Genomic DNA, 54,876 nt, shown 5'->3' on the forward strand with positions numbered 1-54,876 from the left:
AGCAGCAGCGCTCCCGGAAGCGGGAAGATCGAAAGCCGGGTGACGGTCATCCGAACAGGATGGCGGACAGCTTGCGCCGCTGCGCCGATACCCAGGGATCCTCGAGCCCGACGACCTCGAACAGCTTCAGCAGCCGCTGGCGGGCGGCGCCCTCGTTCCACTCGCGATCGGTCTCGATCATGCCAAGCAGCGTCGCTGCCGCCCCGTCGCGGTCGCCCGCCGCCATCTGGCCGCCGGCCAGCTCGTAGCGCGCGTCCATGTCCTCGGGGTTGACGGCGGCATGCGCGGCCAGTCGCGACAGGTCGTCGACCGGCTTCGCCTCCTTCGCCAGCGCGATCGCCGAACGCGCTCGATCGATTTCGGCCGCCTTGCCGACTTCGTCGGGCAGATCCGTCAGCGCAGCCTCGGCGTCCTCGGTCCGACCCAGCGCCAGCAATGCCCGGGCGCGCCCCGCGACGATCGCAGGATGGTCGGGCGCCATGTCCGCGATCTGTTCGAAGATCGAGAGGGCGCGTTCGGCATCGCCGTCGGCAAGCACCTGCTCGGCCATGGCGATCAGCGGCTCGAGCTCGGCTTCCTGCTGCGCATCCTCGCTCTGGATCGGCAGCTGGCGCAGAATCTGGTCGAGCATCGTGCGCACCTGGGTCTCGGTGCGCGCCGAAGTCAGGTCCGCGACCAGCTGGCCCTGGAACATCGCATAGACGGTCGGGATCGAGCGGACCTGGAATTGCGAGGCGATGAACTGGTTCTGGTCGACATCGACCTTGGCCAGCACCACGCCCTTGGACGCATAGTCGGCCGAAACCTTCTCCAGCACCGGGGTCAGCTGCTTGCAGGGCCCGCACCATTCCGCCCAGAAATCGACGATGACCAGGCTGGTCATGGAGGGTTCGACGACGTCGCGGCGGAACGCCTCGACGGCTTCGCGTTCGGCAGTGGTCAGTCCGGCAGTGGCCAAGGGAAGCTCCCGAGTCTGAAAAGGGTGCGAAAGGATCGCGCCTATGTGGGGTTTCGGGTCGCCGAGGCCAAGCTTTTTCAGATTATGCGCTTTTCGCATAAAAGGGGGTTGCCGCCCCCAGGGACCGATGCTAGTGGCCGCCGCCTTGACCCGGCCCATGGGTCCTCCACCGGGTCGGGAAACGCCAGAGCGGGCGTAGCTCAGGGGTAGAGCACAACCTTGCCAAGGTTGGGGTCGAGGGTTCGAATCCCTTCGCCCGCTCCAGCGGTTTCAACGTCGAGGATCAGCGATCCTCGGCCACTCTCGAAATCCTCGGTTCTTTTGTAGCGCTTCGTCCGATCCAGCGGTCGCAACGTCGAGAATCCCCGGTCTTCGTCCCTCATTGGCCTGTACCGACATCTTGCCCGAAGCGCCTCACCGCGCCACGACGCAATATGGTGTTCGGACTTTTCAAGTCTCGTCCCGGGCTGCCGGAGATACGGGCGCGGGTTCGCGTGCTGGTCGATCAGGTCGGGGCTCCGCCGGGCGATCCGGTGAGCTATGGCGGCTCGCGTCAGGACGGCACCCCGCATATCGAGGCGGGCAGCCGCTATCATTTCGTCGTGTGCGAACGCGGTAACGAGTTCGAGCGGCGAACGACCGACGATCTCGACGATCTGCTCTACTGGATCTTCGACGGCGTCACCTTTTCGATGGCGTCCAACTTCGAAGTGAAGCACCGCCGCACTGGCGAAGACACCCGCCGCCAGCTGTTCGCCAAGCAGATCGAGTATCTCGAACGCCTCTCTCCCGAATGGGCGGCACGGCAGGAGGCCGAACACGCGGAAATTCTCAGCAGGCACCCGTTTGTCGACAAGTGAGTCATGCCAGCCTACGCTAAACCCTCGCCCGCAGAGAGTAGCTTTGGATTTGGGAAGCTGTCGCAGTCAACAGTCGGAAAGTAAGTTAGTAATAGCTCCCGCATCCAGATAACGTTGAGTTGCGATGCCTAAATCGATCGAGGAAATATTGGGACGCGGCCCTGTTCAAAAAGAGCGCCCCATTCCTGGCACCCTACTCGGCGAAGCCGACATGGTGCGGTATGTGTCGTTCTATTCAAAGGAGCTTCCTGCGAAGATTTTCCGCAACGTTACCAGAAAAGTAAATCCACCGCTAGTGACCGGCGGCGGCGTTGTGCTTGAGGGCTGCATCATCACGTTACCGGATACGACGTCCATGTATCCGCTGATATTTCACGGTGACGTCGCAGGATGGCAGCGCCAGATTGAAGAAGGCGCTCACGCCTTAGGGTTAGGCATCGTGGACAAAGCTTGACCTGAGGCTCACGGGTTGATTCAAGGCTGTCTTTTGGAGGCGGCGTTGGGCGAGCGGATCGGGGTATCGGACGAAGAGTGGGCGCTGATCGGACCGTTGCTGCCGCCCGAGCATGGTCGCGGATGTCGGCCGGCGGGCGACAACCGTCGTTACTTCGAGGGCATGATATGGATGGCGCGCTCAGGCGCGCAGTGGCGTCTGCTGCCGGACGATTATGGAAAGTGGAACAGCGTATTCCGGCGCTACCGGCGCTGAGTCGATGCCGGCGTATTCGACGCCCTGCTGGAGACGCTGGCCGAGATGGTGGAGCGCGATACCAGCGCCGACATGATCGACAGCACGGTAGTCCGGGCGCATCATTGCGCCGTCGGGCTAAAAAAGGGGATCAAGAGACCCAGGGGCTTGGCCGGTCGCGCGGTGGCTTCACCACCAAGCTCCACGCCCGCTGCGACGGGCACGGCCGACCGCTCGGCTTCGTCCTGACGCCGGGACAGACGCACGATGTGCAGGGCTTCGGCCCGCTGTTCCGGATGCTCGGCGACCGGATCGAGGCGCTGCTCGCCGACAAGGGCTACGACGCAGACGCAATCCGCGCACAGCTCGCCGCAGCCGGCGTCGAGGCCGTCATCCCTGCCAAGAGCAATCGCCGCACACCCATCTCGCACGATCGCGTGAAATACCGCTGGCGTAATCTCGTCGAGCGCTTGTTCAGCAAACTCAAAAACTGGCGGCGCGTCGCCACCCGATACGACAAAACCAGGGAATCATACCTCGGCTTCGTCACTCTCGCTTCAATCAAACTGTGGATACCCTTTGTCCACGATGCCTAGTCTCAGCCAAAATACAGAATGACAAAATTGCGCTTTCTGATGGTCGAGAATTTAACTTGGCTGACTGTAGCGTGGAATTCGACTAACGTGCCTGGCCTGTTGCCGCAGATGGACACCGGCGCATTCAGTCTGCACCGATGCGAAGGAAGCGATGGCGCCGCGGGCAAGTCGCTGATAGCCTTTCCGAAAATGAGTCGGGGGGACATGTCGTGAAGACCACGCGTTTCGGGATGCTGCTGAGCCTGGTCGCGATGCTGTCCGCCTGTGGCGGCGGGGGCAGCGGATCGCTCACCACCGGCGGCGGGACGACGGGCGGGGGTGGCACGCCGATCGGCGGTGGCGGCACGCCTACCCCGACCGCGAATGGCTGTTCGCTGAGCGAGCGCAAGACCTGGGTCGCGAACCAGATGAACGAGTGGTATCTCTTTCCTGAGACGCTCCCCGCCACCCTGAACGCGGCTTCCTATACGACCGTACAGGATTATCTCGACGCACTGACCGCGACCGCACGGGCGCAGGGCCGCGACCGCTATTTCACCTACATCACCTCGATCGCCGAAGAGACCGCCTATTATAATTCGGGGTCGAGCGCGGGCTTCGGCTTCCGCCTGGCCTATGACCCGTCGTCACGGCGGATCGCGATCATCGAGGCTTTCGAGAACGCCCCGGCGCTCAACGCAGGGCTGGATCGCGGGACCGAAATCCTGGCTGTCGGCACCTCCGCCTCGACCCTGCAGGACATCAGTGCGCTGGTGGCAAGCGGCGGCACCGATGCGGTAAGCCAGGCGCTCGGACCCGACACGGTCGGCACCAGCCGCACGCTGCGCGTCGCCGACGCCGCCGGGGGGACGCGCGTGGTGACGCTGACCAAGACCGACTTCACCCTGGCACCGGTATCGAGCCGCTATGGCGCGAAGATCATCACCGACGGGGGGCAGCGCTATGGCTATGTGAACCTGCGCACCTTCATCAACACCGCAGAGACGCCGCTGCGCAATGCCTTTGCCAATTTCCGGGCACAGGGCGTGACCAATGTGATCGTCGACCTGCGCTACAATGGCGGCGGCCTCATCTCGATCGCCGAATTGATGGGCGACCTGATGGGCGCCAATCGCAGCACGTCAGACGTGTTCGATTACATGACCTTCCGCGCGTCGAAGTCGTCGGAGAACGAGGTCAATTATTTCGCGCCCCAGCCCCAGTCGATCGCCCCGACCCGGATTGCCTTCATCGGCACGCACTCCAGCGCGTCCGCGAGCGAACTCGTGATGAACGGCTTCATTCCCTATCTCGGCACCAACACGGCGCTGGTCGGCACGAACACCTATGGCAAGCCGGTGGGCCAGATCGCGCTGGACAGGACCGCGTGCGACGACCGGCTGCGCGTCATCGCCTTTGCCGTCGAGAATCGCGATCACCAGAGCAATTATTTCAATGGCATCGCCAGCGTGATGCCGCGCACCTGCCAGGCAGCCGACGACATCAGCCGGCCGATGGGCGACCCGGCCGAGGCATCGACCCGCGCCGCGATCGACTTCCTGGCCGGGCGCAGCTGCACCCCGATCGGGGCGACCAGCCAGGCCCGGGCAGCGCGCAGCGCGACCGCCAACAGCACGCCCGACGGCCGCGACCTGCTGGCTCCGCAGCAGCCCAGCACGGCGCAGCGCGAGGTTCCGGGGCTGTTCTGAATATAGGGGTCGGAACGGGACGGCGGCCGGACCTGCCTGATCGATTCCGGCGATTACTGAGGCAGCAACAGCGCGTTACACATTGGCGGTCCTGATCCTTATCTCGTCGTGATCGAGTGGCGACAAGGACCGACACGATGTCCCGAGACCTGACAAAGACCCTCACCTATCTGTCGATCCACCTGACGATCGGCTTCAGCGTTGCCTATGCCTTTACCGGGTCGGTCAGCATGGCCGGCGGCATCGCGCTGATCGAACCGTGCATCAACGCCGTCGCCTTCTTCTTCCATGAAAAGGCATGGAAGCGCGTCGAGCGCCGGGCCCAGGTCGATCCGTTCGTGCGCGACGCGGTTGTGCATGGCTGACCGCCACGAGACCGGTCGGCGATGATCGCGGTCGTCACCGGTCAGGGTTTGCGCACGGGGACGGTGCCAAAATCGCGCCGCATGCTGTCGCCGATCATCCCCCGCTGCGCCGCGGCACTCTGGCCTACCGGAAGCGCATAGAGCGAGCGCAAGAAGCTCAGATCCCAGGTGGTAAGCGTCACCGGCGCCGGCTGATCCTTCGGCGTCGTCATAATCGACAGGATGGTGGGGGCTCCACTGTCCTGGGCCCTCGCCGGGTTGGCCGTCGTCAGCACGCGCATGGCGGCGTAATCAGCGACCTGAACCGTCGTGAAGCCTTCGATCGCGTCCCGCTCGATCACCACCACCGACAGGTCGAATATCGGTCTCACAAGCTCGACCAGCCGCGACGCCGGGCGCGTGGTGCGCGCGACGATCCCGTGAGCCCGCACGCCGTCCAGATCAATCTTTCCAAGAACCCGCCATGCGATCGCCGGACCCGGTTCTTCGGACAGGCGGACCCGGTCCTCAGGGAACATCTGCGGCCGCTCTCGTTCCAGCTGGCGCACCGTCGCAAGCTTGTCGTCGGCGAAAATCACAAGAGCGTTGGGCGTACAAGGCTCGGCTGCCAGCCCGACTCCGGCCGCGCGCGCGACCTTGCGCATCCGCTCGGTGATGAGGCGGTTATATTTGACCGAAAGACCGAACGCGAGCGGACACACCCACTCCCCTTCGAACCGGGCGATGGTGCGCGCGTGCGGTGCCCAGGTCAGGCCCTTGACGAAATCGCTGACCTGCTTTTCGCTGGTCTCCCGGCCAACGACAACGATCTCGTTCCCTGCCTCCTGCGGCTCGGATGCAGTTGACGGGTGCTCCTGCGCGCTCACATCGGTGGCGAGCAGACACAGGAGAATGAGCCATATACGCATGCCCGCCCTCGGGATCGCTAAAGATCGGAAACGCTAGGGTCGCTCGGCTCGCTCGGCAATGATCGATGCGGTGCATCGCGTCCGAAATGGAAGCGACCGCCGACGCCACATGAGGTGACGCCGGCGATAACCTTACTCCGCAGCCGGCAGGTAGATCTCGCCACCCTTTTCGCGGAACTTCTCGCTCATCTCCGCCATCCCCGCCTCGGCGCTGTCCGCCGCGAGGAACGCATCGGCCGACTGGTTCTGCTTGGCGGCGAAGTCGCGCACTTCCTGCGTGATCTTCATCGAGCAGAATTTGGGACCGCACATCGAACAGAAATGCGCGGTCTTGGCGCCTTCGGCCGGCAGCGTCTGGTCGTGATATTGCTCCGCCGTGTCGGGGTCGAGCGACAGGTTGAACTGGTCGCGCCAGCGGAACTCGAACCGGGCGCGGCTCAGCGCATCGTCGCGCACCTTGGCCGCGGGATGCCCCTTGGCAAGATCGGCCGCGTGCGCCGCCAGCTTGTAGGTCACGACCCCGACCTTCACGTCGTCGCGGTCGGGCAGGCCCAGATGCTCCTTGGGCGTCACGTAGCAGAGCATCGCCGTGCCGAACCAGCCGATCATCGCCGCGCCGATCGCCGAGGTGATATGATCATAGCCCGGCGCGATATCGGTGGTCAGCGGCCCGAGCGTATAGAAGGGCGCCTCGCCGCACGCTTCCAGCTGCTTGTCCATGTTCGCCTTGATCTTGTGCATCGGCACATGGCCGGGGCCCTCGATCATTACCTGGACGTCATGCTTCCACGCCACCTGGGTCAGTTCGCCAAGCGTCGCGAGCTCGCTGAACTGCGCCTCGTCATTGGCGTCGGCGATCGACCCCGGACGCAGCCCGTCGCCCAGCGAGAAGGCGATGTCATACGCCTTCATGATCTCGCAGATTTCCTCGAAACGCGTGTAGAGGAAGCTTTCCTGGTGATGCGCCAGGCACCATTTCGCCATGATCGACCCGCCGCGGCTGACGATGCCGGTCACGCGCTTGGCGGTCATCGGGATATAGGGCAGGCGCACGCCGGCGTGGATGGTGAAATAGTCGACACCCTGCTCGGCCTGTTCGATCAGCGTGTCGCGGAAGATCTCCCAGGTCAGGTCTTCGGCGATGCCGCCGACCTTCTCCAGCGCCTGGTAGATCGGCACGGTGCCGATCGGCACCGGCGAATTGCGCAGGATCCATTCGCGCGTGTCGTGGATGTTGCGCCCGGTCGACAGGTCCATGACCGTGTCCGCGCCCCAGCGGATCGACCAGACCATCTTGTCGACTTCGTTCGCCACGTTCGATGCGACCGCGGAATTGCCGATATTGGCGTTGATCTTGACCAGGAAGTTGCGGCCGATCGCCATCGGCTCGCTCTCGGGGTGGTTGATGTTGTTCGGGATGATCGCCCGTCCGCGGGCGATCTCGTCGCGGACGAACTCGGGCGTTACGAAATCGGGGATGGCGGCTCCGAAATCCTGTCCGTCGCGGACATATTCGGCCAGCCGCGCCCGGCCGAGATTCTCGCGCTCGGCGACATATTCCATCTCGGGCGTGATGATACCGCGCCGGGCATAGTGCATCTGGGTCACGTTGGCGCCGGCCCTGGCGCGCAGCGGACGCTTGACCACGTTCGGGAAGGGCTGGACCCCGCCCGAGCGGTCGGGGCCGAGCTGGCCATTGTCCTCGGGACGGATCTCGCGGGCATCGACCTCCTCGACGTCGCCGCGCGCGCGGATCCAGGGGTCGCGCAGCCTGGGCAGGCCGGCCATGATGTCGATCCGGGCATTCGGGTCGGTATAGGGGCCCGACGTGTCGTAGACGCGCACCGGCGCCTCGCCCGATCCCGGCTCCAGCGAAATCTCGCGCATCGCGACTTTCAGCGGGCCGACATGGATCTTGCGCGATCCGCGGATCGGTCCGGTGGTGACACCGATTTCGGATTTGGCGGGAATGTCGGCCATGCGTGTTCGCTCCTTGTAGACGAAGCGAGATCACGGTTTCCGGGCGGACGCCGCTCCCTCCCTCCGCCGGTGTCAACCGGATCAGGTTCAGCGGGTCGGAGGCTCCAGCCTCCCTCTCAGCCGCGGTTCAGCGGCCCCCCGGGGATGACAGCGTTCTAGACGCGAAGCGGCGTCAGGGGAAGCGGTTCAGTCGAACACTTCCGCCAGCGCCTCTTCGTCACCCCGCTCGGGGTAGCGATAGGTATTCGCGACGCGTTCGGATTTCAGCAGATAGGCGGTCCAGATCCCGGCGTAGATCAGCGGTCGGACGAGCGTGGCTCCCATGGCGCCATAAAGCTGGACGAGCGGGAGCCCCAGCACTCCGGCGACGATCAGCGGTTCGACGATCAGCGTGACCGACGCGACCAGCCAGATAACGGAGATGCCGATCACCACCGTGGTCCAGTTGCGCACCATCAAAAAGCGATAGACCGCGAACCACATTGCCAGGCAGACGATGACCACGATCGTCCACTCGATGCGTACCGCCGTGTCCCAGGCATCGCCCAGAGCGCCGGCGGTGGCGCTGTCGCTCGTCATCATCAAAACCGAGCCGATCGACACCAGCGGGCTGATCACGCCGAGCGTCACCAGGAAAAAGGTGAGCCACCCGCCCACACCGTACAATTCGCGGTCGCTATAACCCATCAGACTGCCCCCGCCCCGGGAGCCGGGGCCAGGAGCAGCCTAACCGAGTTCAGACGGCATGCAAGCAGAGGTCAGAAGGTCCAGACGAGACCACCCATCGCGGTCCACTGATCCTTCGACCCGGCGATGCTGGTCAGCGGCGAGCGCGCGGCATCCTCGAGCATGCGGCGGTACGAGACCAGCCCCATCAGCCCGAGACCGCCAGTCAGGTCGCCGGTGAGCGAGACCACGCCGACGCCCGACAGCGTCCAGTCCTTCCAGCCTTTCTTCGCGTCGAACTGGGGCAGGCCGCTGGCCGCTGCCTCGGCGGGGCTGTTCACCCCGAAATAGGTGCGGGCATAGCCGTCGCCGACATAGTTGGCCGACAGGTTCAGCCCGACGAATGCCTTGGTGCTGAGCGGCGTGCCATAGTCGATCGAGGGGGTGATGACCTCGCTCTTGTGAATGCCGGCAATGTCATGGGTATAGGCGACCGACACGCTGAGCTTGTCATAATCGCTGGTGAACACGCCCTGCTTGCCGATGCCGACATAGCCGCCGACCTCGACCGCGAGCTTGCGGATCGGCAGTGCGCGGACCTGAGGATCCCTGATCGCGCTGCGGCGTGCACGGTTGAAATTGACGCTGACGATCGGGCCCGCCTGGAAATCCCAGCCCGGCCCGCCCTCGGTCGGGATCAGGTCGGCATAGGCACGGTTGCCGCGCAGGCCGAAATTGATGCCGGACACGCGCCCCTGGATTCCGGGAACCGCCGCGAAGACCAGATCGTCCGAGCCTTCGTAGCTGGGCGTCACGCCGGCGACGACGCCGATGCGCAGCGAATCGCCGTTCAGCTTTTCGGGGTCGATCCCGCCCGGTGCGGACGTCGGAGCCGGGGCCGGAGCGTCATCATCCTGCGCGAAAGCCGGCGCGGCGATCAGCAGGGCGGGCAACAGGAGTACGGCACGATACGTCACAGGCGAAGGCCTCCCAGGGAATGTTACCGGCGCGTAACGCCGGTTTCCTCTGATAGGTCCGTCCTTCTTCCTACAACAGATAGCGAATCTTGACCTGCTGTTGCACGTTTGTCGCAGCGACGACATCGAAGCTTGCCGAGGTGAAGCGCGGCGGGCCGAAGCCGATGCCGGGATTGCGCGAAAAGCCGAAACCCTCGCGGGGCATTCCCATGAAGGTGTCGAGCTTGCCGTTGTTGTTTTCGTCGTGGATCACCGCCAGCGCATAGGTGTCGTGCGCCAGTCCCTCGAACCGGACATGCGTGCTGGTCGCCGGTACCGTCTTCGCGATCCCCTTGCCCGACTTGCAGTCCGGAAACGCCTTGGCATCGGTCGTCAGGCAGAACCGAAGCACCCCCTTGGTCGAGCGCAGTTGGATGATCTCGACCTCCAGCGTTCCGCTAGGGGTCGGTGCGGCGGCCGGCAGCAGCAGCCCGGCGGCCAGTGCGGCTACGCCTCTCGAAACTGCCGATGCCCTTGTCGGTCCCGCAAAGCCGGTCCCAGAAACGGAAATAAAGGCCATAATTGCACTTATACTCGTCATGATGCCGCTGATGATGGCTCGCGGTGATCAGCCATCCGCCCAGTACGCCCCCCCACATGAACCGCGGGAACATCTCCCACCCCATGTGATTCGTGACCCCCATAACGGTCATGACGGCTAGGACAAACCCGAGTGCGCCGACATGAATGGGGATCAGGAAGACCAGCACCGGAATCACGACCGCGCCGGTCAGCGCCTCTACCGGGTGAAAGCTCATCGCCGCCCAGGCGGTCGGCGGGCGGCTGGCATGGTGCACGGCATGGGCGATGCGAAACCAGCGCGGCCGGTGCATCCAGCGATGCGTCCAGTAGAACCAGCTGTCGTGCGCGAAGAGATAGAGCAGCACCGACAGCGGCAGATACCAGAGCGGCCAGTCGCCCAGATCGGTGTAAATCCGGGTCCAGCCGTGATCCTGCCACCCCCAGGCGACGACGCCGGCGGGCACGCCATAGATCGCCGAGCTCGCCAGGCTCCAGCCGATCTCCTTGCGGATCTGCGGCGTCAGCCCGGCGTAGAGCCCGCGATGCTTCGCGCGCGTGGCCAGGTCGAAGACGCCGCTGACGATCAGGTAGCGCACGCCGACGATCAGCGTCATCGCGAGCGCGGACAGGATGATGGCCAGGACGATGCTCATCCCCCTGCCCTACAGCCTGCGCTCGCCCGCGTCAGCCGCGATTCACGACAGCAGCGGATGCGCCTGCCACGCCTTGATCGCATCGACCGGCCAGACCAGCATCAGGACGTTGAGCGTGAGATTGTCGCGAATCAGGACCAGCGTCAGCAGTTCGAACCCGATCGCCATCGCGACGATCATCCGCGCCGGCAGCCGCATCGCCAGCCAGAAGCCGAACGCCATCCAGCCGATATCGGCCATCGAATTGACGATGCTGTCGCCCGAATAGCCCAGCGCGATCGTCGCTTCGCGGTAGCGATTGATGATGATCGGCGAGTTTTCGAGGATCTCCCAGCTGCCCTCGATCACTACCGCCAGCGGCAGGGCCCAGCGCCGGCCTTCCCCCCGCACCGCCAGATGAGCGAGGCCGTAGAACAGAAACCCGTGGATCACGTGGCTGAAGCTGTACCAATCGGCGATATGCTGGCTGTTCTCGCTCGACTGCACCACGCCGTGCCACAGCTTGACCGTCCCGCAGGCGCAGATCGGCGGCCGGTCCATCGCCACCAGCACGACGAGGACGGCCGCGGCGATCGCCAGGGCAACGAGCAGCGCGGCGGCCGGCACTTCGATCGGGCGGCGAGCCATCGCGTTACCGCTTGCCGAGCAGGCTGTCGGGATCGAAGTCCATCCCGTTCCCGACCTGGTCGATCGTGAGCAACGGCCGGGCGGGAATCGTCGACCAGCGCGTCTTCTGGGCGTCGTCGCTGATCGAGCCCGTGCTGGTCTTCATTCGCCGGGTGAGATAATTGATGCTCTGCGTATCCATCTCTCCGGTGTTCCGCTGGACGTTCGTATAATCATAGCCGATCAGCCGCAGAGCCCCTTGCTGCCAGCGGAACGTGTAGGTCGTGGCACCCATGCCCCAGCCGCCGGCGCTCATGAACCGGCCCAGCCGGATCCGGACCGTCCCGCGCACCACCTCCATCCCGCCGCCGGTGACGCCTTCGGAGGCGAACCAGTCCTCGGCGCAGGCATGATCATAGCGCGGGATCAGGCTGTGGTTCTGCACCGCCAGCCGATATCCGCCGCCCCGCTGGGCAAGGGCGACGACCAGGATGCGTGGATTGGTATCGATCCGATCGCCGCACAGCCCCTTGTTCGCGACGATGTTCGCCGGATCCTGTTGTTTCAGCGCCAGCGCCAGATCGGGCAGCCCGTCACCATCCAGATCGCCGCTGTCACGGCTTTCGATACGCCACCCCTTGGGAACAAACCCCTCGGCATTCGCCGCGGTCGGCGCAAGCTTGGGATAGGTGACAGGCGGAAGATCCTGGACGCCGGATATCGACGCAACCAGAGCAGGCAGAAGAAGAACGATCATGCTGCGCTTGTGCCTTGATGGTCCCGCCTCGGCAATCCGAGCCGGCTCAGCTCAGAGCTTGCCCACCAGTCCGTTCGGATCGAATTCCATCCCGTTGCCGATCTGATCGATCGTCGGCAGCGGCCGTGCCGGGATCGTCGACTCGCTGGTCCTGGTCTTTTCGCTGTCGATCATGCCGCGAACGATCTGGACCCGCCGGATCAGATAGTTGATGCTCAGCTTCTGGGTTTCGCCGGTGTTGCGCTGGACGTTCGCATAATCGAAGCCGATCAGGCGGATCCCGTTGTTGCGCCAGCCGAAGACGAAGTCGCTGCTGCCCGAGCTCCAGCCCCCCGCGTTCATGAACCTGCCCAGCCGCACGCGCACCGTCCCGCGCACGAGCGTCAATCCGCCGCCGGACTGACCGTCCGGATCGAACCAGTCATCGGCGCAGGCGCTGTCGTAGCGCGGGATCAGCGTGTGATTCTCCATCACCAGCCGATACCCCCCTGTGCGCCGGGCAAGCGCGACCGCCAGCATGCGCGGATTGGTGTCGATCGTTTCACGGCACATCCCCCCTTCGTTCGGAAGGATGTTCTTCGGATCCCGCTGCTTCAGCGCCAGCGCCAGGTCGGGCAGCCCATCGCCGTTCAGGTCGCCCGACTGACGGGTTTCCAGCGTCCACCCGTTCGGCACGAACCCCTCGGCATCGGCTGCGGTCGCGGGCAATGCGGGATAGGTGACCGGGGGAAGTTCGTCATCCTGGGCGAGTGGCGAAGGCAAGAGCAGGGCGGCTGACACAAGCATCTCGATCATGACCTGCTTGTGCGCCGACGCCCACTTCTGGGCAATGGCGCTTCGCAGCGCCCGGGCGCGGTGCGATCGGATCGACGCAGTTTGCCGCCACTGCCTCCCATTCCTCTCGCGGCCGGCAGCGCGAGGGGCATTTGTCAGCGACGAACCGTTCCGCTAGGCGCGGCGAATGCCCGCAATTCATTCCTGCGACGTTGCGATTGTCGGCGGCGGCCTTTCCGGCGCGTTGATCGCGCTCGCGCTGGCGCGGAAACGGCCCGACGTCCGCCTGAAGCTGATCGAGGGCGGACCGGCACTGGGCGGCAATCACCTCTGGTCGTTCTTCGCCAGCGACATCGCGCCGGCCGATCGCTGGCTGACGGCGCCGCTCGTGTGCCATGGCTGGAAGGGGTATGACATCGCCTTCCCGGCGCATCGCCGCACCCTCGATGCCTTTTATTATTCGATCGAGAGCACGCGGCTCGATCTTTATGCTCGCACGACTCTACCCGAGGGCACGGTGATGACGCGCCGCCAGGTCTCGGACCTGAGCAGCAGCACCGTCATCCTCGCCGATGGTGAGCAGGTCGAGGCCGGCGGCGTCATCGACTGCCGCGGCGCCGGGGACCTGTCGCCGCTCGATCTCGGCTGGCAGAAATTCCTCGGCCGCGAACTGGCGCTGGGCGAGCCGCACGCGCTGGCGCGCCCGATCGTGATGGACGCGACCGTCGAACAGATCGACGGCTATCGCTTCATGTACGCCCTCCCCTTCGCGGCGACCCGGCTGTTCCTGGAGGATACCTATTACAGCGACGGTCCCGAACCCGATGCCGCGGGCATGCGCGAGCGCATCACCGCCTATGCCGCGGCGAACGACTGGCCGGTCGAGCGGATCCTGCGCGAGGAGATCGGTGCGCTGCCGGTCGTGATGGGCGGCGATTTCGAGGCCTATTGGACCTCGGGCGGCAACGGAATCGCCAAGGCCGGCGTTCGCGGCGCGATGTTCCACCCGCTGACCAGCTATTCGCTGCCGGACGCGGTCCGAACGGCGTCGCTCGTCGCGAAGGCGACCGACCTGTCGGGCGCGGGCCTGCACGACCTGCTCTATCGCCATGCGCGCCAGTGCTGGCGCGACCGCGGCTTCTATCGGATCCTGACCGCAATGTTGTTTCGCGCGGCGAAACCCGAGGAGCGCTATCGCGTACTCGAACGCTTCTATACGCTCGATCCCGGACTGATCGCGCGATTCTATGCTGGCCAGTCCACCCTGTTCGATCGACTGCGCGTCCTGTCCGGCAAACCGCCGGTTCCGATCGGGCGGGCGATTTCGGCGATACGGAGTACGAGAAGGTGAAACGAGCTATCGTCGTGGGGTCCGGCTTCGGGGGACTGGCGCTTGCCATCCGCCTGCAATCGGCCGGGATCGAAACCACCGTCATCGAGGGCCGGGACAAGCCGGGCGGCCGCGCCTATTTCTGGGAGCGCGACGGCTTCACCTTCGATGCCGGGCCGACGGTGATCACCGCGCCCGACACGCTGCGCGAGCTGTGGCGTTTGTCGGGACGCGACATCGGCGAGGATGTGAAGCTCGTCCCGGTCACGCCCTTCTACCGCCTGTCCTGGCCCGACGGAACGCAGTTCGACTATTCGAACGACGACGTCCAGCTGCGCGCCGAACTCGCCCGGCTGTCTCCCGACGATGTCGAAGGCTATCGCCGTTTCCTGACCTATTCGGCCGGCGTCTACGAGGACGGCTATGTGAAGCTGGGCCAGGTGGCCTTTCTCGACTTCAAGTCGATGATCAAGGCGGCGCCGTCGCTGATGCGGCACCAGGCCTGGCGCTCGGTCTATTCGGTCGTCTCCAGCTACGTGAAGAACGAGAAGCTGCGCGAGGCGCTGAGCTTCCACACGCTGCTGATCGGCGGCAACCCGATGAAGTCGAGCGCGATCTATGCGCTGATCCACAAGCTGGAGCGCGACGGCGGCGTCTGGTGGGCGATGGGCGGCACCAACCGGCTGATCGCCGGCATGGTCGCGCTGTTCGAACGACTGGGCGGCCGCATCCGGCTGGGCGATCCGGTCGAGTCGATCGACACGCTGGGCGAGCGCGTCACCGGCGTGCGCACCCGCAGCGGCGAACAGTTCGAGGCCGACGCGGTCGCGACCAATGCCGATGTGGTCCACAGCTATCGCGACCTGCTGAAGGGATCGCGCAGCGCCCAGCGCACCGCGTCGCGAATGGAGGCGAAGCGCTTCTCGCCCTCGCTGTTCGTCGTTCATTTCGGCGTCCGCGGGACCTTCCCCGACATCCCCCACCACTCGATCCTGTTCGGCCCGCGCTACAAGGGGCTGCTCGAGGACATCTATGATCACGGCGTGGTGAGCGAGGATTTCTCGATCTATCTCCACCACCCCACGGCAAGCGACCCCGCAATGGCGCCCGAGGGCCATTCGACCTTCTATGCGCTGGTCCCGGTGCCGCATCTCGGCAAGTTCCCGGCGAACTGGGACGAAGTCGGTCCGGTGCTGGAACAGCGCGTGCTGGCCGAAGTGGCGAAGCGGCTGATCCCCGACCTGCAGGATCGGATCGTCACGAAGTTCAGCTTCTCGCCTCCCGATTTCGTCAGCGAACTCAATGCGCATCTGGGTTCGGCGTTCAGCCTCGAGCCGGTCCTGACGCAGAGCGCCTGGTTCCGGACGCACAATCGCGACGACACCATTTCCAACCTGTATTTCGTCGGAGCGGGCACGCATCCGGGCGCCGGCATTCCCGGCGTCGTCGGCAGCGCGCGGGCGACGGCTGACCTGATGCTTGGAGACCTGAAGTGAAACGTATCGCCGTCTATTGCGGATCGGCAACCCCCGCGGACCCCGTCTATATCGAGGCGGCACGCATGGTCGGGCACGGCCTGGCGAAGCGCGGGATCGGCGTCGTCTATGGCGGCGGGCGGCTGGGCCTGATGGGCGCCGTCGCCGACAGCGCGCTGGCGGCGGGCGGCGAAGTGATCGGCGTGATCCCCACCGCGCTGGTCAATGCCGAGGTGGCGCACAACGACCTGACCGCGCTCGAAGTGGTCGAGACGATGCACGAGCGCAAGGCGCGCTTCACCGAACTGGCCGACGGGTTCATCAACCTGCCCGGCGGCACCGGCACGATGGACGAATTGTGGGAAGCGCTCAGCTGGGCACAGCTTGGCTATCACAGCGATCCGATCGGCCTGCTCAACATCGCCGGCTATTATGACAAGCTGGTCGAATTCTGGGCGCATATGGGCCAGGTCGGTTTCGTCCGGCCGCAGCACCAGAAACTGCTGCTGGTCGACGACACGCTCGACGGGCTGCTCGACCTGATGGCCAATGCCGGCCCGACCGTGCCGATCATCCATATGAAGCGCGACGATCTGTGAGCCCGGCCTTTCCCTCACGCGCCGCGATCGTTGCGACCGCGGGGGAATCGATCGCGCTCGGATCGCGCAGCTTCGCCGCCGCCAGCCGGTTGTTCGACCGCCGCACGCGTGAACGCGCCTGGCTGCTCTATGCCTGGTGCCGCGCCTGCGACGACCTGGCCGACGGGCAGGATCATGGCCACGACATGATCCGGGTCGAGGATCCGGAGGCGCGGCTGGCGACCATCCGGAACCGCACCCAGGCGGCACTGGACGGCGAATGGGTGGGCGATCCTGCCTTCGACGCGCTGCGCATGGTCGTCGAGGAAACCGGCATGCCGCATCGCTTCATATGGGACGTGGTCGACGGCTTCGCGCTCGACGCAGCCGACTGGCGCCCGCGCAGCGAGTCGGATCTGCATCGCTACTGCTATCATGTAGCCGGCGCGGTCGGCTGCATGATGGCGGTGGTGATGGGGGTGCGGCCGGATGACGAGGCGACGCTGGACCGGGCCTGCGACCTGGGCCTGGCCTTTCAGCTTGCCAATATCGCGCGCGACATCGCCGAGGATGCGCGGGCCGAGCGCTGCTACCTGCCGATCGAATGGCTGGTCGAGGTCGATATTCCGCCCGGCGAGCAGCTCAAGCCGCCGTTCCGGCAACGGCTGACGATGCTCGCGCGTCGCTTGACGAGCCAGGCGGAAGCCTATGAGGCGAGTGCGCGGTCAGGCACGCCCGCGCTCAGTTTCCGGTCCGCCTGGGCGGTGCTTGCGGCGGCGCGGATCTATGGCGGCATCGCCCGCACGGTGGCCAAGGCGGGGGATCACGCCTGGGATCACCGCGTCTCGACATCGGCGTTGGAAAAGCTCGCCGCGATCGGTCGGTCCTTCTACGAGGCGCGGCGGCGATCCGCTCTCTATCCGCCCACGCCCCGCGACGGGCTATGGACGCGTCCGCGCTAGACCGGATCGTTCAGCCGCCGGACTGCGGGGTGGTGCGATTACGCTCGGCGACACGGCCGCCCTGCGCCTGGCAGGATGCGCCGACCATCGGGAAGTCCAGATCGGTCTGGCGGGGCAGGACGCTGTCGATCGCCGCCTGGCATTTGGCGACGCTTTCATAGCGCACCGGCTCGATTCGGGCCTGGCTGCAGGCCATGCCGTCGTCGCTGCATCCCAGGATCGCCATCACGAAATAGACAGGCTCCATCGCGTCGCTCCTTCGGGGTAAGAAACGTGCTGGACCGCCTGCCGTTCCGCCCAACCGTTGCATTGCTGCGCCAGGCGTCCCAAATGCCGCTTGATGCCTCCGCAAAATTATGAACCGGGCCCGGAACGACCGCTCTGGGGCACGCTGAAACGCTTCCTGCCCTATCTGTGGCCGCGCGACGCCGCCGGCCTGCGCGTGCGCATCGTTATCGCCCTGTCGCTGGTCGTCATGTCGAAGGTCGTGCAGGTCTATGGCGCGCCGTTCGCACTGCAGGGGGCGATCGACCGGATGGCGGGCGGATCGCGTGACGCACTGTGGCTGGTGATCGCGCTGGTCGCGGGCTATGCGCTCGCCCGGTTCGCGACGACGCTGTTCGACAATCTGCGCAATGCGGTGTTCGAGCGGGTCGGCCAGGAAGCGACCCGCCGGCTGGCATCGGACGTGTTCCGCCATCTCCACCGCCTGTCGCTGCGGTTCCATCTGGAGCGGCGCACCGGCGCGGTGACGAAGGTGATCGAGCGCGGCACCAAGAGCATCGACACGATGCTGTACTTCCTGCTGTTCAACATCGCCCCGACCATCCTCGAGCTCGGCATGGTGCTGGGCATCTTCTGGACGCGCTTCTCCGGCTGGCTGGTGATCGGCACGGTCGCGATGGTGGTAGTCTATATCGCCTTCACGCGCTGGGTGACCGACTGGCGCGCCAAGCTGCGCACGCAGATGAACGACCTCGACACCGGCGCGGTGGCGCACGCGGTCGATTCGCTGCTGAACTTCGAGACGGTGAAATATTTCAACGCCGAGGTCCGCGAGGCCAAGCGGTACGAGGATGCCGTCACCGCCTATGCCAAGGCGGCCACGGTCAGCGAGAATTCGCTCGCCTGGCTCAACATCGGCCAGGCACTGATCACCGGCGTGATGCTGGCCGCCGGGATGGCGCTGATCGTCCATGGCTGGTCGACCGGCCAGTTCACCGCGGGCGACGTCGTGCTGGTCTCGACCTTGCTCACCCAGCTGTTCCGGCCGCTCGACCTGCTCGGCATGGTCTATCGCACGATCCGCCAGGGCGTGATCGACATGGGCAGCATGTTCGACCTGATCGATACCGATGCCGAGGTGAAGGACGCGCCGGGCGCGCCGCCGCTGCAGGTCGCCAGCGGTCATGTCCAGTTCGAGAATGTCCGCTTCGGCTATGATCCCTCGCGGGAGATATTGAAGGGGATCGACCTCGACATCCCGGCGGGCAGCACCGTCGCGGTCGTCGGCCCGTCGGGCGCGGGCAAGTCGACGCTCGCGCGGATCCTCTACCGCTTCTATGACCTGACCGGCGGCCGCGTGACGATCGACGGGCAGGACATCTCGCGCGTCACCCAGGACAGCCTGCGTGCCGCGATCGGCATCGTCCCGCAGGACACGGTGCTGTTCAACGACACGATCGGCTACAACATCGCCTATGGCCGCGAGGGGGCGACCCCCGAAGAGGTCGCCAATGCCGCGCGCGGCGCGGCCATCGCCGGCTTCATCCAGGCGCTGCCCGACGGGTTCGACACCCGCGTCGGCGAGCGCGGGCTGAAGCTATCGGGCGGCGAGAAGCAGCGTGTCGCCATCGCCCGCACGCTGGTGAAGAATCCCCCGATCCTGATCCTCGACGAGGCGACCAGCGCGCTGGACAGCCGGACCGAGGCCGACATCCAGGCGACGCTGGAGGCGATCGAGCGCGGCCGCACCACCATCGTCATCGCCCACCGCCTGTCGACGGTCGTCCATGCCGACCGGATCGTCGTGCTGGACAGCGGTCGCGTCGCCGAACAGGGCACGCATGCCGAGCTGCTGCGCCGGGGCGGCCTCTATGCCGAGATGTGGGCCCGTCAGGCTCAGGAGCGCGAGGACGGCGACGAGGCGGCGGACCCGGAGGGCGCGCAGGCCTGATCCGGCGGAGGATCCGGCTCAATCCCGATCGGGCGCGCCGAGCGGGAAATAATGGCGGTACTTGCGCCCCTCCTCCACCGCCCGCGCGAACGACGGACGCCGGAGCAGCCGTGCGCGATAGGCGCGCAGTTGCGGATAGGCGTCACCGATCGGGTGCACCCAGTCGCCATAGAATAGCGACGGCGCCGCGGCGCAGTCCGCCAGCGAGAATCGCTCGCCCGCGGCCCATTCGCGCCCGGCCAGCCGCCCCTCGAGCCAGCCATAGGCGATTTCCAGCGCCCTGGCGGCGCCTTCCCTCGCTTCGTCCAGCCGGTCGGGCGCCTTGCGCAGCGCCTCGGTCACCGGAACGGTCGCGACGTTCATGACATAGGTATCGAAGAACCGGTCGAGCAGCCGGACCTCCAGCGCAGCTTGCGCATCGTCGGGCAGGAAGCGGACGGCGCCCGGATGATGCTGGTCCAGATGCTCGATGATGATGCTGGTCTCGACCACCGTTCGATCGCCATCCACCAGCACCGGGAATTTCGCGATCGGCCACAGGCGCGCAAGGTCCTCGCCCACACCCGGCGCCTCCAGATGGCGATAGGCGAACGGCGTGTCATTCTCCCACAAGGCCATCAGGACCTTCTGGCAATAGGAAGAGAAGGGATGGGCATAGAGCGTCAGGGACATCGTCATTCTCCGATGCATCTTCGAACGGGCGAGGATACGCTACCGACGGCAACGGCGCGTCAAGCCCGGCATGCGAAACGTAGATCCTCGAACCTTGCCGCCCGGGGTTCGGCGAACGATCGACTGGCGGATGCCGGCGTGTCGGCCGCTTGCGCGCATCGCGCGCTCATGGCCTGATGGGCGCCGCACCCGAAACCGGCGTCGAGGCTCGATGATCTACCCGCACAAACTGCTCTGGCTCCTGGCCGCCCTGACGGCGATCCCGTCGATCGCGAATCCCGGCGGCGGCGCGTCCTCGGCCGGTACCGACTATGTCGCGATGGGCAGCTCCTTTGCCGCCGGACCCGGCGTGACCCGGTCGGCCGACCAGCCGCCGAACCGCTGCGCGCGCTCCGAGGACAATTATGCACATCTGCTTGCCCGAAGGATGAACCTGCGGCTGGCGGATGTCAGTTGCAGCGCGGCGACCACCGGGCATCTGCTCGGCCCCTGGAACGAGTTGCCGGCCCAGATCGATGCGGTCACGGCCGACACACGGTTGGTGACGATCACCGTCGGAGGGAATGACGTCGGCTATATCGGCGCGCTGATGTCGGCATCCTGCCGGACCTTCGCCACACCCCCGCCGGGAACGCCGGGCGGCAAATGTCCCGTGGTGTCGGTGCCCGCGGATGCCTGGGCGAAACTGGAAGCCGCACTGCGCATGATCGTCGTCGAGATCCGGAGACGCTCCCCCCGGGCGCGGATCATCTTCGTCGACTATCTGACCGTATTGCCCGAGCGCGGCCTGTGCCCAGCCACCCCGTTGACGGCCGAGCACGCGGATGCGGGCCGGGCCACGGCGAAGCGGCTCGCGGCGCTCACCGCGCGGGTCGCCGGGGAGACGGGCAGCGACGTGATCGCGATGTCAGCGCTCTCGCGCCATCATGACACCTGCAGCGCCGAGCCATGGATGACCGGCTTTCCCCTGCCCGGAGGCGCGCGTTTCGTCCCGTATCACCCGAACGCGCAGGGAATGGCTGCGGTAGCGGACGCGCTGGCGCGCCGGCTCGACACGCCTTCCTGACGCGACCGGGTCGCGCACGCCGGTGCGATGGCCAAGGGCGCCGGGGTTGCGAGTCGGCACGATCGCGTCCACCCTTCGCCTCATGCGCCGATAGCGCGCTGGCGATGGAGGGTCGGATGAGCGGACTGGTCTGGATCCTTGCGATCGTCGTGCTGATCCTCGCCGCGCTGGCGTTATGGGCCGGCCATGTCGCGCGCGGCGTCGAGAAGCTCGTGCCCGCCGACGGCAGGATCCTCGATCTGGGCGGCGCCCGCATCCATTATACCGATCAGGGATCGGGCCCGCCGATCGTCATGATCCACGGGCTGCTGGGACAGGTTCGCAATTTCGCCGATCTGGCCGCGCGCATGGCGGTCGACCACCGCGTCATCGTGATCGACCGGCCCGGCTGGGGCCATTCGAGCATGGTTGCCCCTCGCCCCGATATCGCCGCGCAGGGCGAGATCGTCGCAGCCTTCATCCGCGCGCTGGACGTGGAAAAGCCGGTGCTCGTCGGCCATTCGATGGGCGGTGCGGTTGCACTGGCGGTCGGGATCGCGCATCCCGAACTTGTCGGGGGTCTGACCCTGATCGCACCCTATACCCATCCCGCGGAACGGCCGCCCGCAGTCTTCAGGCCGATGCACGTCCCGGCACCATTGCGCACCCCGCTGGCCTGGACGATCGCAACCCCGATCGGCATGCGCACGGGTGCCGCGCGGACCGCGCGGGTCTTCGCGCCCGACCTGGTTCCGGCGGACTTCGCGACGCGCGGCGGCGCTGCACTGTCACTGCGACCGCGCAGTTTCCAGTCGGGATCGTTCGAGCTGGGCATGGCCCATGATTCGATGATGCGCCTGTCGCAGCGCTACGGCGCGATCGAGGTTCCGGTGGCGATCCTCTACGGGCATGGCGACGAGGTCCTCGACCCCGAGCTTCACGGCACCGACGCCGCCGCCGCGATTCCCGATGCCACGATCGACCTGATCGACGGCGGCCATATGCTGCAGGTCGTCTATCCGGCCGAGACCGAGGCATGGCTGCGCCGGTCGATCGCTCGCTTCAACGGCAGCTGAGCGTCACCGTCCTCACGCGCTTGTCGAAGACGATCGACGAACAGCGGTCGAGCGCATCGCGGCCGATCTCCAGCCTCAGTTCGCGCTTCTTCATCTTCTTCGTGCCGGTGACCACGATCTCGTCGGGGTCGGGATCGGACTGCTGGCCTTCGGGAATGCCGGCGGCGCTGCCGAAGTCGGCGGTGCGGACCATCAGCCCGTTCAGCGTGATCGCGCCGATGGTCAGCGGCTCGACATCGGCGGCGAGCGATGCCGGCAGCATCGCGGCGAAACTCAGGCGCCTTCCGCCGGCTGCGTCGTCCAGCCCAGCCGGGGGATCGTGATCGACCGCTTGCCCGACAGATCGGTGCGGCACACGAACAGCTCGCGGCTCTCGATATAAGTGATCAGGCGGCGGACGCGGCCCAGCGAACTGGTGCCGTAGCTAGCGGCGAGATCGGCATCGCTGGGACAGGGCTGACCGTCGCGCGCGGCGCGGGCGACCAGCAGGAACGGCCCCAGCATGTCGTCGGGCAGCGCCCGCGCCGCGTCGAGCGCCTCGGCCCATTCGCCCTCGGGCTCGCCATGGATGCCGGCGCGCGCCGCAGACAGGCGCCGCACGAACTGGGAAAGGTTCAGCGGCGGGCGCGTCAGCCCGACCATCCGGCAGCGCACCAGGAAATCCTGATAGAGCACCGAGGAGGAGCGCAGCGTCGATTCGCTGTCCTCGACGATGTCGCGCAGCACGTCGGCGATCGCCGCCGCCACCTCTTCCGGATCGCGCTCGGGCTCGGGCTCGGCGCGCGACGGCACCGATGCGGCAAGCGCCTCGAGCAGGGTATCCGACGCGAGCCGGGGCGCGACCGGCTCGGCCGGCGGCGGGGGCGGGCTCCAGCTCGGCTCGGCGGGGGCGAGCAGCATGTCCTTCAGCTCCTCGCTCGGCGCCTGGGGCAGCGGCACCAGCTTGGGGCTGGAGCTGCGCGCGCTGGTCTCGACCGCGCCGATACGGATCGACACCGGACGGCGCGACACGGCCGGGCCGAGCGCGAGAAACACGCCGCGCTGCAGGTCGCGGATCTGCTCGGCCTGGCGGCGCTCCATGCCGAGCAGGTCGGCGGCGCGCGCCATGTCGATGTCGAGAAAGGTCCGGCCCATCAGGAAGTTCGACGCCTCGGCGGCGACATTCTTGGCCAGCTTCGCCAGGCGCTGCGTCGCGATCACCCCGGCCAGCCCGCGCTTGCGCCCGCGGCACATCAGGTTGGTCATCGCCGACAGCGAGGCGCGGCGCACCTCCTCGGCCACCTCGCCGCCGCCGGCGGGGGCGAACAGCTGCGCCTCGTCAACGACGACCAGCGCGGGATACCAGTGATCGCGCGGCGCATCGAACAGGCCGTTCAGGAATGCCGCGGCACAGCGCATCTGCCCCTCCGCCTCCAGCCCTTCCAGGCTGAGCACGACCGAGGCACGATGCTCCCGGATGCGCTGGGCGAAGCGGACGACCTCGCGTTCGGAATAGTCGACCGCCTCGATCGCGATATGGCCGTAGCGGTCGGCAAGCGTGACGAAGTCGCCCTCGGGATCGATCACGACCTGCTGGACATGGCCCGCGCTCTTTTCGAGCAGGCGGCGCAGCAGGTGCGACTTGCCCGACCCCGAATTGCCCTGGACGAGCAGGCGGGTGGCGAGCAGCTCCTCGAGATCGATCGGCACCGGCGCGCCCGATGCGTCCTGCCCCATGTCCACGCTCACCGTCATCGCGGGAAGCCTTGGGGGAAGGCGGGTCGGCAGGGCAAGGCCCGATTTGCCGCTTCGTCGATTAGCTGGGGATTGTGGTTACGCGACCAGGTTACGATATTCGGGATGCTTCTCGATATAGGCAGCGACGAACGGGCAGCGCGGCACGATCTTCAGCCCGCGCGCGCGGACATCGTCCAGCGCGAAGCGGATCAACCGCGAGGCGATGCCACGACCGCCAAGCGCCTCGGGCACGATCGTATGAGTGAAGGTGACGACATCGTCGGCCACCGTGTACGCCGCATAGGCGGTGATGCCGTCGACCGTCGTTTCGTAGCGACTCGCGGCCGCATCGTTCGTGATTTCGCTGTCCATCGGGGGTTGGCTAACATGGCCAACCGCGCCTAGGCCAGCATCGTGACCCGCGATCCCCTCGACATTCTCCACGAAACCTTCGGTTTCCGCAGCTTTCGCGGGGTGCAGGACCAGGTGGTCGGCCGCGTGCTCGATGGACGCAACACGCTGGCGGTGATGCCGACCGGCGCCGGCAAGTCGCTCTGCTACCAGCTCCCCTCGCTCGCGCTCGATGGCACCTGCCTGGTCGTGTCGCCACTGATCGCGCTGATGCACGACCAGCTGCGCGCCGCCGAGGCGGTCGGCATCCGCGCGGCCACGCTGACCAGCGTCGACGAGAATCGCGAGGAAACGATCGCCCGGTTCCGCGCGGGCGAGCTCGACCTGCTCTATGTCGCGCCCGAACGCGCATCGAACGAGAGCTTCCGCAACCTGCTGCGCCAGTCGAAGCTGGCGCTGTTCGCGATCGACGAGGCGCATTGCGTGTCCGAATGGGGCCATGATTTCCGCCCCGACTATCGCCTGCTGCGCCCGCTGCTCGACAGTTTTCCCGAGGTCCCCCGGCTTGCGCTGACCGCGACCGCCGACGCCCATACCCAGGCCGATATCCTCGACCAGCTCGGCATCCCGCGCGACGGGCTGATCGTCGCCGGGTTCGACCGGCCCAATATCCGCTACGCCATCACCCCGCGCGAGAACACCAACGCGCAGGTCGCCGAGTTCATCGCCGCGCAGCAGGGGCCGGGCATCGTCTATGCCCAGACCCGCGCCGGGGTCGAGAAGCTCGCCGAGCGGCTGGGCGGGGCGGGGCGGCCGGTCCTGCCCTATCATGCCGGGCTCGACCCGGCGGTGCGCCGCCGCAACCAGGCGGCGTTCGTCGCCAGCGAGGACATGGTGATCGTCGCCACGGTCGCGTTCGGCATGGGGATCGACAAGCCCGACGTGCGCTTCGTCGTCCATGCCGGCCTGCCCAAGTCGATCGAGGGCTATTATCAGGAAACCGGCCGCGCCGGCCGCGACGGCGACCCGGCGGTGGCGCAGCTGTTCTGGGGCGCGGACGATTTCGCCCGCGCGCGCCAGCGGATCGGCGAGGTCGAGGCGGCGCGCCAGCCGGGCGAGCGCGCACGGCTGACCGCACTCGGCGCGCTGGTCGAGACCGCGGGTTGCCGCCGCCGGATCCTGCTGAGGCATTTCGGCGAGGACGCGCCCGAGACCTGCGGCAATTGCGACAATTGCCTGAGCCCGCCCAGCGCGATCGACGCGAGCGTGACGGCACAGAAATTCCTGTCGGCGGTGTTCCGCACCGGCATGATGTACGGCACCGGCTATATCGAGGGCATCCTGCTCGGCCAGTCGAGCGAACGCAGCCTGATGAACGGGCATGAATCGCTGTCGGTGTTCGGCATCGTCGAGGGCGACGAGGTCGCACTGGTCAAGCCGGTTGCCCGCGCATTGCTGCTGCGCGACGCGCTGCGGACCAATGCCCATGGCGGGCTGGAGTTCGGCCCCGAGGCGCGGCCGATCCTGAAGGGCGAGAAGACGCTGTCGCTGGTGCTGCCGCCCAAGCGCGAGCGGCGGCGGCGCAGCAAGGCGGGCGGCGAGCCCAACCCGATCGGCGATCCGCTGTTCGAGGCTCTGCGCGCCAAGCGGCGCGAGCTGGCACAGGAGGCGCAGGTGCCGCCCTATGTCATCTTCCACGATTCGGTGCTGCGCGACATGGCGGCCGCCCGCCCCCGCTCGATCGGCGAACTCGGCCGCATCTCCGGCGTTGGCGCACGCAAGCTGGAGGCCTATGGTTCGGCCTTTCTCGACGTGATCCGGGAGGCTGCCTGACATGCGACGGTTCGGAGCGCTGATCCTGGTCGCCGCCGTCTGCTTGCTGACGGGCGCGCGCGACGTGCCGCAGCCGCCGTCGGGATCGATCGCGGTCAGCATCTCCTCCTGGGGGCATCCGATTTCGGTCTGGACGATCGACAAGCGCGGTCATGTCGCCCGCCGCACCTCGACGCTGCAGCGCCGAACCGAGGTCCGCGCCACCAGCTTCAAGGTGGGCGCGCGCGGCTATGCCAGGATCCGCGCCCTGCTCGCGCCGGCGCGGCGACACGCCGGCAAGACGCTGAGCTGCACCGATCGCATCACCGACCAGCCCTATGGCAGCGTGATCTGGCACGAGCCGCGCGGTCCGGCCGAGCTTCGCTTCGACTATGGCTGCCGCGACGCCGAGACGCGCGCGATCGTCGAGCGGCTGATGGCGGCTGATGGCCAGATCCGCCAATGGGACGAGCGCAAGTGAGGCCTCTTATACCGTTGCTCGCGCTGGCCTGCACCGGCTGTGGCAGCGGCGGCAGCGTGGTCGTCGGCAACGACACGCCCGTCAACGCCGCGGCGCCTGCCCTGCCCCTCACCGCGCCGGCACCGGCGCCCGCACCCGTCGTCCCGATCAATGCGACCGAAGCCCCCGCCGACCCGGGCCTGAACGAAACCGAGCTTCAGACCTATCCCGAGGCGCGTGGCCTGCCTGCCGATGTCCAGCGCTACCTGATCCGCCATGCGGGTTGCGAGCATTGGGCGGGCGAGGAACCCTATAACGCGCAGCGTCGCGCCGAGATCGAAACCAATGTCGCACAGAGCTGCACCGGACTGGACGCCGCCCGTGCCGACCTGCTGACCCGCCACCGTTCCGAACCGGCATCGCACGAAGCGCTCAGCCGGCTCGACCCCATCGGCATGTAAAGGAAAAATCCTATGATCCGCACCATCGACGACAGCATCTCGGTCGCGCCCCAGATCCAGCCCGAGGAGGTTGCCGACCTGGCGGCGGCGGGGTTCACCGCGATCGTCAACAACCGCCCCGATGGGGAGGAAGCCGGCCAGCCCGAAGGCGCCGAGATCGAGGCGGCGGCCAAGGCCGCGGGGCTCAGCTATGTCGCGATTCCCGTGACCCATGCCGGCTTTTCCGCGCCGCAGGTCGAATCGATGGCCGCGGCGCTCGCCAGCGCGACCGGGCCGGTGCTCGCCTATTGCCGGTCGGGTACCCGTTCGTGCAATCTGTGGGCGCTCGCATCGGCCAGCGTCGGCGGCGATCCCGACACGCTGAGCGCCAAGGCGGCGGGCGCGGGCTACGACCTGAGCGGGATCCGCCCGCTGCTCGACACATTGTCCGCCCGGGGATGAGCCCGCTGGCGATGCTCGCCGGATCGGTCGGGGCGATCTTCATGCTGGCAGGTGCCGCATGGGCGCTCCGACTGGGGGGCGCGCGCATCGCCGATGCCGACGAGGCATCGCGCACCGCCGATGATATCGTCTCCGGATTCGAGGCCGAGCGGGCCGTCGTCGCCAGCGACGGCCAGGCGGCGATCGTCCATGGCCGGGACGGCAGCATCGTGGTGCTGAAGGTCCATGGCGCGCATATCGCGGGACGCAGGCTGGCCCGCCCGGTCGAGGCGGTCCTGGTCCCTGATGGGTTGCGCATCGCCACCGGCGAGCGGCGCTTCGGGACCGTGACGCTGCGCGGCGTCACCGAATTCTGAGTCCGGTTGCGAGTTACTTACATCAGTGTCAAGATGACCGGATGGAGCTGCCCAACCCGGTCAACTTTGCCATCCCGTTCTTCGTGGCGCTGGTGCTGGCGGAGATGCTGGTCGCCTGGGCAAGGGACCGGCGGCGCTATTGCCCGCGCGACACGCTGACCTCGCTGGCGCTGGGCACGGGCAGCACGGTGGCGGGACTGCTCACCGGCTGGATAGTCTATGCGATGGCGGTCTGGCTGCACCAGTTCCGCCTCTTCGACATCGGCTGGGCCTGGTACTGGTTCGCCTTGTGCTTCGTGATCGACGACCTGGCCTATTATGTCTTTCACCGCTCGGCGCACCGCGTCCGCTGGTTCTGGGCCAGCCATGTCATCCACCATTCCAGCCAGCATTATAACCTGTCGACCGCGCTGCGGCAGACCTGGACCGGCTTCATCTCGCTCGGCTTCATCTTCCGCATCCCCCTATTCCTGGTCGGCTTCCCGCCCGAGATGGTCCTGTTCGTCGGGGGACTGAACCTGATCTACCAGTTCTGGATCCATACCGAGGTGATCGGCCGGATGCCGGCCTGGTTCGAGGCGGTGATGAACACGCCGTCGCACCACCGCGTCCACCATGCGACGAACCCGCGCTATCTCGACCGCAACTATGCCGGCGTGTTCATCGTCTGGGACCGGATGTTCGGTACCTTCGTGCCCGAGCGCGACGACGACCGGCCGCGCTACGGCATCGTCAAGGATCTGGGCAGCTTCAACCTGCTGTGGGCCGCCTTCCATGAATGGGTCGGCATCGCGAAGGACGTGTGGCAGGCGCCGGGTCTGCGCGCGAAATGGAACTATATGGTCCAGCCACCGGGCTGGAGCCATGACGGCAGCCGCGACACCAGCGAGACGATCAAGGCGCGCTGGCAAGCGCGGCAGATGCAGCGTGATACGACCGTACAACAAGAAGGTCGGGAAGCGGCGGGGCTTACTCCGGCCGGATAAAGCCTGGCCGCCCGTACGACCTGACGAACATGGAGGGGACTATGGGGCAGCAGGCGCGCGCGGCGGACGAGGCCGATATCGTCGTGATCGGGTGCGGATCAGGCGGCAGCGCCGCCGCCGGGCGGCTGAGCGAAGACGGCAGATACCGGGTGGCCATACTGGAGGCAGGCGGGCGCAACACCAGCTTCAAGACGGTCATGCCGGGCATGATGCCGTTCCAGGCGGAGGGGACCAACTGGCGGTTCGAGACGGTGCCTCAGCCCGGTCTCAACGGCCGGCGCGGCTACCAGCCGCGCGGGCGCGGCATGGGCGGGTCGAGCGCGATCAACGCCATGCTCTATCTGCGCGGCCATGCCCGCGACTATGACGAATGGCGCGACCTGGGCTGCGCCGGCTGGGGCTGGGACGCGGTGCTGCCCGTCTTCAAGCGGTGCGAGCATAATGTCCGCGGCGCCGACGCCTTTCACGGCGATGACGGTCCCTTGTGGGTCAGCGACCAGGATTGGGCCAATCCCGGATCGCACGCCTTTCTCGAGGCGGCCGCCGCGCTGCAGATGCCGCTGAACCCCGACTTCAACGGCGCGACGCAGGACGGGATCGGCATCTATCAGGTGACGCAGCGGCGCGGCGAGCGCTGGACCGCGGCGCGCGCCTATCTGGGCGACGGGCACCCCCGGTCCAACCTGCGGATCGTGACCGACGCCACGGTCGAGCGGGTGATCTTCGAGGACGGCCGCGCGTGTGGCGTCGCCTACCAGGTCGGCGGCGAAACCCGGATCATCCGCGCTACCCGCGCGGTCGTGATGTCGGGCGGGGCGTTCCAGACGCCGCAGATGCTGATGCTGTCGGGTATCGGCCCCGGCGCGGTCCTTCAGGAACAGGGGCTGGCGGTGCGGGTCGATGCCCCGGGCGTCGGCGCCGACCTTCAGGACCATGTCGACTATGTCGCTGCGTTCGAGACGAAGGGCGTTCCGTTTCTCGGCAGCTCGCTGGGCGGCACCTTCCGCTCGCTCGGCGCGATCGCGCGCTGGATGACGACCCGCACGGGACCGATGACCACCCCCTATGCCGAGGCCGGCGGGTTCGTCACGACCGATCCGGCGCTGGAACGCCCCGACGTCCAGCTTCATTTCGTCGTCGCGATCGTCGAGGACCATGGCCGGACCAAGGTGAAGGGCCATGGCTATAGCTGCCACGCCTGCGTCCTGCGGCCGTACAGCCGTGGGACGGTGGGGCTGAACTCGCCCGATCCGCGCGACGCGCCGCGGATCGATCCGGCCTTTCTGTCCGACCAGCGCGATGTCGAGACGATGAAGCGCGGGGTTCGCGAGATGTACCGCATCCTCGACGCCCCGCCGATCACCGGTTTCAAGGGGCGCGACCGCTATCCGATCGACCTGCGCGACGATGACGCCCTGGAGCAGGTGATCCGCGACCGGTCGGATACCGTCTATCATCCGGTCGGCACCGCGCGGATGGGATCGGACGACGGCGCCGTCTGCGATCCGCGGCTTCGGGTGCGCGGGGTCGAGGGTCTCTACATCGCCGACGCTTCGGTCATGCCGCGGCTGGTCGGCGGGAACACCAATGCGCCGAGCATCATGATCGGCGAGCGCTGCGCCGATTTCGTCCGCCAGGATCTGGGCTGACAAAAAAAGGGCCGGTGACGAGGTCACCGGCCCAGTATGTCCGCAGGAGGAACCCGGGGAGGACGCCGCACCCTTTTTTGGAGAGGTGCGGATGCGGCGCCCAAACTTGTCAGCTGTTATAGGCGCGCTCGCCATGCTCACCGAGATCGAGGCCTTCCAGCTCGACTTCGGGGGTCACGCGGCCACCCGTCACTGCCTTGGCGATCAGGATTGCGATGCTCGTGCCGACGGCGGCCCACACGATCGTGACGGCGACGGCCTTGAACTGCACCAGCAGCTTCGCGCCCATCACATAGTCGGCGGCGCCGGGGCCACCGAGCGAGGGCGAATAGACGACCGCGGTGCCGATCGCGCCGACGATACCGCCCACGCCGTGGATGCCGAAGGCGTCGAGCGAGTCGTCATAGCCGAGCTTCGGCTTCACCACGGTCACGAACAGGAAGCAGACGATCGAGGCGACCGCGCCGAGGATGATTGCGCCGAACGGGCCCGAATTGCCCGCCGCCGGAGTGACCGCGACGAGGCCGGCGATGATGCCCGAACAGAAGCCCAGCGCCGATGCCTTGTGCCCGGCAGCCCGCTCGGCGAGCATCCAGAACAGGGCGGCCGAGGCGGTCGCGACGAAGGTGTTGATCATCGCCAGTGCGGCCGAGCCATTGGCCTCGAGCGCCGAGCCGGCGTTGAAGCCGAACCAGCCCACCCACAGCAGGCCGGTGCCGACGAAGGTCAGCGTCAGCGAGTGCGGTGCCATGCGCTCGGTCGGATAGCCGATGCGCTTGCCGATGAAGAAGGCGGCCACCAGTGCAGAGACGCCCGCGTTGATGTGCACGACGGTGCCGCCGGCGAAATCGAGCGCGCCTTCCTTGAAGAAATAGCCGCTCGCCGCCCAGACCATGTGCGCGATCGGGAAATAGACGATCGTCAGCCAGATCAGCGCGAACACCATCACTGCCGAGAACTTGATCCGCTCGACCACCGATCCCAGCACCAGTGCGATGGTGATCGCGGCGAAGGTCATCTGGAAGCTGATGAAGACATATTCCGGGATCTCGTTGCCCGGCGTGAACGTCGCGGCCTGCGACGCGGCGGTCACGCCCTTCAGGAACAGCTTGTCGAAATTGGAGACGACGTTGCTCAGCCCGCTCGAATAGTCGGGGCCGAACGCCATGGTGTAGCCCCACATCACCCAGACGAGCATCGCCAGGCAGGCGACGGCGCCGACCTGGGTCATGACCGACAGCATGTTCTTGGTGCGGGCAAGGCCGCCATAGAACAGCGCCAGGCCGGGCAGGATCATCGCGAGGACCAGGACGGTCGAGGTCATCATCCAGGCGACGTCGCCCTTGTTGACCGTGGCGGCGGGTGCCGCGGCGGCGGCATCCTGGGCCCAGGCGGGCAGCGCCGCGAACAGGGCGAGGCCGGTGCCGGCCGCAATCTTCAGTGCGTGCTTCATGTTGCTCCCCCTTCTCACAGCGCGGTCTCGTCGGTCTCGCCGGTGCGGATCCGCACGGCCTGACCGAGGTCGAGGACGAAGATCTTGCCGTCGCCGATCGCGCCGGTGCTGGCCGCGGCCTGGATGGCCTCGACCGCGCGGTCGACCAGGTCGGCACCGCACGCGATCTCCAGCTTGATCTTGGGCACCATGTTGGTGCTGTACTCGGCGCCGCGGTAGATTTCGGTCTGGCCCTTCTGCCGCCCGAACCCCTTCACCTCGGTCACCGTCATGCCGGTGATGCCCACCCCCGTGAGCGCCTCGCGAACCTCGTCCAGCTTGAACGGTTTGATGATGGCGATGATCAGTTTCATGCCGCCCCCTCTTGCGCGTTGTCCCGGGAAGCTTCTCAGCAAGGGGCGTGCCAGAGTGCGAAACGGCCGGATTCCTGCGAATCCGGGTTATCGAGCGGCAGTCGATGGATGAGAATTTGTGCAGCCGCGAACAGCTGCCTAAAAATCAGGCAGGCTTGGCGAGCACCGCGCGGGCCGACTCCAGGTCCTCGTCATCGACCATCACCCGCACGGGGATGAGGAACGACAGGCTGCCCTCCACCACGCTCGCCCCGGCGTCGAAGGCGAAGGCCATGATGCCCTCGTCCTCCAGCCGGCCGACGATGATATGCGCCTCGGGAAAGTCGAAGCGGCCCAGTTCGACGAGTGCCATCAGCCCGCGGCCACGGTCGGATTGCGGACCGGAAGCCCGTCGATGCTGTGGGTGCGGATCGCATATTTGGCGAAGCGCTCGGCATCGCTGGAGGCGGCATGATAGCGGCGCAGCGTGTCGCGCTCCCGGTCCAGGGTCATGTGCGGCACGCCCCAGCCGCACGAGGCCTGGACCGAATCGACCTCGATCCCGAAGATCTGGCGGGTCCCCGGCAGCAGGGTGAAATTGGCGGCGAGCGCGGGCCAGTCGGCATCCTGCGGCAGGACCGGGCGGCCGCGGCCGTAAAGGCGCAGGATCAGCGCCGGATTGTAGAAGGCGCAGAACATGATCGTGATTCGCCCGTCGGCGACCAGATGGGCGTGGGTCTCGTTGCCCGATCCCGCGACGTCGAGCCAGGCGACGCGGCGATCGTCCAGCACGCGGAAACAATCCATCCCCTTGGAACTGAGATTGATCCGCGCATCCCCCGCGGCGGTGGCGACGAAGAAAACCGGCTGGCGCGCGATGAAGGCGCGGTGATCGTCGTTCAGTGCCTCGAAGAATTTCGCCATGGCTCGCCTTCCTTCGACCCCGGCCTAGACGATGCGCGGCCGGCCGGGAATTCCGATCGGACAGTCGAGCGCCGCCCGGTCCCATTTGCCCAGATCGGCGGCCACGTCATAGGTCGACTGGAGGAACTCGAGCAGCACGGCTTCGGGATCGGCGGCGGTGCGCACCGCCTCATAGTCGAGCAGGAACTCGCCCAGCCCGCCGTCGAAATATCCGGGCGCGGGGATCGCCGCCTCGGCATAGCCCTCGGGCGCGGGATAGGCATAGGCATAGAAGGCGGGCCGCGGAAACGCATCGCTGCCCGGCCAGAAGCCCGCGCTCGCCACCTCATGGCTATAGGCCTCGCGCGTCACGTCGTCGGGCAGGCCGGGGATGCCGCCCGGATGGCGCGGCGCCCGCCGCCCCGAAAAGCGCGTCACCGCCAAGTCGAAGCTTCCCCAGAAGAAATGAACCGGGCTGGACTTGCCGAGGAAGCCGGTGCGGAACACCTTGAAGCCATGGTCGATCCGGGCGAGCGCCGCATGGAATGCCTCGACCGCGGCGCGATCATAGGGCCGAACCGCATGATCATCGGGAAAACGGACCGGATCGGGCATCTCGTTGGGCATGGTCTTGATCGTTACGCTGACGCCCAGGTCGCTCAATGCTTGCATGACCGCGGCGTAGAAATTGGCGATCGTGCCCTCGCCGAGCGTCAGCGTGCGGCTGTCGCCGCTGATGCAGGCGATGCGCAGCTCGTGAGCCTGGAAATCGAAGTCGACCTCGAACGCCCCTGCCCCCGACGGAATCGGCGAACTGCCCAGACCGCGCGGCGTGACATAGAGCGGAACATGCCAGCCATGGTTGAGCCAGGGCGTCAGCGCGATCCGGATCTTGCCGACGATCTGCGTCATCAGCTGGAGGTGAACCGCGGTCTCGCGCCATGCGGGCCAGTCGATGCGGGGCCAGTTGGTCATGGAAATCGCTCCTTGTCAGAGGCGCAGATTGATCGCCGACCCACACCGCTTTAGCTAATCACTATGAGCAAGCGTGACACAGACGGCAACGTCTCCGACTCTTCCCGCGGAACCGCTAGCTCGCTTCAAGCTGATTGCACGGAGCGCGACAGCAGCTGGCAGAAGGCGCATCGCGAAGCGATCGCGGTAAACAATGCCTGGGTCGAGAAGCACGGCCTGCCCCTTGCCAGATACCGTCAGTTCTAACCGCGACCCAGCTTTCGCGCGTCAACCGCGCAGCGCTCCTCAGGCCGCAGTCCCGCCCACCGTCAGTCCATCGATCAGCAAGGTCGGTTGCCCCACGCCGGCCGGGACCGACTGGCCGCCCTTGCCGCACATGCCGATACCCTCGTCGAGGGCGAAGTCGTTGCCGATGCCGGTGACCTTGTTGAGCACGGTCGGCCCGTCGCCGATCAGCGTCGCGCCCTTGATCGGCGCGCCGAGCCTGCCGTTCTCGATCCGGTAGGCCTCGGTGCAGGAAAAGACGAACTTGCCCGACACGATGTCCACCTGGCCGCCGCCGAAGGACTTGGCGAAGATACCCTTCTTCACCCGGCTCAGCAGTTCGGCGGGATCGTCGTTGCCGCCGGTCATGAAGGTGTTGGTCATGCGCGGCATCGGCGCATGCTGGAACGATTCGCGGCGGCCGTTTCCGGTCGGCGCGACGCCCATCAGCCGGGCGTTGAGCCGGTCCTGGATATAGCCCTTGAGGATGCCGTCCTCGATCAGGATATTCTCCTGCGTCGGCGTGCCCTCGTCGTCGATCGACAGCGACCCGCGGCGCTCCCCCATCGACCCGTCGTCGACGACCGTCACGCCCGGCGCGGCAACGCGCTGGCCGACGCGGCCGGAAAAGGCGCTGGTGCCCTTGCGGTTGAAATCGCCTTCCAGCCCGTGGCCGACCGCCTCGTGCAGCAGCACGCCCGGCCAGCCGGGACCGCACAGCACGGTCATCTCGCCCGCCGGGGCATCCTCTGCGTCCAGGTTCACGACCGCCTGGGCCAGCGCCTCGTCGATCGCGCGGTTCCACGTCGCAGGCTCGAACAGCCGGTCGTAGAGCGCACGGCCGCCGGTGCCGAAGGTGCCCGTCTCGCGCCGGCCGTTCGACTCGACGACGATCGAGACGTTCAGGCGCACCAGCGGGCGGACATCGGTGGCGATGAAGCCGTCGGGGCGGACGATCTCGACCACGCTCCACTGGCCGGTCAGGCTGACCGACACCTGCACCACGCGGGGATCGCGGGCACGGGCGGCAGCGTCTATCGTCTGGCACAGGTTCACCTTGTCGGCGAAGGGTACCAGGTCGAGCGGATCGGCATCGGTATAGAGGTGGCGGTTGTTCAGCCGCGGCGGCGGCGCCTTGGCACCCTTGGCCGGATCGATCAGCGCCATCGTCTCCGCCGCGCGGCGGATCGCCTCGGGCGTGATCTCGTTGGCATGGGCGAAGGCTGTGGTCTCGCCCGACACCGCGCGCAGTCCGAAACCGGACTGGGTGTCGTAGCTGGCGGTCTTCAGCCGGCCGTCATCGAAGCCGAACGCCTCGGTCTTGCGATACTGGAGATACAGCTCGCCGTCTTCGGCATTGCCGAGCGCCTCTGCGGTCAGCCGGGCGGCGGTTTCGGGGTCGAGCGTGTCGCGGTAGATGAAACCGCGCGGATCAGTCGGAAGGCTCATACCCTCCGATATAGGCTCACTGCGGGCTGGCGCCAGACGCGATGTCGGGCAGCTGCGACGGATCGACGCCGTCCGCAGGCCCGCCGATCAGGATGAAGCGGCGGTCGCAATAGCCGCAATCGACATAGCCATGCTCGTCGATCTGCAGGAACACGCGCGGATGGCCGAGCGCCGCGCCGCCGGGAATGTCGGTTGCGCCATCGCACGCGACACGGGTGGTGGTGACTCGGGAGACTTCGGGCGGTGCGATCATGGCCTGCGCCTAGCAAAGCCAAAAGCGGCTCGCAATCGTCCGCACGCAGTCCTATGCGCGTCGCATGACGAATGCGGCGATCGGGATCGATGGTCTGTGCAAGACCTATCAGGGCGGCAAGCGGGCGCTGGACGGCGTCAGCTTCGAGGTGCCGCAGGGGTCGGTGTTCGGCCTGCTGGGCCCCAATGGTGCCGGCAAGTCGACGCTGATCAACATCCTGGCCGGGCTGGTCAACAAGACCGACGGCAAGGCGACGATCTGGGGCTTCGATATCGACGACCATCCCCGCAACGCCAAGGCGAGCATCGGCATCGTCAACCAGGAGATCCTGTTCGATCCCTTCTTCAGCCCGCTTGAGACGCTGGAGATCCAGGCGGGACTGTACGGCGTGCCCAAGGGCAAGCGCCGGTCGATGGAGCTGCTGCGCGCGGTCCATCTGGAGGACAAGGCCAATGCCTATGCCCGCACGCTGTCGGGCGGGATGAAGCGCCGCCTGATGGTGGCGAAGGCGATGGTCCATTCGCCGCCGGTACTGGTGCTGGACGAGCCGACCGCGGGCGTCGATGTCGAGCTTCGCCAGCAGCTCTGGGCCTATGTCCGAGAGCTCAACCGCGGCGGCGTCACGGTAGTGCTGACCACGCACTATCTGGAGGAAGCCGAGGAGCTGTGCGACCGGATCGCGATCATCAACCATGGCACGCTGATCGCGAACAAGCCGACCCGCGAGCTGGTCGGCATGGCGCAGGAGAAGGTGGTCGAGGTGACCGTCGACCGCGACATCGTGACCGCGCCCGATGCGGCCTGCTTCCAGAAGATCGAGGTGAAGGCCGAGCGCACGCTCGTCATCACCTATCGCAAGGACCAGGCGAATGCCGGCCAGGTGCTGGCGGCGGTGCAGCAGGACGGGTTCGGAATCGTCGACGTGTCGACCCGCGAGGCCGACCTGGAGGATGTGTTCCTCAACCTCACCCGCGCGGCGAACGCCTGAGGCCCATCAGCACGTCCAGGTACAACTGAGCGACGAGCCGTCGGTGCGAGGCTCCATCGTCATATAGCCGCCGCAGCCCTTTTCCATGTCGTGCCAGGCGCCGGCCGGGATCGACAGGCCCTGCGCCGCCATGACGCGGCGGAGCGCTGCCGGCGACTCCCGGAAGCTGAGCTCCCATCTGACGAACCCGTCGATGTCGGGATAGCCTTTGACGCTGGAGGCCATCTCGCGGATCCGCAAGCCCCGCCACCTCGCATCGTCCGGGAAGCGGATCACGCTCTCGATCTTCCGCATCCCATGGCCTTCCGCTTCGAGCGGATAGATCGTGCGAATCGGCACGAGCGCGAGCGTGCCGACGGTGACGCTCGGCGCGGCGCGCCAGTCCCTCAGCGCTTCGTCATAGAAAAGAACCCGGTCGAAGGCCTGGTGGATCTCGGGCACGAACCGGCATTCGCCGACCTCGGCGAAGCGGATGACGTCGCTGAGATCGATCGCGCTTGTGCGCCGCAGCGGCGCTTCGTGTGCAGACGCGGCCACCTGACTGGCCGAGCCCGAAGCGAAGGCCGACGCGACACCTCGGGTGGAGCCGCGAGCCGTCTCGCCGACGACCAGCCAGCATCCGATCGCGGCGACAAGCGCCACGATCGCGAAAGCGGGCCTTCTCGATCGCATGGGGTCATCCGCAGCGCTTCGGCGTCGATTGGGGGTCGGATCGGTGCGATCGCTCATTCCCTTCCCTCCGTTTATTGCCTAGTCGATCGACAAGAGGCGCGCGGGTCAAGTGCGTTGGCAACCGAAACGGATTGATGTGACCGCGGGACACCAGAGCGATATCCTCATCATCGGATCGGGCGCGGCCGGGCTGACCGCCGCGCTCAACCTCGCCAGCCGGTTCAAGGTCACCGTGCTCGCCAAGGGCGGGCTGAACGAAGGCGCGACCGCCTGGGCGCAGGGCGGCGTCGCCGCGGTGCTGGAGCCGGGCGACACGTTCGAGAGTCATATCGACGACACGATGATCGCCGGTGCGGGGCTGAACGACCGCGATGTCGTCGAGTTCGTGGTCGAGAATGCGCCCGCGGCGATCGAGCGACTGGGCAAGCTCGGCGTGCCGTTCAATCAGGACGGCGACACGCTGCACCTGACGCGCGAGGGCGGGCACAGCCATCGCCGTATCGTCCATGTCGACGACGCCACCGGCTGGGCGGTGCAGGAAGCGCTGCTGAAGGCGGCGCGCGAGAACCCGAACATCACCCTGGTCCCCGACATGGTCGTGATCGACCTGGCGACCAGCCGTCACGAGACCCGCTATTCGGGTGCGGGCAATGTCTGGGGCGTCTATGCCTTCAACCGCGCCACCAACCGGGTCGAGCTATTCACCGCGCGGGCGACCGTGCTGGCGACGGGCGGCGCGGGGCGCACCTATCTGTTCTCGACCGCGCCGCGCGGGGCGACGGGCGACGGCATTGCCATGGCGTGGCGCGCGGGCTGCCGCATCTCCAACATGGAGTTCATGCAGTTCCACCCGACCTGCCTGTACAATCTGGAGGTCAAGAATTTCCTGATCACCGAGGCGGTGCGCGGCGAGGGTGGGCACCTCAAGATCCCCGGCACCGGCCACCGATTCATGCCCGAGTTCGACCCGCGCGAGGAGCTGGCGCCGCGCGACATCGTCGCCCGCGCGATCGACCATGAGATCAAGCGACTGGGCCTCGACTATGTTCATCTCGACATCAGCCACAAGCCGCCGGAGTTCGTGAAGGGGCATTTCCCCAACATCTACGACAAGCTGATCGGGCTGGGCATCGACATGACCCGCGAGCCGATCCCGGTGGTGCCGGCACAGCATTACACCTGTGGCGGGATCGTGATCGACCGTGACGGCCGCACCGACCTGCCCGGTCTGTACGCGGCGGGCGAATGTACCCAGTCGGGTCTGCACGGCGCCAATCGCCTGGCAAGCAACTCGCTGCTCGAATGCTTCGTGTTCGGCGAGGCGGCAGCGAACCACATCGCCGCCAACTGGGACGCACTGAAGCCGCCGCCCGCGATCCGGCCCTGGGACGAAAGCCGGGTCGCCGATTCGGACGAAGAGGTGGTCATCAAGCAGAACTGGACCGAGATCCGCCGCTTCATGTGGAATTATGTCGGCATCGTCCGCTCGACCAAGCGGCTGGAGCGCGCCGCGCACCGGATCAAGATGCTGGGCGAGGAGGTCGCGGACTATTACGGCCATTTCCGCGTGACGCCCGACCTGATCGAGCTGCGCAACCTGCTCGAATCCGCCAACCTGATCGTGCGCTCGGCACTGCACCGCAAGGAGAGCCGCGGGCTGCACTATACGATCGACTATCCCGAGACGCTGCCCGAGGCGGTCGACACGATCCTGGTGCCCTAGGAAAAATCCTGCGCGATCGGGTGCTGGCGGCGGATCTCGTAGACGATCTGGCGCGCGGGACCGCTGCCATAATCGACGAAGCGCGGTTCCGCGCGGCGGACGCCGCCGATCTTCTCCATCGCCCGCTGCGATCGCAGATTGCCCTCGCCGACCACGAACAGCGCGGTCTCGAACCAGCGGTGGATATGGGCCAGCATCAGCCCCTTGGCCTCGGCATTGTAGCGCCCGCCCCAATGGCTACGCGCCAGGAAGGTATAGCCGAGCTCGATCTCGCCGCGTTCGGGTGCCGCATTGTAGTAACGACTGGCACCGATCACCGCGCCGCTCGCCCTGTCGAGGATCGTCAGCCCCCCGCCCGACGCCAGCGCCTGGTCGAAATAGGCGCGGAAGATGGATTCCTGCCAACGGTCGTGCGCCGGGTGGATTTCCCAGATCAGCGGATCGCTGGCCACCGCGAACAGCGGCGCCCAATCCTCCGGCACGGTCGGCCGGAGGATCAGCAATTCGCCGACCAGGGTCGGCTGCAGGTCCATCAGAAGGCGGCGATGCCGGTGATGGCGCGGCCCAGGATCAGCGCATGGACGTCGTGCGTGCCCTCATAGGTGTTGACCGTCTCGAGGTTGATCGCGTGACGGATCACATGGAATTCGGCCGAGATGCCGTTGCCGCCATGCATGTCGCGCGCGACGCGGGCGATATCGAGCGCCTTGCCGCAATTGTTGCGCTTGATGATGCTGATCGCCTCGGGCGCCAGCGTGCCTTCGTCGAACATACGGCCGGCGCGTAGCGCCGCCTGCAGGCCCAGCGCGATCTCGGTCTGCATGTTGGCGAGCTTCAGCTGGACGAGCTGGTTCGCCGCCAGCGGCCGTCCGAACTGCGCACGGTCGAGCGTGTACTGGCGCGAAGCCTCCATGCATGCCTCGGCGGCACCCATCACGCCCCAGGCGATGCCGTAGCGGGCGCGGTTGAGGCAGCCGAACGGCCCCTTGAGCCCCTGGACGTCGGGGAGCAGCGCGTCCTCGCCCACTTCGACCCCGTCCATCACGATCTCACCGGTGACCGAGGCGCGCAGGCTCAGCTTGCCCTCGATCTTGGGGGTGGTCAGGCCCTTCATCCCGCGTTCCAGGACGAAACCCTTGATCCCGCCGCCATGCGCGTCGGACTTGGCCCACACCACCATCACGTCGGCGATCGGCGAGTTGGTGATCCACATCTTCGTGCCGGTCAGGCGATAGCCGCCGTCGATCTTCTCGGCGCGGGTGCGCATCCCGCCCGGATCGGAACCGGCATCGGGCTCGGTCAGGCCGAAGCAGCCGACCCATTCGCCGGTCGCCAGCTTCGGCAGGTACTTCCGCTTCTGCGCCTCGGTGCCATAGGCGTTGATCGGATGCATCACGAGGCTCGACTGGACCGACATCGCCGATCGATAGCCCGAATCGACCCGCTCGACCTCGCGCGCGACCAGGCCATAGGCGACATAGCCCAGGCCGGCACCGCCATAGGTTTCGGGAATCGTCGCCCCGAGCAGGCCGAGGGCACCCATCTCGCTCATGATCTCGCGGTCGAATCGCTCGTCGAGGTACGCGCTGGTGACGCGCGGCAGCAATTCGCCCTGCGCGTAATCGCGCGCGGCGTCGCGCACCATGCGCTCCTCGTCGGTCAGCTGCGCGTCGAGCGCGAACGGATCCTGCCAGTCGAACCGGCCCATCTCTGCCATGGTGTTTCCTGCGTCCTGTCTGTTCTGGTTTATGAAGCCTGGCGGCTGGCCGCCGGCGGGGTGTCCATCGCGGCCTGCTCGATCTCGTTCAGCGCCGAGCGGGCAGCGAGGTAGCGCTTGGCATTGTTCACCCAATTCTCGGCGTCGCCCGCGCCAGGCATCCGCGCCACCTCGGCCAAGGCCGCCTCGACATTGCCGGCGGCCAGCAACCCCTGCGCCTCGCGCAGCCGTGCCGAGGCGCGCGGATCGGGCGTGTCGACCCGGCGCAGCACGATAAGGTCGCCGACCATCGCGCGGAATCGCGTCCAGGGCCCGGCGTCGGGCGCGACCAGCAGCCGCGGTGCGATGGTTTCGAGCGCGACGCGAAGATCCTGGAGCAGCACCGGCTGGGCGGCGGACTGGATCACCGTGCTCACCGCCTCGCCATGCGCCTCGCCGAACCGGCGGCGCAGCTGGGTCTCGAGCGGGCCCAGCGCCTGGCCGCGCTCGATCGCACGACGCGAGGCGAAGGCGATCAGCAACCGCTCGGCCTGGCTGGCATAGCCCGAGGCGGCGCGGGCGCTGCCCTCGGTATCACGCAGTCGCAGGTCGAGCAGGTCGAGCCTGGCGGCCAGGGCCTGCTCGCGCGCGGCGAGCGTGGCGACGTCGGTGCCCGGCGGCAGCGCGCGCACCGGCGCGGGCGGTTCCTGGACCGCTACAGGGGTCGGCGCGGGCTGCGCCGGCGCGCTGGTGCCCGAGTTGGTCCACCAGTTGAAGGCGGCCATCCCCGCGACACCGGCGATGAACGCGATCACCGCGACCAATAGGGTTCGCACCAGCGGGCTCGGCCCGCGGGCCGGCTCCAGCGCAAGTGGCTCGTCGGAATTCATGCCCGCCTTATCCTCGTGCGCATCGGCAGGGTCAATCGGCGAGCGCGATCGCGGCATCGACCAGCGCGGTTCCGGTCACCCCGCCGGGCACCACGACCTGCTCCCAGCCCCCGCCTGCCGCCTCCGCGGCACCGTCGCTGACCGCGACCAGCATCGTATGCGCCTTGTCAGCGACCAGTTCGCCCACCCGCTGCCCCGCCCGCGCCGACTGGACGAGCAGGATCGCGCCATCCAGCTGCGCCGCAGCCTCAGGCGCGATCTCGCGCGGCTCGCTGGCATAGACGGTAAGGATGTCGGCGACGATCCCGCCAGGCTCGACCGTGCGCTCGCGTCCCGCCAGATGAAGCGCGCGGCGCACGCCCGCCGCCTCGGCCATGGCGAGCAGCCTGGCCGACCCGGCATCGCCGGTCCCTGCCACTGCGAAGCCGTTGCGCCGCGCCGCCTCCGCCGTCGCGGTGCCGACCGCCCAGACCGGCAGGTCGAGCAGCCGGACCAGCCCCGGCCCGCCATGGCGGAAGGCATTGGCGCTGGTGACGACCAACGCGTCGTAGCCGCTCGACTCGGGCACCTGCCAGTCGACCGGCCGCGTCTCGAACAGCGGCAGGCGGATCGTGCGATGGCCCTGCGCCTCGATCGCGATCGCGGTGACGCGATTGCCCGGTTCGGGACGGAGCACCGCGATCGGGCGGCTCATGCCGCGAACAGGCGGCGGACGGGCTCCGGCGCGCGATCGAGCAGGTCGAACGCCACCGCCCGCGGCAGTTCGGGGTCGTCGGGCGCGCCTGCCTGCTGCGCGTGGACATGATGGGCGCCGTCCTCCGACAGCAATTCTGCGCTCAGCGTGAGGATCGCGCCCTCGATCGTCGCGAGCGCCCCCACCGGCGAATGGCAATCGGCCCGGAGCGTCGCGAGCAGGCCGCGCTCGGCACGCAGGCAGGCATGGGTCCGGACGTCGTCGATCGCCGCCAGCAACGCCATGACGTCAGCGTCGGAGGCCCGCGCCTCGATCCCGACGATCCCCTGCGCGGGTGCGGGCAGCAGTTCCTCGATCGCGATCGCCGTCCCGATGTCCGGCCGCTCCAGTCGCTCCAGCCCCGCGGCGGCAAGCAGCGTCGCATCCGCCTCCCCCGCCGCCAGCTTGGTCAGGCGCGTGTCGATATTGCCGCGGAACAGGACGATCTCGAGATCGGGGCGCAGCCGCTTCATCTGCGCGGCGCGGCGCGGCGAACTGGTCCCGAGCACGGCCCCCTCGCGCAGCGCGTCAATTGACTCGGCGCCGATCAGGCGGTCGCGGACATCGGCGCGCGGCAACACCGCGGCGATGGCGATGCTGTCGGGTCGGACCGTCTCGACATCCTTCATCGAATGGACCGCGCAGTCGATCTCATGGTCCAGCAATGCGCGGTCGAGCTCCTTGGTCCACAGCGCCTTGCCGCCGATCTCGGCCAGCGCGCGGTCCTGGACGCGATCACCGGTAGTCCTGACGGTGACGATCTCGATGTCGTCGACACCCCAGCCATGCGCCGCGACCAGCGCGTCGCGAACCATGTGAGCCTGGGCGAGAGCAAGCGGCGAGCCGCGGGTACCAAGTCGGAAGGAAGGCATGGCGGGTTGTGCTAGCGATGCATCGGCCTAGATGGAAGCGATGGCGTTGATCCTTGGCCTTGAATCGAGCTGCGACGAGACCGCGGCCTCGCTCGTCACCAGCGACCGGCAGATCGTCGCGCACTGCCTCGCCCGGCAGGATGCGGCGCACCGCCCCTATGGCGGCGTGGTGCCCGAGATCGCGGCGCGCGCCCATGTCGAGGCGCTGCCGCCCCTGATCGAACAGGCGCTGGCCGAAGGCGGCGTCCGGCTGGACCAGGTCGACGCGATCGCCGCGACCGCCGGGCCGGGACTGATCGGCGGGGTAATGGTCGGGCTCGTCACCGGCAAGGCGCTGGCGCTGGCTGCGGGCAAGCCGCTGATCGCGGTGAACCACCTCGAGGGCCATGCGCTGTCACCGCGGCTGACCGATCCCGATCTCGCCTTTCCCTATCTGCTGCTGCTCGTCTCGGGCGGCCATTGCCAGCTGCTGCTGGTCGAAGGCGCAGGACGCTATCGCCGGCTTGCGACGACGATCGACGATGCAGCGGGCGAGGCGTTCGACAAGACCGCCAAGCTGCTCGGCCTCGGCTTTCCCGGCGGCCCCGCGGTGGAGAAGGCGGCCGAGGCCGGCGATCCCAGGGCCGTTCCCCTGCCCCGCCCGCTGAAAGGGTCTGCCGAGCCGCATTTCTCGTTCGCGGGCCTCAAGGCAGCCGTCGCGCGGGCCGCACCGAATTACCCTGCGGCCGATGTCGCCGCCTCGTTCCAGCAGGCGGTGGTCGACTGCCTGGTCGATCGCACGACCCGCGCGCTGCGCGGGATCCAGGCGACCGCGCTGGTCGTCGCCGGCGGCGTCGCCGCCAACCGCGCGGTGCGCGGCGCGCTCGAGCAGCTTGCGGCGCAGCACGGGCTGCGCTTCGTCGCCCCGCCGCTGTGGCTGTGCACCGACAATGCGGCGATGATCGCCTGGGCCGGGGCCGAGCGCTTCGCCGCCGGGTTCAGCGATCCGCTCGACACGCCGGCACGAGCGCGCTGGCCGCTCGATCCCGACGCGGAAAAGGTTCGCGGGGCAGGAGTGAAGGCATGAGGATCGCGGTGATCGGGGGCGGTGCCTGGGGCACCGCGCTGGCGCAGGTGGCGGCGCGCGGCGATGCACCGGTGCTGCTCTGGGCTCGCGAGCCCGACGTGGTCGAGAGCATCAATGCCACGCACGAGAACAGCCTGTTCCTGCCCGGCACGCCGCTCTCGCCGGAGATCCGCGCAACCAGCGACCTGGGCGAATTGCGCGGTGCCGACGCGCTGCTGGTCGTCGCCCCTGCCCAGCATGTCCGTTCGGTCCTGTCACAGCTCGGCCCGACCAGCATTCCGCTGGTGCTGTGCGCCAAGGGGATCGAGGCGGGCAGCAAGCTGCTGGTCGGCGAGGTCGCGCACCAGGTCCAGCCCGATGCGCTGATCGCGGTCCTGTCCGGTCCGACCTTCGCGCATGAAGTCGCCAGGGGCCTGCCGACCGCGGTGACGCTGGCCTGCGAGGATGATGCGTTGCGCGCCCGGCTGGCCGATCGGCTCGCGGGCCCGGCCTTTCGCACCTATGGCTCGACCGATGTCATCGGTGCCGAGATCGGCGGCGCGGTGAAGAATGTACTCGCGATCGCCTGCGGCGTGGTCGAGGGCGCCGGGCTGGGCCTCAACGCCCGCGCCGCGCTGATCGCCCGCGGCTTTGCCGAGATGACGCGGTTCGGCCTGGCCCGCGGCGCCCGGGCGGAGACGCTGGGCGGCCTGTCCGGGCTCGGCGATCTGGTGCTCACCTGCTCCTCGACCAATTCGCGCAACTTCTCGCTCGGCATGGGTCTGGGCCAGGGCAAGAGTGCCCGCGACCTGCTCTCCGATCGTCGCACCGTTGCCGAGGGTGCGTTCACCGCCCCGGTCCTGGCCGAGGCGGCGGCCGATTCCGGGATCGAGATGCCGGTGACGCAGGCGGTCTGCGCGCTACTCGACGGGACCCCGATCGCCGCAGTGGTCGAAGCGCTGCTGAGCCGTCCGCTGCGCGAGGAAGTGCAGTGAGGCGCTGGGCTGCGCTGCTGCGCGGGGTCAATCTGAACGGCCGCAAGCTTCCCTCGGCCGACCTGAAGGCGATCGTCGAGTCGCTTGGCTATGGCGATGTTCGGACCCTGCTGGCATCGGGCAACGTCCTCTTCGCCACCGACGAGCCCGAAGATGTGATCGTCGCGCGACTCGAAGCGGCGTTCGCCGCCTATGGCCTCACAACCGATGTCCTGCTGCGTGATCGCGCCGGCATCCAGGCCGCGATCGACGCCAATCCCTTCGTCGAGGAAGCGGCCGACCATCCCAGCCACCTGCTGGTCGTCTTCCACCGCGAGCCCTTTCCGCCATCCGCCCTCGAACGCATCCCGGACCATCATCGGGGTCCCGAACGGCTCCAGGCAATCGGCCGCGAACTCTATATCGACTTTCTCGGGTCGGAGACGATGCGCGAGTCGAAGCTCGACCAGGCGATGCGCAAGGCCCGGTTTCCCGCCATCGCCACGGCGCGCAACTGGAACACCGTCGGCAAGCTGCTGGCGCTGCTCTAGAAGTCGATCGCGATCCCTTTTCGCTCCCAGTCGCCGAAGCGCGTGGGATCCTGGCCCAGCGGATCCTCGCCGCGATCCTCGGGCAAGGGCCGGGGCTCGGGCACCGGCTGGGTCGGCGTCAGATATTCGGGCGGCTTGAGATGCGGCGGTCGCTGGCCCATGGGCGTTGTCTTCCTGAATGTTGCCCCCCAGATCGGGGTTCGAAGATGCGAGGTCAAGTGAACCGCAAGCCCCAAGCCGATGCCCCCGGCGTTCCCGCACGCCGCGCCGCGCTCCGTGTCCTCGACGGCGTGCTGCGCCGCGGCCTCGCGCTCGAATCGGTGCTGGAAAGCGCGGCCCAGGGTCTGGCGCCCAATGATCGCGGCCTGGTCCATGCGATCGCGGCGGAAACGCTGCGCCGCCTGCCCGATCTCGATGCGATGATCGACAGCGCCACGCGCCAGCGCCTTCCCGACGACGCCAAGGCCCGCTTCGCATTGCGCATCGCGCTGGTCCAGGCGTTCGCGCTCGGCACCCCGCCGCATGCCGCAATCTCGACCGTGCTGCCGCTGGTCGACGGCGGCCCGCGCAAGCTGCTCCACGGCGTGTTCGGCACGCTGATCCGCGCGAACAAGGGCCTGCCCGACCAGCCCACTTTGCCCGACCCGGTCGCGATACGATGGCATGCCGCCTGGGGCGACCAGGGAATCGAGGATGCCGAGCGCGCCATCGCCTCGCCGCCGCCGCTCGACCTCACCTTGCGCGAACCGATCGACCTGCCCGACGCGGTGTCGCTGCTGCCCGGCCATCTCCGCCTGCCGGCCGGGACCGGCGTGACCGAGCTGCCGGGCTTTGCCGAGGGAAAGTTCTGGGTCCAGGACCTGGCCGCCTCGCTGCCGGCACGCCTGATCGGCCGCGGCGCCGGCAGCGCGCTCGACCTGTGCGCGGCACCGGGCGGCAAGACGCTGCAGCTGGCCTCGGCCGGGTGGGACGTCACCGCGGTCGACCAGTCGGACATGCGTCTGGCCCGACTTCACGAGAATCTCGAACGCACCGGACTGACGGCGCGGGTCGTCGTCGCCGACCTGCTCGACTGGGCGCCCGAAGCGCCCGCCGACGCGGTCCTGCTCGACGCCCCGTGCAGCGCCACCGGCATCTTCCGCCGTCATCCCGATGTCCTCCACCGGGTCCGCCCCTCGCTGATCGCGGAAATGGCGGCGCTTCAGGGCCGGCTGCTCGACCGCGCCGCCGACTGGGTGCGCCCGGGCGGGACGCTGGTCTTCGCCACCTGTTCGCTCGAGCCCAAGGAAGGCGAAGCGCATCTCGCACCCTTCCTGGCGGCACATCCCGACTTCGCGATCGATCCGGTCCGCGGCGAGGAAGTGCCGGACGGCGTCGACCCGCTGGAAAACGGCACGCTTCGTACGCTTCCGGGGATGATTGCGGACGCAGGTGCGCTGGACGGTTTCTTCATCGCGAGATTCCGCCGCCGCACGTAGTTGCGTGCGAGTCGGTGCGTGCTAAGGACCCGGTCATGTCCGCCGTCCGAATTGCACCGTCGATCCTCTCCGCCGATTTTGCCCGCCTGGGCGAGGAAATCCGGGCGATCGACGCGGCGGGAGCCGACTGGATCCATGTCGATGTGATGGACGGGCATTTCGTGCCCAACATCACGATCGGCCCGGGCGTGGTGAAGGCGCTGCGCAAGCACACCGCCAAGCCGTTCGACGTCCATCTGATGATCGCGCCCGTCGATCCGTTCCTCCAGGCCTTTGCCGAGGCCGGGGCCGATTGCATCTCGGTTCATCCCGAGTCCGGGCCTCATCTCCACCGGACGCTCCAGACCATCAAGGCCCTGGGCAAGCGGGCCGGCGTGGTGCTCAATCCGGGCACGCCGGTCGACGTGATCGACCATGTCATGGACCTGGTTGACCTGGTGCTGGTGATGAGCGTCAATCCCGGCTTCGGGGGGCAGAAGTTCATCGAGAGCCAGTTGCCGAAGATCACCGAGCTGCGCCGCCGGATCGATGCCAGCGGCCGCGCGATCGACCTCGAGGTCGATGGCGGCGTCGACCGCAGCAACGCGGCGCGGGTAATCGCCGCCGGCGCCGACGCGCTGGTCGCCGGCACCGCCACCTTCGAAGGCGGGCCGTCGCGCTATGCCGACAATATCGCGGCGCTGCGCGGCCTGTGAGCGACGATCGGTACGATCCCGACGCCGACGGGGTCGATCAGGGCAAGCGGCTGGTGCGGATCGGTGGAGATCGCGGCCTCTCGCTCGCCGACCGGGTTGCCGAACGGCTTCAGCGCCTGACCTGGCGGACGCCGCTGCATTCGATGCGGCTGCGCGGCCGCTATCCGTTGAAGCTGATCGCGGTGGCCGACGACCCGTTCATGGGCGATGTCGAGCGCGGCCACGCGCTGCTGGACGGCACGATGATGTTCCGCGGCGAGGAACGTGCGATCACCGCGCTGGACTTCGCCCGGCCCGATTTCTCGCGCGCCTTTGCCGATCATGTCCACAGCTTCGCCTGGCTGCGCGACCTGTCGACCGTGACGACCCGGGCGGGCGGCGCGCCGATCGCCGAGATGATCATGGCGAAATGGCTGGCCGTCCATGGCGAGAAGGTCTCCGACACCGCCTGGCGCGCCGACCTGTGGGGCCGTCGCATCCTGTTCTGGATCGCACATGCGCCGCTGATCCTGTCGAGCCCCGACCTGATCTATCGCTCCAGCGTGCTTCACGCGATCGCGCGCGGCGCCCGGCACCTCGATCGCGCGGCCGACCGCGTCCAGATCGGCACGCCGCGCATCGCCGCGTGGTGCGGCGTACTGGTTGCCGGCCTGATGATCCCGGGCGGCGATCCGCGCCGTGCGGCCAGCGAGGCCGGTCTGAACCGCGCGCTGACGGCCTCGGTTTTCTCGGACGGGGGCACGGTCGGACGGTCGCCCGCGGGGCTGCTCGAATCGATCCAGCTGCTGGCGATGCTGTGCGAATGCTATGATGCGCGCCGGCTGGAGCCGCCCGCCTTTGTCGAGACGACGATGGCGAAGATGGTGACCGCGCTGCTGGGCGTCTGTCATGGCGACGACGGACTGGCCAGCTGGCAGGGATCGGCGCCGATCGCCGGCGATGTCGTGCAACAGGCGATCGAGGCGACCGGAATCCGCACCCGCCCGCTCAAGCAGGCGCGCGACTGGGGCTATCAGCGGCTGTCGGCTCAGGGCACCGTGCTGATCATGGATGCGGCGCCGCCGCCGCTCGCGCGGTTGATCGAGGGCGGCTGCGCATCGACGCTCGCCTTCGAGCTGTCGGACGGGCCGCACCGCATCGTCGTCAACTGCGGCGGGTCGAGCATGGCCGACGGCCGTCTCCCCCGGCAGCTGACCGAAGCGCTGCGCAGCACCGCGGCGCATTCGACGCTGACGATCGGCGACAGCAATTCGACCGCGATCCATGCCGACGGCACTCTCGGCCGCGGCGTCGGCGAGGTCGAGCTGAGCCGCCAGGAGAGCGAGACCGCCAGCCGGATCGAGGCCAGCCATGACGGCTATGTCCGCCGGTTCGGCTTCATCCATCGCCGCGCGATCTCGCTGGGGCCGGACGGCAAGGACGTGCGCGGCGAGGACATGCTGCTCCCCGCCGATCATCGCCGGCAAAAGGGCGGCACCGGCTTCGCCATCCGCTTTCACCTGGCGCCGGGGATCGAGATCGCGCCGACCGCGGACGGGCTCGGCGCCTTTCTCCGCCTGCCCTCCGGCGCGGTCTGGCAGTTCCGCGCTCGCGGCGGGCTGCTGGCGGTCGAGGAAAGCATGTGGATCGACGGGCAGGGCCGGCCGGTGGCGACCGAGCAGCTGGTCGTGACCGCGGACACGCCGCCCGGCGGGACCAATGTCACCTGGGTGTTCCATCGCGCGCGCTGAGCGCGGACAGGGGTTGCACTGACGCACCGTATCCGTAGAGGGGCGGGCTCATGGATCAGGTCAAGATTGCCCGCGCGCTGCTCTCGGTCTCGGACAAGAGCGGTATCATCGAACTCGGCCAGGCGCTCGCGCGTCACGGCGTGGAGCTGGTCTCCACCGGCGGCACCGCCACCGCGCTGCGCGACGTCGGCCTGGCGGTCCGCGACATCTCCGAGCTGACCGGCTTTCCCGAGATGATGGACGGACGGGTCAAGACGCTTCACCCCAAGGTCCATGGCGGCCTGCTGGCAGTCCGCGACGATGCCGCGCATGTCGCGTCGATGGCCGAGCACGAGATCGGTGCGATCGATCTGGTCGTGGTCAATCTCTATCCCTTCGCCCAGACGGTGGCCAAGGGCGCCGACCGCGACACGATCATCGAGAATATCGATATCGGCGGACCGTCGATGGTCCGTTCGGCGGCGAAGAACCACGAATTCGTCACGATCGTCACCGATCCCGGCGATTATGCCGAGCTGATCGGCGAGATGGACGCCAGCGCCGGCGCGACCAGCCTCGCCTTCCGCAAGCGGCTCGCGGCGCGCGCCTTTGCCGCCACCGCGACCTATGACGGGATGATCGCCAGCTGGTTCGGCTTCGCCGACCAGGGCCAGATGTTCCCCGAGACCATGCCGGTCACGCTCAAGCACGGCTCGACGCTGCGCTATGGCGAGAACCCGCATCAGAGCGCGGCATTCTACACCGCGACCGGCCCCCAGGCGAAGGGCATCGGCCAGGCCCGCCAGGTGCAGGGCAAGGAGTTGAGCTACAACAACCTCAACGACGCCGATGCCGCGCTCGAGCTGGTCAGCGAGTTCCGCGATGCAGAGCCCAGCGTCGTGATCGTCAAGCACGCCAATCCGTGCGGTGTCGCCACCGCGGCGACGCTGGAAGAAGCCTATGCCGCCGCCTTTGCCTGCGACACGGTGTCGGCATTTGGCGGGATCATCGCGCTGAACCGCACGCTGGACGAGTCGACGGCGCGCGCGATCGCCGGCATCTTCACCGAAGTGGTCGTCGCACCCGATGCCGATGAGGGGGCACTGGCGGTGTTCGCGGCCAAGAAGAATCTGCGCCTGCTCCTGACCGGCGAGCTGCCCGACCCGAAGCGCGGCGGGTTCCAGGCCAAGTCGATCGCAGGCGGCTGGCTGGTCCAGTCGCGCGACAACGGGTCCGTCGGCGAGGCTGATCTGAAGGTCGTGACGAAGCGTGCGCCGACCGCGCAGGAACTGGCCGATTGCCGCTTTGCCTGGACCGTGGCCAAGCACGTCAAGTCGAACGCGATCGTCTATGCCAGGGACGGCGCGACCGCCGGCATCGGCGCAGGCCAGATGAATCGCCTGGAATCGGCGCGCATCGCCGCCTGGAAGGCGAAGGATGCCGCGGACAAGGCCGGCTGGGGGACGCCGCGCACAATCGGGTCGGCCGTCGCCTCCGACGCGTTCTTCCCGTTCGCCGACGGCCTGCTGGCCGCGGTCGAGGCGGGTGCAACCGCGGTGATCCAGCCGGGCGGGTCGATCCGCGACGAGGAAGTCATCGCCGCAGCCGACGAGGCGGGCCTGGCGATGGTCTTTACCGGGATGCGCCACTTCCGCCACTGAGACAGGAGGCGCGGCAACCGCGCCCGCCCATTCATCCGACCGGCCGGTGCTGCCCAGGCAGCGCCGGCCGTTTCGTCATCGGACGTCGTCGATCGCGATCTGCTGTTCCTTGGGCATCTTGCGGAACAACGCCTTGTCCTCCGGCCCGAAGGCCAGTTTCAGCAGCACGGCGAAATAGGCGACGAGCATCAGCGGAATGCCAGCGGTCAATTGGAGCCATTCGGGCAGCTTGCTGATGAGCACGCCGACCCCGGCCGATGCTGCCATCGCGGCGAGCATGCCCCAGCGCAGCGCCGACATGCGGCGTTTCAGCAGGCGCGACAGCAGCCATGTCTTCACGATCGAGCCGACGAGCAGCGAAAGCGCCAGCGCCAGCGCCGGGCCGACCGCCTGATAGACGACGGGATAGCCCATCTCGCGGATGACGATGACGAAGACGAAGCTCATGACGACCTGGAAGCAGAGCATGGCCGTCGAGATCATCAGGTTGCGATTGCGCGCGATATAGACGAGCCCGCCCTCCGCGATCGCCCCCGGCGACGCCAGAACCTCGGCGGTCAGCAGGATGCAGAGCGTGGCGGAGCCTGCGACGAAGCCCTGGCCCAGCAGGCCCATCACCCCGTCCGAGGTGACCCCGATCGCGATCGCGATCGCCGCCTGAACCGCCATGACCCAGAACGCGACCTGGCGGACCTGCTTGGCGACCGATTCGGTATCGCCGGCCGCCAGGCTGCGCGTGACGACCGGGCCGAGGATCGGGTCGAACGTGGTCTTGAGCCGCTGTGCCGGCGAGGCGACCTGCTGTGCCACATAATAGATGCCGACGATCGCCGGCGAGAACAGCAGGCCCAGAATGAAGCGATCGATGTTGCGCGACCCCCATTCCAGCGCATCGGCGCCGGCAAGCGGTGCGTTGATCCGCGCCATGCGCCACAGTCGCAGCGGATCCGGGCGCCAGTTCCGGGGCAGGCCGTACATTTTCAACAGCGGCACCATCGCCGCGATGAGCATCGCAAAGGTCGCGACGACATAGGCGATGATCAGCCCGTCGCGCGGCGACAGATAGGACAGGATCAGCGCGGCGCTGGTGATCGTCCACGGCTCGACGATCGACCGCGCCGTGACCGAGGCGCCCACATTGTGGCGATAGGCAAGGGCCGAAAAGGCGACTTCCGACCAGGCCAGCGCGAACACGATGCTGGGCAGCAGCCATTCGAGCCCGGTCACCTGGCTGTTCGGGAACATCACCTGGGGGAACATGCCGAGCAGCACGCTGCCGACCAGCGAGGCGAACAGCGCAACCACCATTGCGTCGGCGACGACATGGGTATCGGGTCGACTGGTGGTCGATAACGCCTGGGCAAGCCCGCGCTTGAGGCCGAGCGTCGCCAAGAGCGCGGCGAGTTCGATGACCAGCACCGCCAGCGCGAAGCGGCCCACGATCTCAGGCCCATAGCTCCGCCCGGCGATGAACAGGAACGGGATCCGTCCGGCAAGACGAATCACGAAGCCGAGAATGTTCGTCCGCCCGCCCTTCGCGAGCTGGGCGATGTCGTCAGCCTTTTCCGTCAAATTCTCGGTCACGCGCGGCCGTTGCCCATCGTGCGCCTGCCTTCTCCCTGTTCAGGCCCGTCGATAGGAGGGTCGCAGCGCAAAGCCAATGATCTCAATGCGCCGCGCCCCAACTGGGGCCGACGCCGATCTCGACGCCCAGCGGCACGCTCAGCCTGACCGACGGTTCGGCGGCGGTCGCCATGACGCGTTCGATCACCGGACGCGCGGCTTCGACATCGCCTTCCGGCAATTCGAACACGAGTTCGTCATGGACCTGCATCAGCATCCGCACGTTCGGCAGCCCCGCCTCGGCGAGCGCGGGGCCCATCCGGACCATCGCGCGCTTGATGATGTCGGCGCTGGTGCCCTGGATCGGCGCGTTGATCGCGGCGCGCTCAGCGCCCTGGCGCTCGTGCTGGACGCTCGACTTCAGCCGCGCGAAATGCGTCTTCCGCCCGAACAAGGTGGTCGTATAGCCCTTCTCCTTGGCCTCGGCGATCGTATCGGCGATGTAGCGGTTGATGCCGGGGAACCGATCGAAATAGCGGTCGATCATTGCCTGCGCCTCGTCGGCGGTGACGTCGAGCCTGCCCGCCAGGCCCCAGCGCGAGATGCCGTAGAGGATCGCGAAGTTGATCGTCTTGGCGCGGCCGCGGGTATCGCGATTGACCTCGCCGAACAGTTCCTGTGCGGTCATGTTGTGGATGTCGTCGCCGCGCTCGAACGCCTCGCGCAACTGCGGCACGTCGGCAATGTGCGCCGCCAGGCGCAGCTCGATCTGCGAATAGTCCGCCGCCAGGATGACGTTGCCCGGCTCCGCGACGAACGCGTCGCGAATCTGGCGGCCCACCTCGGTGCGGATCGGGATATTCTGCAGGTTCGGGTCGGTCGAGCTGAGGCGTCCGGTCTGGGCGCCGGTCAGCGAATAGCTGGTATGAACGCGGCCGGTCTCGGGATTGATCTGCGCCTGAAGCGCGTCGGTATAGGTCGATTTCAGCTTCGACAGCTGGCGCCAGTCGAGCACCTTCGCCGCGATCACCCGGCCGGGCGAATCCTTGTCGGCGGCGATCCGCTCCATCTCGTTCACATCGGTCGAATAGACGCCAGACTTGCCCTTGCGGCCGCCCTTGATCCCCATCTTCTCGAACAGCACGTCGCCCAGCTGCTTGGGGCTGCCGATGGTGAACTTGAACCCGGCAATGCCGTGGATCTCCTCCTCCAGCGCCGCGATCTGGTGCGAGAATTCGGTCGAGAGGCGGGCGAGCGCAGTCGAATCGACCTTCACCCCGGCGCATTCCATCCCGGCGATCACGCTGACCAGCGGCCGGTCGACCGTCTCGTACACCCGCGTCACGCTCTCATAGGCCAGCCGCGGCTTGAACCGGCGCCACAGCCGCAGCGTGACGTCGGCATCCTCCGCCGC

The 54,876-nt window shown here is 67.5% G+C and carries 62 protein-coding genes, 1 tRNA gene and 1 riboswitch (2 of these 64 cut by a window edge); of the genes, 31 read left to right on the top strand and 32 right to left on the bottom strand.

Annotated elements, in window-relative coordinates; translation table 11 throughout:
• Both TPR58_RS15090 and TPR58_RS15095 read right to left on the bottom strand, forming a co-directional pair.
• Positions 1–50: the start of an LON peptidase substrate-binding domain-containing protein gene (locus TPR58_RS15090; protein WP_346247536.1), read on the bottom strand. It extends 562 nt beyond the left edge of the window; only the first 50 of its 612 coding nucleotides appear in the window; its start codon is at positions 48–50; its stop codon lies beyond the left edge, outside the window.
• Positions 47–958 carry a tetratricopeptide repeat protein gene (locus tag TPR58_RS15095; RefSeq protein WP_346247537.1) on the bottom strand — a complete coding sequence of 304 codons (912 nt, stop codon included), beginning with the start codon at positions 956–958 and terminating at the stop codon, positions 47–49. Before TPR58_RS15095 ends, TPR58_RS15090 begins: the two co-directional genes overlap by 4 nt.
• A 189-nt stretch (positions 959–1,147) precedes the next feature.
• Here TPR58_RS15095 and TPR58_RS15100 point away from each other — a divergent pair.
• From TPR58_RS15100 to TPR58_RS15130, 7 genes are all read left to right on the top strand, one after another.
• Positions 1,148–1,222: transfer RNA gene (locus TPR58_RS15100), tRNA-Gly, on the top strand.
• Positions 1,223–1,392: 170 nt separating this feature from the next.
• Positions 1,393–1,818 (top strand): Imm63 family immunity protein, encoded by a 426-nt coding sequence (locus tag TPR58_RS15105; RefSeq protein ID WP_346247538.1) that lies wholly within the window; start codon positions 1,393–1,395, stop codon positions 1,816–1,818.
• A gap of 124 nt (positions 1,819–1,942) precedes the next feature.
• On the top strand, positions 1,943–2,272 hold the full coding sequence (locus tag TPR58_RS15110; RefSeq protein ID WP_346247539.1) for a hypothetical protein: 330 nt from the start codon (positions 1,943–1,945) through the stop codon (positions 2,270–2,272).
• A gap of 45 nt (positions 2,273–2,317) precedes the next feature.
• A complete protein-coding gene (locus TPR58_RS15115; protein ID WP_346247540.1) occupies positions 2,318–2,527 on the top strand; it encodes a transposase in 210 nt (69 codons plus the stop codon).
• Between the two features lie 104 nt (positions 2,528–2,631).
• Entirely contained in the window at positions 2,632–3,102 is a 471-nt protein-coding gene (locus TPR58_RS15120) for an IS5 family transposase (RefSeq protein WP_346247541.1), read from the top strand.
• 230 nt (positions 3,103–3,332) lie between these two features.
• Positions 3,333–4,790 (top strand): S41 family peptidase, encoded by a 1,458-nt coding sequence (locus TPR58_RS15125; protein ID WP_346247707.1) that lies wholly within the window; start codon positions 3,333–3,335, stop codon positions 4,788–4,790.
• A gap of 137 nt (positions 4,791–4,927) precedes the next feature.
• Positions 4,928–5,155 (top strand): DUF2061 domain-containing protein, encoded by a 228-nt coding sequence (locus TPR58_RS15130; RefSeq protein ID WP_346247542.1) that lies wholly within the window; start codon positions 4,928–4,930, stop codon positions 5,153–5,155.
• A gap of 41 nt (positions 5,156–5,196) precedes the next feature.
• Here the strand turns inward: TPR58_RS15130 and TPR58_RS15135 are convergent, their stop codons facing one another.
• The 9 genes from TPR58_RS15135 to TPR58_RS15175 form a co-directional block, all read right to left on the bottom strand.
• Positions 5,197–6,063 (bottom strand): hypothetical protein, encoded by an 867-nt coding sequence (locus TPR58_RS15135; protein WP_346247543.1) that lies wholly within the window; start codon positions 6,061–6,063, stop codon positions 5,197–5,199.
• A gap of 132 nt (positions 6,064–6,195) precedes the next feature.
• On the bottom strand, positions 6,196–8,043 hold the full coding sequence (thiC, locus tag TPR58_RS15140; RefSeq protein WP_346247544.1) for a phosphomethylpyrimidine synthase ThiC: 1,848 nt from the start codon (positions 8,041–8,043) through the stop codon (positions 6,196–6,198).
• Between the two features lie 41 nt (positions 8,044–8,084).
• Positions 8,085–8,194, bottom strand: a riboswitch (TPP riboswitch).
• Positions 8,195–8,229: 35 nt separating this feature from the next.
• Positions 8,230–8,730: a DUF2569 family protein gene (locus TPR58_RS15145; protein ID WP_346247545.1), complete on the bottom strand. Its 501-nt coding sequence runs from the start codon at positions 8,728–8,730 to the stop codon at positions 8,230–8,232.
• Positions 8,731–8,801: 71 nt separating this feature from the next.
• Positions 8,802–9,686, bottom strand: coding sequence for a MipA/OmpV family protein (locus TPR58_RS15150; RefSeq protein ID WP_346247546.1), 885 nt, complete (start codon positions 9,684–9,686; stop codon positions 8,802–8,804).
• Positions 9,687–9,756: 70 nt separating this feature from the next.
• Positions 9,757–10,167 (bottom strand): DUF2141 domain-containing protein, encoded by a 411-nt coding sequence (locus tag TPR58_RS15155; RefSeq protein WP_346247708.1) that lies wholly within the window; start codon positions 10,165–10,167, stop codon positions 9,757–9,759.
• On the bottom strand, positions 10,124–10,894 hold the full coding sequence (locus TPR58_RS15160) for a sterol desaturase family protein (protein WP_346247709.1): 771 nt from the start codon (positions 10,892–10,894) through the stop codon (positions 10,124–10,126). Before TPR58_RS15160 ends, TPR58_RS15155 begins: the two co-directional genes overlap by 44 nt.
• A 48-nt stretch (positions 10,895–10,942) precedes the next feature.
• On the bottom strand, positions 10,943–11,527 hold the full coding sequence (locus TPR58_RS15165; RefSeq protein ID WP_346247547.1) for a DUF2585 domain-containing protein: 585 nt from the start codon (positions 11,525–11,527) through the stop codon (positions 10,943–10,945).
• 4 nt (positions 11,528–11,531) lie between these two features.
• On the bottom strand, positions 11,532–12,263 hold the full coding sequence (locus TPR58_RS15170) for a hypothetical protein (protein ID WP_346247548.1): 732 nt from the start codon (positions 12,261–12,263) through the stop codon (positions 11,532–11,534).
• 51 nt (positions 12,264–12,314) lie between these two features.
• Positions 12,315–13,058, bottom strand: coding sequence for a hypothetical protein (locus tag TPR58_RS15175; RefSeq protein ID WP_346247549.1), 744 nt, complete (start codon positions 13,056–13,058; stop codon positions 12,315–12,317).
• A gap of 166 nt (positions 13,059–13,224) precedes the next feature.
• On the opposite strand from TPR58_RS15175, the gene crtY reads away from it, so the two are divergent.
• From crtY to TPR58_RS15195, 4 genes are read left to right on the top strand one after another with little or no spacing between them, the layout of a single operon-like run.
• A complete protein-coding gene (gene crtY, locus TPR58_RS15180) occupies positions 13,225–14,388 on the top strand; it encodes a lycopene beta-cyclase CrtY (protein ID WP_346247551.1) in 1,164 nt (387 codons plus the stop codon).
• Positions 14,385–15,863, top strand: a complete 1,479-nt coding sequence (locus TPR58_RS15185) for a phytoene desaturase (protein WP_346247552.1) — start codon at positions 14,385–14,387, stop codon at positions 15,861–15,863. Before crtY ends, TPR58_RS15185 begins: the two co-directional genes overlap by 4 nt.
• Positions 15,860–16,441: an LOG family protein gene (locus TPR58_RS15190; RefSeq protein ID WP_346247553.1), complete on the top strand. Its 582-nt coding sequence runs from the start codon at positions 15,860–15,862 to the stop codon at positions 16,439–16,441. The genes TPR58_RS15185 and TPR58_RS15190 overlap by 4 nt, the downstream gene beginning before the upstream one ends.
• Positions 16,438–17,382 carry a phytoene/squalene synthase family protein gene (locus tag TPR58_RS15195; protein ID WP_346247554.1) on the top strand — a complete coding sequence of 315 codons (945 nt, stop codon included), beginning with the start codon at positions 16,438–16,440 and terminating at the stop codon, positions 17,380–17,382. The genes TPR58_RS15190 and TPR58_RS15195 overlap by 4 nt, the downstream gene beginning before the upstream one ends.
• Positions 17,383–17,392: 10 nt before the next feature.
• On the opposite strand, the gene TPR58_RS15200 is transcribed toward TPR58_RS15195, so the two are convergent.
• Positions 17,393–17,629 (bottom strand): hypothetical protein, encoded by a 237-nt coding sequence (locus TPR58_RS15200; RefSeq protein WP_346247555.1) that lies wholly within the window; start codon positions 17,627–17,629, stop codon positions 17,393–17,395.
• 93 nt (positions 17,630–17,722) lie between these two features.
• Here TPR58_RS15200 and TPR58_RS15205 point away from each other — a divergent pair, with 93 nt between their 5' ends.
• Positions 17,723–19,558, top strand: coding sequence for an ABCB family ABC transporter ATP-binding protein/permease (locus TPR58_RS15205; protein ID WP_346247556.1), 1,836 nt, complete (start codon positions 17,723–17,725; stop codon positions 19,556–19,558).
• 18 nt (positions 19,559–19,576) lie between these two features.
• Here the strand turns inward: TPR58_RS15205 and TPR58_RS15210 are convergent, their stop codons facing one another.
• Complete coding sequence (locus TPR58_RS15210; protein ID WP_346247710.1) at positions 19,577–20,230, bottom strand: glutathione S-transferase family protein; 654 nt, start codon at positions 20,228–20,230, stop codon at positions 19,577–19,579.
• Between the two features lie 130 nt (positions 20,231–20,360).
• Between TPR58_RS15210 and TPR58_RS15215 the strand changes: the two genes are divergently transcribed.
• Positions 20,361–21,296 carry an SGNH/GDSL hydrolase family protein gene (locus tag TPR58_RS15215; protein WP_346247557.1) on the top strand — a complete coding sequence of 312 codons (936 nt, stop codon included), beginning with the start codon at positions 20,361–20,363 and terminating at the stop codon, positions 21,294–21,296.
• Between the two features lie 116 nt (positions 21,297–21,412).
• On the top strand, positions 21,413–22,351 hold the full coding sequence (locus TPR58_RS15220) for an alpha/beta fold hydrolase (protein ID WP_346247558.1): 939 nt from the start codon (positions 21,413–21,415) through the stop codon (positions 22,349–22,351).
• Here TPR58_RS15220 and TPR58_RS15225 read toward each other — a convergent pair.
• The 3 genes from TPR58_RS15225 to TPR58_RS15235 all read right to left on the bottom strand — a co-directional run bounded on the left by TPR58_RS15225 (position 22,338) and on the right by TPR58_RS15235 (position 24,439).
• Complete coding sequence (locus tag TPR58_RS15225; protein ID WP_346247559.1) at positions 22,338–22,613, bottom strand: hypothetical protein; 276 nt, start codon at positions 22,611–22,613, stop codon at positions 22,338–22,340. The two genes, TPR58_RS15220 and TPR58_RS15225, sit on opposite strands and share 14 nt — an antisense overlap.
• A gap of 11 nt (positions 22,614–22,624) precedes the next feature.
• Positions 22,625–24,085 carry an ATP-binding protein gene (locus TPR58_RS15230; protein ID WP_346247560.1) on the bottom strand — a complete coding sequence of 487 codons (1,461 nt, stop codon included), beginning with the start codon at positions 24,083–24,085 and terminating at the stop codon, positions 22,625–22,627.
• 78 nt (positions 24,086–24,163) lie between these two features.
• The gene (locus TPR58_RS15235; RefSeq protein ID WP_346247561.1) at positions 24,164–24,439 is read right to left on the bottom strand and encodes a GNAT family N-acetyltransferase; all 276 of its coding nucleotides are present in this window, start codon (positions 24,437–24,439) and stop codon (positions 24,164–24,166) included.
• A gap of 42 nt (positions 24,440–24,481) precedes the next feature.
• Between TPR58_RS15235 and recQ the strand changes: the two genes are divergently transcribed.
• From recQ to TPR58_RS15270, 7 genes are read left to right on the top strand one after another with little or no spacing between them, the layout of a single operon-like run.
• Positions 24,482–26,251, top strand: coding sequence for a DNA helicase RecQ (gene recQ / locus TPR58_RS15240; protein WP_346247562.1), 1,770 nt, complete (start codon positions 24,482–24,484; stop codon positions 26,249–26,251).
• 1 nt (position 26,252) lies between these two features.
• Entirely contained in the window at positions 26,253–26,711 is a 459-nt protein-coding gene (locus tag TPR58_RS15245) for a hypothetical protein (protein WP_346247563.1), read from the top strand.
• Positions 26,708–27,151 (top strand): hypothetical protein, encoded by a 444-nt coding sequence (locus TPR58_RS15250; protein ID WP_346247564.1) that lies wholly within the window; start codon positions 26,708–26,710, stop codon positions 27,149–27,151. Before TPR58_RS15245 ends, TPR58_RS15250 begins: the two co-directional genes overlap by 4 nt.
• Before the next feature lie 12 nt (positions 27,152–27,163).
• Positions 27,164–27,592, top strand: coding sequence for a protein tyrosine phosphatase family protein (locus TPR58_RS15255; RefSeq protein WP_346247565.1), 429 nt, complete (start codon positions 27,164–27,166; stop codon positions 27,590–27,592).
• A complete protein-coding gene (locus TPR58_RS15260) occupies positions 27,589–27,948 on the top strand; it encodes a hypothetical protein (protein ID WP_346247566.1) in 360 nt (119 codons plus the stop codon). The genes TPR58_RS15255 and TPR58_RS15260 overlap by 4 nt, the downstream gene beginning before the upstream one ends.
• Positions 27,949–27,989: 41 nt before the next feature.
• Entirely contained in the window at positions 27,990–28,934 is a 945-nt protein-coding gene (locus TPR58_RS15265) for a sterol desaturase family protein (protein WP_346247567.1), read from the top strand.
• Positions 28,935–28,975: 41 nt separating this feature from the next.
• The gene (locus tag TPR58_RS15270; protein ID WP_346247568.1) at positions 28,976–30,583 is read left to right on the top strand and encodes a GMC family oxidoreductase; all 1,608 of its coding nucleotides are present in this window, start codon (positions 28,976–28,978) and stop codon (positions 30,581–30,583) included.
• A gap of 109 nt (positions 30,584–30,692) precedes the next feature.
• Here TPR58_RS15270 and TPR58_RS15275 read toward each other — a convergent pair whose 3' ends face one another.
• The 5 genes from TPR58_RS15275 to TPR58_RS15295 form a co-directional block, all read right to left on the bottom strand.
• Positions 30,693–32,036, bottom strand: a complete 1,344-nt coding sequence (locus tag TPR58_RS15275; RefSeq protein WP_346247569.1) for an ammonium transporter — start codon at positions 32,034–32,036, stop codon at positions 30,693–30,695.
• Positions 32,037–32,050: 14 nt separating this feature from the next.
• Positions 32,051–32,389 carry a P-II family nitrogen regulator gene (locus TPR58_RS15280; protein WP_346247570.1) on the bottom strand — a complete coding sequence of 113 codons (339 nt, stop codon included), beginning with the start codon at positions 32,387–32,389 and terminating at the stop codon, positions 32,051–32,053.
• Positions 32,390–32,534: 145 nt separating this feature from the next.
• Positions 32,535–32,741 carry a putative signal transducing protein gene (locus tag TPR58_RS15285; RefSeq protein WP_346247571.1) on the bottom strand — a complete coding sequence of 69 codons (207 nt, stop codon included), beginning with the start codon at positions 32,739–32,741 and terminating at the stop codon, positions 32,535–32,537.
• Positions 32,741–33,292, bottom strand: coding sequence for a pyridoxamine 5'-phosphate oxidase family protein (locus TPR58_RS15290; RefSeq protein ID WP_346247572.1), 552 nt, complete (start codon positions 33,290–33,292; stop codon positions 32,741–32,743). Before TPR58_RS15290 ends, TPR58_RS15285 begins: the two co-directional genes overlap by 1 nt.
• 24 nt (positions 33,293–33,316) lie before the next feature.
• Positions 33,317–34,246: a DUF5996 family protein gene (locus tag TPR58_RS15295; protein WP_346247573.1), complete on the bottom strand. Its 930-nt coding sequence runs from the start codon at positions 34,244–34,246 to the stop codon at positions 33,317–33,319.
• Between the two features lie 63 nt (positions 34,247–34,309).
• On the opposite strand from TPR58_RS15295, the gene TPR58_RS15300 reads away from it, so the two are divergent.
• On the top strand, positions 34,310–34,492 hold the full coding sequence (locus TPR58_RS15300) for a type II toxin-antitoxin system CcdA family antitoxin (protein ID WP_346247574.1): 183 nt from the start codon (positions 34,310–34,312) through the stop codon (positions 34,490–34,492).
• Between the two features lie 39 nt (positions 34,493–34,531).
• Here the strand turns inward: TPR58_RS15300 and tldD are convergent, their stop codons facing one another.
• Both tldD and TPR58_RS15310 read right to left on the bottom strand, forming a co-directional pair.
• Positions 34,532–35,959: a metalloprotease TldD gene (gene tldD / locus TPR58_RS15305; RefSeq protein ID WP_346247575.1), complete on the bottom strand. Its 1,428-nt coding sequence runs from the start codon at positions 35,957–35,959 to the stop codon at positions 34,532–34,534.
• A 16-nt stretch (positions 35,960–35,975) separates the two neighbouring features.
• Positions 35,976–36,212 (bottom strand): zinc-finger domain-containing protein, encoded by a 237-nt coding sequence (locus TPR58_RS15310; protein ID WP_346247576.1) that lies wholly within the window; start codon positions 36,210–36,212, stop codon positions 35,976–35,978.
• Positions 36,213–36,276: 64 nt separating this feature from the next.
• Between TPR58_RS15310 and TPR58_RS15315 the strand changes: the two genes are divergently transcribed.
• Positions 36,277–37,200 (top strand): ABC transporter ATP-binding protein, encoded by a 924-nt coding sequence (locus tag TPR58_RS15315; RefSeq protein ID WP_346247578.1) that lies wholly within the window; start codon positions 36,277–36,279, stop codon positions 37,198–37,200.
• Positions 37,201–37,206: 6 nt separating this feature from the next.
• Here TPR58_RS15315 and TPR58_RS15320 read toward each other — a convergent pair whose 3' ends face one another.
• Entirely contained in the window at positions 37,207–37,872 is a 666-nt protein-coding gene (locus tag TPR58_RS15320; protein ID WP_346247579.1) for a hypothetical protein, read from the bottom strand.
• A 130-nt stretch (positions 37,873–38,002) separates the two neighbouring features.
• Here TPR58_RS15320 and nadB point away from each other — a divergent pair, with 130 nt between their 5' ends.
• Complete coding sequence (gene nadB / locus TPR58_RS15325) at positions 38,003–39,595, top strand: L-aspartate oxidase (RefSeq protein ID WP_346247711.1); 1,593 nt, start codon at positions 38,003–38,005, stop codon at positions 39,593–39,595.
• On the opposite strand, the gene TPR58_RS15330 is transcribed toward nadB, so the two are convergent.
• From TPR58_RS15330 to hemC, 5 genes are read right to left on the bottom strand one after another with little or no spacing between them, the layout of a single operon-like run.
• Positions 39,592–40,128, bottom strand: coding sequence for a GNAT family N-acetyltransferase (locus tag TPR58_RS15330; RefSeq protein WP_346247580.1), 537 nt, complete (start codon positions 40,126–40,128; stop codon positions 39,592–39,594). The genes nadB and TPR58_RS15330 overlap by 4 nt on opposite strands.
• The gene (locus TPR58_RS15335) at positions 40,128–41,312 is read right to left on the bottom strand and encodes an acyl-CoA dehydrogenase (RefSeq protein ID WP_346247581.1); all 1,185 of its coding nucleotides are present in this window, start codon (positions 41,310–41,312) and stop codon (positions 40,128–40,130) included. The genes TPR58_RS15330 and TPR58_RS15335 overlap by 1 nt, the downstream gene beginning before the upstream one ends.
• A 29-nt stretch (positions 41,313–41,341) precedes the next feature.
• A complete protein-coding gene (locus TPR58_RS15340; protein ID WP_346247582.1) occupies positions 41,342–42,181 on the bottom strand; it encodes a hypothetical protein in 840 nt (279 codons plus the stop codon).
• Positions 42,182–42,212: 31 nt separating this feature from the next.
• A complete protein-coding gene (locus TPR58_RS15345; RefSeq protein WP_346247583.1) occupies positions 42,213–42,875 on the bottom strand; it encodes a uroporphyrinogen-III synthase in 663 nt (220 codons plus the stop codon).
• Positions 42,872–43,729 (bottom strand): hydroxymethylbilane synthase, encoded by an 858-nt coding sequence (gene hemC, locus TPR58_RS15350; RefSeq protein ID WP_428835721.1) that lies wholly within the window; start codon positions 43,727–43,729, stop codon positions 42,872–42,874. Before hemC ends, TPR58_RS15345 begins: the two co-directional genes overlap by 4 nt.
• Positions 43,730–43,826: 97 nt before the next feature.
• Here hemC and tsaD point away from each other — a divergent pair, with 97 nt between their 5' ends.
• Genes tsaD through TPR58_RS15365 form a run of 3 tightly spaced genes read left to right on the top strand, consistent with a single transcriptional unit; the run spans position 43,827 to position 46,356 of the window.
• Complete coding sequence (gene tsaD / locus TPR58_RS15355) at positions 43,827–44,852, top strand: tRNA (adenosine(37)-N6)-threonylcarbamoyltransferase complex transferase subunit TsaD (RefSeq protein ID WP_346247585.1); 1,026 nt, start codon at positions 43,827–43,829, stop codon at positions 44,850–44,852.
• Positions 44,849–45,826, top strand: coding sequence for an NAD(P)H-dependent glycerol-3-phosphate dehydrogenase (locus tag TPR58_RS15360; protein WP_346247586.1), 978 nt, complete (start codon positions 44,849–44,851; stop codon positions 45,824–45,826). The genes tsaD and TPR58_RS15360 overlap by 4 nt, the downstream gene beginning before the upstream one ends.
• Entirely contained in the window at positions 45,823–46,356 is a 534-nt protein-coding gene (locus tag TPR58_RS15365) for a DUF1697 domain-containing protein (RefSeq protein WP_346247587.1), read from the top strand. The genes TPR58_RS15360 and TPR58_RS15365 overlap by 4 nt, the downstream gene beginning before the upstream one ends.
• Here the strand turns inward: TPR58_RS15365 and TPR58_RS15370 are convergent.
• On the bottom strand, positions 46,353–46,517 hold the full coding sequence (locus TPR58_RS15370; RefSeq protein ID WP_346247588.1) for a DUF1674 domain-containing protein: 165 nt from the start codon (positions 46,515–46,517) through the stop codon (positions 46,353–46,355). The two genes, TPR58_RS15365 and TPR58_RS15370, sit on opposite strands and share 4 nt — an antisense overlap.
• A gap of 45 nt (positions 46,518–46,562) precedes the next feature.
• Between TPR58_RS15370 and TPR58_RS15375 the strand changes: the two genes are divergently transcribed.
• From TPR58_RS15375 to purH, 4 genes are read left to right on the top strand one after another with little or no spacing between them, the layout of a single operon-like run.
• Positions 46,563–47,834 (top strand): RsmB/NOP family class I SAM-dependent RNA methyltransferase, encoded by a 1,272-nt coding sequence (locus TPR58_RS15375; protein WP_346247589.1) that lies wholly within the window; start codon positions 46,563–46,565, stop codon positions 47,832–47,834.
• Between the two features lie 35 nt (positions 47,835–47,869).
• Complete coding sequence (gene rpe, locus TPR58_RS15380; RefSeq protein WP_346247590.1) at positions 47,870–48,529, top strand: ribulose-phosphate 3-epimerase; 660 nt, start codon at positions 47,870–47,872, stop codon at positions 48,527–48,529.
• Positions 48,526–50,259, top strand: a complete 1,734-nt coding sequence (locus TPR58_RS15385) for a heparinase II/III family protein (protein ID WP_346247591.1) — start codon at positions 48,526–48,528, stop codon at positions 50,257–50,259. Before rpe ends, TPR58_RS15385 begins: the two co-directional genes overlap by 4 nt.
• 50 nt (positions 50,260–50,309) lie before the next feature.
• Positions 50,310–51,899, top strand: a complete 1,590-nt coding sequence (gene purH / locus TPR58_RS15390) for a bifunctional phosphoribosylaminoimidazolecarboxamide formyltransferase/IMP cyclohydrolase (RefSeq protein WP_346247592.1) — start codon at positions 50,310–50,312, stop codon at positions 51,897–51,899.
• 75 nt (positions 51,900–51,974) lie between these two features.
• Here the strand turns inward: purH and TPR58_RS15395 are convergent, their stop codons facing one another.
• Positions 51,975–53,483, bottom strand: coding sequence for a lipopolysaccharide biosynthesis protein (locus TPR58_RS15395; protein WP_346247593.1), 1,509 nt, complete (start codon positions 53,481–53,483; stop codon positions 51,975–51,977).
• Positions 53,484–53,565: 82 nt separating this feature from the next.
• Positions 53,566–54,876 carry the 3' portion of a DNA polymerase I gene (gene polA / locus TPR58_RS15400; protein ID WP_346247712.1) on the bottom strand. It continues 1,446 nt past the right edge of the window, so 1,311 of the gene's 2,757 nt are visible here — the last part of the coding sequence; its start codon lies beyond the right edge, outside the window; it ends in the stop codon at positions 53,566–53,568.

It is taken from the genome of Sphingomonas rustica (assembly GCF_039652585.1).
GTDB lineage: Bacteria > Pseudomonadota > Alphaproteobacteria > Sphingomonadales > Sphingomonadaceae > Sphingomonas > Sphingomonas rustica.

Excerpts from the sequence above, each read along its gene's own strand:
- TPR58_RS15105 (WP_346247538.1), top strand. The coding sequence starts at position 1,393 with ATGGTGTTCGGACTTTTCAAGTCTCGTCCCGGGCTGCCGGAGATACGG.
- TPR58_RS15110 (WP_346247539.1), top strand. The coding sequence starts at position 1,943 with ATGCCTAAATCGATCGAGGAAATATTGGGACGCGGCCCTGTTCAAAAA.
- TPR58_RS15125 (WP_346247707.1), top strand. The coding sequence starts at position 3,333 with ATGCTGCTGAGCCTGGTCGCGATGCTGTCCGCCTGTGGCGGCGGGGGC.
- TPR58_RS15130 (WP_346247542.1), top strand. The coding sequence starts at position 4,928 with ATGTCCCGAGACCTGACAAAGACCCTCACCTATCTGTCGATCCACCTG.
- TPR58_RS15135 (WP_346247543.1), bottom strand. The coding sequence starts at position 6,063 with ATGCGTATATGGCTCATTCTCCTGTGTCTGCTCGCCACCGATGTGAGC.
- thiC (WP_346247544.1), bottom strand. The coding sequence starts at position 8,043 with ATGGCCGACATTCCCGCCAAATCCGAAATCGGTGTCACCACCGGACCG.
- TPR58_RS15145 (WP_346247545.1), bottom strand. The coding sequence starts at position 8,730 with ATGGGTTATAGCGACCGCGAATTGTACGGTGTGGGCGGGTGGCTCACC.
- TPR58_RS15165 (WP_346247547.1), bottom strand. The coding sequence starts at position 11,527 with ATGGCTCGCCGCCCGATCGAAGTGCCGGCCGCCGCGCTGCTCGTTGCC.
- TPR58_RS15170 (WP_346247548.1), bottom strand. The coding sequence starts at position 12,263 with ATGATCGTTCTTCTTCTGCCTGCTCTGGTTGCGTCGATATCCGGCGTC.
- TPR58_RS15175 (WP_346247549.1), bottom strand. The coding sequence starts at position 13,058 with ATGATCGAGATGCTTGTGTCAGCCGCCCTGCTCTTGCCTTCGCCACTC.
- crtY (WP_346247551.1), top strand. The coding sequence starts at position 13,225 with ATGCCCGCAATTCATTCCTGCGACGTTGCGATTGTCGGCGGCGGCCTT.
- TPR58_RS15200 (WP_346247555.1), bottom strand. The coding sequence starts at position 17,629 with ATGGAGCCTGTCTATTTCGTGATGGCGATCCTGGGATGCAGCGACGAC.
- TPR58_RS15205 (WP_346247556.1), top strand. The coding sequence starts at position 17,723 with ATGCCTCCGCAAAATTATGAACCGGGCCCGGAACGACCGCTCTGGGGC.
- TPR58_RS15210 (WP_346247710.1), bottom strand. The coding sequence starts at position 20,230 with ATGTCCCTGACGCTCTATGCCCATCCCTTCTCTTCCTATTGCCAGAAG.
- TPR58_RS15215 (WP_346247557.1), top strand. The coding sequence starts at position 20,361 with ATGCCGGCGTGTCGGCCGCTTGCGCGCATCGCGCGCTCATGGCCTGAT.
- TPR58_RS15220 (WP_346247558.1), top strand. The coding sequence starts at position 21,413 with ATGAGCGGACTGGTCTGGATCCTTGCGATCGTCGTGCTGATCCTCGCC.
- TPR58_RS15225 (WP_346247559.1), bottom strand. The coding sequence starts at position 22,613 with ATGCTGCCGGCATCGCTCGCCGCCGATGTCGAGCCGCTGACCATCGGC.
- TPR58_RS15230 (WP_346247560.1), bottom strand. The coding sequence starts at position 24,085 with ATGACGGTGAGCGTGGACATGGGGCAGGACGCATCGGGCGCGCCGGTG.
- TPR58_RS15235 (WP_346247561.1), bottom strand. The coding sequence starts at position 24,439 with ATGGACAGCGAAATCACGAACGATGCGGCCGCGAGTCGCTACGAAACG.
- TPR58_RS15245 (WP_346247563.1), top strand. The coding sequence starts at position 26,253 with ATGCGACGGTTCGGAGCGCTGATCCTGGTCGCCGCCGTCTGCTTGCTG.
- TPR58_RS15255 (WP_346247565.1), top strand. The coding sequence starts at position 27,164 with ATGATCCGCACCATCGACGACAGCATCTCGGTCGCGCCCCAGATCCAG.
- TPR58_RS15260 (WP_346247566.1), top strand. The coding sequence starts at position 27,589 with ATGAGCCCGCTGGCGATGCTCGCCGGATCGGTCGGGGCGATCTTCATG.
- TPR58_RS15265 (WP_346247567.1), top strand. The coding sequence starts at position 27,990 with ATGGAGCTGCCCAACCCGGTCAACTTTGCCATCCCGTTCTTCGTGGCG.
- TPR58_RS15270 (WP_346247568.1), top strand. The coding sequence starts at position 28,976 with ATGGGGCAGCAGGCGCGCGCGGCGGACGAGGCCGATATCGTCGTGATC.
- TPR58_RS15275 (WP_346247569.1), bottom strand. The coding sequence starts at position 32,036 with ATGAAGCACGCACTGAAGATTGCGGCCGGCACCGGCCTCGCCCTGTTC.
- TPR58_RS15280 (WP_346247570.1), bottom strand. The coding sequence starts at position 32,389 with ATGAAACTGATCATCGCCATCATCAAACCGTTCAAGCTGGACGAGGTT.
- TPR58_RS15285 (WP_346247571.1), bottom strand. The coding sequence starts at position 32,741 with ATGGCACTCGTCGAACTGGGCCGCTTCGACTTTCCCGAGGCGCATATC.
- TPR58_RS15290 (WP_346247572.1), bottom strand. The coding sequence starts at position 33,292 with ATGGCGAAATTCTTCGAGGCACTGAACGACGATCACCGCGCCTTCATC.
- TPR58_RS15295 (WP_346247573.1), bottom strand. The coding sequence starts at position 34,246 with ATGACCAACTGGCCCCGCATCGACTGGCCCGCATGGCGCGAGACCGCG.
- TPR58_RS15300 (WP_346247574.1), top strand. The coding sequence starts at position 34,310 with ATGAGCAAGCGTGACACAGACGGCAACGTCTCCGACTCTTCCCGCGGA.
- tldD (WP_346247575.1), bottom strand. The coding sequence starts at position 35,959 with ATGAGCCTTCCGACTGATCCGCGCGGTTTCATCTACCGCGACACGCTC.
- TPR58_RS15310 (WP_346247576.1), bottom strand. The coding sequence starts at position 36,212 with ATGATCGCACCGCCCGAAGTCTCCCGAGTCACCACCACCCGTGTCGCG.
- TPR58_RS15315 (WP_346247578.1), top strand. The coding sequence starts at position 36,277 with ATGACGAATGCGGCGATCGGGATCGATGGTCTGTGCAAGACCTATCAG.
- TPR58_RS15320 (WP_346247579.1), bottom strand. The coding sequence starts at position 37,872 with ATGCGATCGAGAAGGCCCGCTTTCGCGATCGTGGCGCTTGTCGCCGCG.
- TPR58_RS15330 (WP_346247580.1), bottom strand. The coding sequence starts at position 40,128 with ATGGACCTGCAGCCGACCCTGGTCGGCGAATTGCTGATCCTCCGGCCG.
- TPR58_RS15335 (WP_346247581.1), bottom strand. The coding sequence starts at position 41,312 with ATGGCAGAGATGGGCCGGTTCGACTGGCAGGATCCGTTCGCGCTCGAC.
- TPR58_RS15340 (WP_346247582.1), bottom strand. The coding sequence starts at position 42,181 with ATGAATTCCGACGAGCCACTTGCGCTGGAGCCGGCCCGCGGGCCGAGC.
- TPR58_RS15345 (WP_346247583.1), bottom strand. The coding sequence starts at position 42,875 with ATGAGCCGCCCGATCGCGGTGCTCCGTCCCGAACCGGGCAATCGCGTC.
- hemC (WP_428835721.1), bottom strand. The coding sequence starts at position 43,729 with ATGGTTCGCGACGCGCTGGTCGCGGCGCATGGCTGGGGTGTCGACGAC.
- tsaD (WP_346247585.1), top strand. The coding sequence starts at position 43,827 with ATGGCGTTGATCCTTGGCCTTGAATCGAGCTGCGACGAGACCGCGGCC.
- TPR58_RS15360 (WP_346247586.1), top strand. The coding sequence starts at position 44,849 with ATGAGGATCGCGGTGATCGGGGGCGGTGCCTGGGGCACCGCGCTGGCG.
- TPR58_RS15370 (WP_346247588.1), bottom strand. The coding sequence starts at position 46,517 with ATGGGCCAGCGACCGCCGCATCTCAAGCCGCCCGAATATCTGACGCCG.
- TPR58_RS15375 (WP_346247589.1), top strand. The coding sequence starts at position 46,563 with ATGCGAGGTCAAGTGAACCGCAAGCCCCAAGCCGATGCCCCCGGCGTT.
- rpe (WP_346247590.1), top strand. The coding sequence starts at position 47,870 with ATGTCCGCCGTCCGAATTGCACCGTCGATCCTCTCCGCCGATTTTGCC.
- purH (WP_346247592.1), top strand. The coding sequence starts at position 50,310 with ATGGATCAGGTCAAGATTGCCCGCGCGCTGCTCTCGGTCTCGGACAAG.